We start from the raw sequence: 42,562 nt of genomic DNA, 5'->3' as shown, positions 1-42,562 counted from the left end.
GACCGAGCCTTCCTCGATCAGCCAGAAGCCATCCGCCTTGTCGCCGCGCTGCTGGATCAGCTGCCCGTCGTCGAACTGGCGCAGCGCTGCGCTGCGGATCAGGTGCACCTGCAGGGCAGGGTCAAGCGCCTCGAACAGCATCGGGGTAGCCAGCGAACGCCGAGTCGTGACAGAATGTAAAGAATTGGACATTCTTTCTCCCTCGTAAACGTTACATCGCGAATCGACAATATTTCACGGGAGGGAAAAATGTCCGGCTCGACCATTGCCATCGTCGCCGTCTACCTCGGCTTCGCGCTGCTGGAGCTGCGGCATTCCAACCTGTTCCGCAAGGAAGAGCAGACCCGCGATGACGGTATCGTCGAGGCGGTGAGCATGACCCTGCTGCTGGCGGTGACCCAGCCCACCGTGCTGCTCGCCGCGGGCGCGCTCGCCAACTGGATCGCGCCGCAATATGCCGGTGCGCTGGCGGGCCTCAATATCTTCGCCGCGATCGGCCTGTTCCTGATCCTCGACGACATGATGCAATATTGGTGGCACCGTGCGAGCCATTCGACCCATTGGCTCTACAACCTCCACCGGGCGCATCACAATGCGAAGTACATGAGCGTCCGCCTCGTTTACCGGAACAACATCATCTATTACGCGCTGATGCCCAGCCTGTGGTTCGCCGGCGTGCTGATTTGGCTGGGTCTTGGCTGGGTCTATGCCGGCTACATCGTGGTCAAGCTGCTGGTCATCACCGGCGCCCATTCGGACGTTGCCTGGGACAAGCCGCTCTATGCCATCAAGTGGCTTTCGCCGGTGATGTGGGTGGTGGAACGGACCATCTCGACCCCGGCGACGCACCATGCCCACCACGGCCGCCATGCCGACGACCCGGCGGTTCACTACAAGGGCAATTACGGAAACCTGCTGTTCTTCTGGGACGTGCTGTTCGGAACGGCCAAGATCACGCGCACCTTCCCCAAGAGCTATGGCGTGGAAAACCTCGCCCCGGCGACGCTCGGCCAGCAGCTGCTGTGGCCGATCTTCCCGGAGAACAAGGTGATTGCGGAACCAGTTGGAGAGGGGACGGCGCCAAGCGCCGCCTAAGGGGTGCCCGGCCGGGGTCTGGGGAGAACCCGGCCGGCGCATTCCCTAACGGTCGCGGTAGTCGGGGCGGCGCTTGTCGAGGAAGGCGCGCTGCGCCTCCAGTGCGTCGGCGGTCTGGCTCAGCATCACCTGCTGCCGATCCTCGATCGCCAACGCGGCCTCGAAGCCCGGCGCATCGATATTGCGGTTGAGCGCATCCTTGCTCAGCCGCAGCCCCATCGGGGCGGTCTGCAGCATATCATCGACGATTTCCGACGCAGCCGCATCGAGCTCCTCCGGCTCGACCACCGCGCTGACGAAGCCTGAGGTGAGCGCGCGGTCGGCATGGATGAACCGCCCGGTGAGGATCATCTCGCTCGCGAGCGACGACCCGACTAGCCGCGGCAGGAAATAGCTCGAGCCCATGTCGCAGCCGCCCAGCCCGATCTTGATATAAGCGGCGTTCATACGGAAATCGGGAGTGCAGAAGCGGATGTCGCTCGACAGCAGCAACGACAGCCCGCCACCGCAGGCCGCGCCCTGCGCCAGCGCGATGATCGGTTGCGGGCAGCTGCGCATCAGCTGCATCACCGTGGCGATGGCGCGCTGTGTCCGCCAGGTATGGTGGACCGCGCCTTCATTGCCGGTGTTCTTCCAGCTTCCGAGGTCGAGTCCTGCGCAGAACGCCCGACCTGCGGCCTTGAGGATCACGATGCGCACGTCGGTCCGCTCGTGCAGCCCGCGGAAATAATCCTGCAGGGCATAGATCAACGCCTCGTCCATGGCGTTGAGCCGTTCGGGCCGGTTCAGCGTGACCGTCTCGACCGCACCCTCGCAATGGATCAGGATCGGTTCGGTCACGCTAGGTCTCCGGTCAGATGATGCCGACTGCCTTGCCGGCCTCTTCGAAGATTCGCAGGATCTCGCCTACTTCCCCTTCGGTGTGCTCGGCACAGAGCGAGCAGCGCAGCAGCGTCATGTTGGCGGGTGTCGCCGGTGGGCGAGCGAGGTTGACGTAGAGGCCGCCCTTGATCAGCGCCTCCCACATGGCCGCGCCGCGTTCGAGATCGGGCATGATCACCGCGATGATCGCGCTCTGCGGTTCATCGGTGCCGAGCTGGAAGCCGAGATCGCGCAGGCCCTTGTGCAGCGTCTTCGAGTTCTCCCACAAATGCGCGCGCTTGTTCGAACCGTGCATCAGCTTGCGGATGCTGGTTTCCGCAGTCGCGACCACGCTGGGCGGGAGCGAGGCGGTGAAGACATAGGGGCGACAGACGAGGCGCATGATCTCGAACTTGGGATGGTTCGAGACGCAGAAGCCGCCGACCGTGCCGACGCTCTTGGAGAAGGTGCCGATGATGAAATCGACGTCGTCGATGCAGCCGGCCTGTTCGCACACGCCGCGGCCGTTGTCACCGATGAAGCCCATCGAATGCGCTTCGTCGACCAGCACCATCGCGCCGTATTTCTTCGCCACCGCGACCATTTCGGCCAGCGGGGCGATGTCGCCGAGCATCGAATAGACGCCTTCGAGCACGACCAGCTTGCCCGCGCCCTCGGGGATACGCCGCAGGCGCTTTTCCATCGCCTCGATGTCATTGTGCTTGAACGGCACCACTTCGGCATCGCCCATCTTGCAGCCGTCCCAGATGCTGGCGTGGCTGTCGATGTCGAGCACGATGTAATCGCCCTTGCCGGCGATGGTGCTGATGATCCCGAGATTTGCCTGGTAGCCGGTCGAGAAGACCATGGCATGGTCCATGGCGTAGAAGTCCTTGAGCGCCTGCTCGACTTCCTTGTGACCCTGGTAGGTGCCATTGAGCACGCGGCTGCCAGTGGTGCCCGAACCGAAATCGGCCAGCGCCTGCTTGCCTGCCTCGACCACGTCGGGGTCGAAGGTCATGCCCATGTAGTTGTACGTGCCGAGCAGGATCGTCTCGCGCCCGTTGCAGATCGCACGGGTCGGCGAGAGGACCTTTTCCATCACCAGGTTGAACGGGTCTTCCTGGCCCGATGCGAGCAGGCCTTCGCGCAGGGCGATGATACCGTCGAACTTGCTGAACAGGTCCGGCGGGCTGGTCATGTCGTGCATCACTCGGCCTGCAACTTGGTGACGGCGTCGACGAGTTGGCCGTAATTCTCGATCTCGGCCTGCTGGTTCATGCTGATGATGATGTCGAATTCGTCTTCGATGGCGGCGACGAAGTCCATCACCGTCAGGCTGTCGAACTCGAGATCGTTGGCGAAGGTGGTGGCATCGGTCACCTCGGCGCCCTTCTTGTTGAAGGGCTCGATCAGCGAACGGATGGTTGTATCGACTTCGGCGCGGTCCATGGCGGTGCGTTCCAATCCTTGTGTGGCGCGGCAGGGGTACTGCGCCGCGCATGCATGCCGTCGCAAAGCGGCGAATAGGCATGCTTGTCAAGCGCGGGCCGTAATGGCAAGTTTCGGCAAAGGTCGCAAACGTCTGTTCCAGCGGGGAAAAGCCGATGAGCGATTCAGCACGTGCAGAGCCGGTTGCGGCCGATGAATCGGATGCTGATCCAGCTCCGGTGAAGAAGACCTATTCGAGCAATGCCATCCACCTGATGCGCACCGCGCAGATGAGCACGCTCAAACTATCTCAGATGGCCGATCAAAAGGCTTCGATCCTGCTTGGTGCAACCTTCCTGGTCTTCTCGCTGTCGGTCAGCCGCGCGTTGAGCGGGGAGATGCCGATTTCGCTGATGATCCTCGCCGGCTTCTCCTTCGCCAGTTCGCTGTGTGCGGTGATGGCGGTCCTGCCCAAGGTCGGTCGGCCGACGGGCAAGATCAAGAATGCCAATCTGCTGTTCTTCGGTCACTTCACCTGGATGGACGAGGAGGAATGGCAGGATCAGCTGCTCGAAACGCTTGAAACGGACGAGACCGTGTTCCGCACCATGGCGCATGACATGTACCAGAACGGCCAGGTGCTGGCGGGCAAGAAATACCGCTTCCTTGCGCTCGCCTACAAGATGTTCATGACCGGCCTGTTCCTGACGCTGACCGTCTTCGCGATCGAGACGCTGGTGAGCTAGGCTTCGGCCGGCAGAAGCGCGCGCACCGCCGCCATGAAGGGGCCGATCGAGACCGGCTTGGCGAGATAGTCCGCCGCGCCCGCATCGCGAATCCGTTCTTCATCGCCCTTGCCGGCATAGGCAGTCACCGCCAGCACCGGGATGGCTTCAAGCGCGGGTTCGGCCTTGAGCTGGGCGATCAGGTCGATCCCGCTGACATTGGGCAGCTGGATGTCCATAATCACCAGATGTGGTACGAATCGCTTGGCTGTAGCCAGCACGTTCTGACCGTCGGCCACGGGCACGACTTCATAGCCGTTTGCCTTCAGCACGTCGCAGAACAGTTTCCGGTTGAGATCGTTGTCCTCGACAACGAGGATTCTCTTTGCCACGTGCTGGCCTCCCTGGCTTGAGATCGGCCCATATGGAAAACGAGGGGAACTGACAATTATTCGCGAAGCATCGCCATCAGGAACCGAAACCCGCGCGCCAGAGGTGCTGGCGCTCGAAGCGCTCGGCTGGGCGCTGGCCGACCCAGCGCGGGCGGAACGCCTGCTCTCGCTCACGGGGCTGACGCCTGACCGGTTGCGCCACGGGATCGAGGATCGCGCAGTGCAGGCGGCGGTGCTCGAATTCCTCGCGAATCACGAGCCCGACCTGGTGCTTGCGGCCGATGCGCTCGATACGACGCCCACCGCCCTGATCGCCGCCAGCAGGGAGCTTGCCCGATGAGCCGCCCCCTGATCATCTCTGACTGTGACGAAGTGCTGCTCTACATGGTGGCGCCGTTCCGCGACTGGCTGGCTGAAACGCAGGGCGTCGATTTCCACATGGTCGGCAATGATTTCGCCCATGCGCTGCGCTGGCAGGAAAGCGGTGAGGTGCTGGCGCCCGAGGATATCTGGAAGAAGCTGCGCGGTTTCTTCGATACCGAAATGCATCGCCAGACGCCGATCGCGGGCGCGGTCGACGCCATGGCCAAGCTGGCCGAGCACGCCGATGTGGTGGTGCTGACCAATCTTGCTGACCACCATCGCGAGATGCGCTTCGAACAGCTGGCCGGCCACGGGATCGACACACGCGTTTTCACCAACCAGGGTCCCAAGGGCCCGGCGCTGCAGAACATCGTCGCCGAATATGCGCCAAGCCGCACCTTCTTCATCGACGATCTTGCCCAGCATCACCGCTCGGCCCGCGAGGTTGTCGGCACCATCACAACGCTTCACCTCTGCGGCGAACCCCTGCTGGCCCCGGTGATCGACTGCGCGCACAAATCCGGCCATGCCGACGCGCGGATCGATAGCTGGGACGAGGCGCTGCCCTGGCTGATGCGCCAACTCGAAAAGGAAACGACATGAGCATTCACGACCGCCTGCGGGCGCACGGCATAACCCTTCCCAAGGCGGCGGCGCCCGTCGCCAGCTACGTGCCGGTCGTGGTCGACGGCCACACCGCCTATGTTTCGGGTCAGTTGCCTTTCGTCGACGGCCAGCTGGTAACCGGCAAGCTGGGGGATTCGGTTACGCTCGAACAAGGTCAGCAGGCCGCGCGCGCATGCGGGCTGATGATCCTTGCCCAGCTTGAGGCGGCCGGCTTGCTCGAGCGCGTTTCGCATATGGTGAAGCTGGGCGGATTCGTTGCCTCGACACCCGATTTCACCGACCAGCCGAAGGTCGCCAACGGCGCCTCCGACCTGATGGTCGAAGTGTTCGGTGATGCGGGCAAGCATGCGCGCAGTGCGGTGGGCGTGCCTGTCCTGCCGCTCGACGCCGCGGTCGAGGTCGATGCGATCGGTGCTCTCAAGGCTTGACCGGGTCTTCGCGCCGTCGCCCGATCCCGCGCGGGTCGGCTGGCTGCGCGAGTGGACTTATGCCCATCGCGGCTTGCATGACGGGGTGCGTGTCGAAAACTCGCCCGCGGCCTTCCGCGCCGCCGTGGAGGCGAGGTTAGGGATCGAATGCGACATCCAGCGTAGCAGCGACGATGTCCCGATGGTCTTCCACGACTGGGACTTTGCACGCCTGCTCGGCAGGCCGGATCGGGGCAACGAGGTTCCGGCGCAGGATTGGCGGCAATTGCGCTATGCCAGCGGAGATGCCCCCATCGATCTTGGCGAGCTGCTGGGGATCATCGACGGGCGCGTCCCGCTGCTGATCGAGGTCAAATCGAAGCAGCACTATGACGTCGCGCTGACCTGCCGCCGTGTGGTCGACGCGCTGGATGGCTATGCCGGCCTGCATGCCGTGATGAGCTTCGACCCGCGTGTCTCGCGTTGGCTGCGGCGCCACTCGCCCGCGACGGTCCGCGGCCTTGTCATGCGCGACGACGATAAGGGCCACACTCAAAGCAACCTCGCCCGCCATCTCGCGCTATGGGCGGCGCGGCCCGATTTCCTTGCCTATCATGTCCAGGCATTGCCTAGCCCGATGGTCGCAGCGGCCCGGGCGAATGGCATGCCGATCCTGACCTGGACCGTGAACTCTCCCGAAACGCGCGAGCGGGCCATGCAATACGCCGATGCGCCGATCGCCGAGGGAGCGGGCCTACCATGAGCGACGGGGGCCTTGCTGCGCGTGTCGGCGGGTCGGTCGGTGCCTTTGATCGCGAGGAATGGAATGCGCTGGCGGGCGCGGACAATCCCTTCGACAGCCACGAATTCCTCACCGCGCTCGAAGATTCGGGCAGCGTCGGGCCGGGCACCGGCTGGCAGCCGACCCCGCTGGTGATCAGCGAGGAGGGCGGTCCGCTGCTTGCCGCCATGCCCGCCTATCTCAAGGGGCACAGCCAGGGCGAATATGTCTTCGATCACAGCTGGGCCGATGCCTTCGAACGGGCAGGCGGGCGGTATTATCCCAAGCTCCAGATCGCCGCGCCGTTCACCCCCGCCACGGGCCCGCGGCTGCTCCTGTCCGACCAGAACTACGCCAGGCCCCTCTTGGCAGCAGCCGAGCAGCTATGCCTGCAGAATGGCTTCTCCTCGGCCCACGCGACCTTCATCGAGCCTACACAGGTCCCGCTGTTCGAGGCGGCGGGCTGGCTGCTGCGCTCGGATATCCAGTTCCATTGGCTCAACCGCGGCTACGCCACCTTCGACGATTTCCTCGCCACGCTGTCTTCTCGAAAGCGCAAGGACCTGCGCAAGGAGCGCGCCGCCGCGCAGGACCAGGTAGAGATCGTCAGGCTGTCGGGAAGCGCGATCCAGCCTGAACATTGGGACGCCTTCTGGCACTTCTACCAGGATACCGGCGCACGCAAATGGGGGCACCCCTACCTGACGCGCGAGGCCTTCGACCTGTTCGGCGAGCGGATGGGAGAACGGATCCTGCTGGTACTGGCGTTGCAGGATGATGAGCCGATTGCCGGCGCGCTCAACTTCATTGGCAGCGATGCGCTCTACGGCCGCTATTGGGGCTGTACCCGCGACATCCGCTTCCTGCATTTCGAGCTGTGTTACTACCAGGCGATCGATGCGGCGATCGAGCTGGGCCTCTCGAGAGTAGAGGCTGGAGCACAGGGCGGGCACAAGCTCGCCCGCGGTTATGAACCGGTGGAGACGGTATCGGCACACTGGATCGCCGATCCCGGATTTCGCGAGGCAGTTGCCGATTTCCTCGAGCGCGAACGCGCAGGCGTGGCCATGGACCGCAACTACCTCGAACGGCGCACCCCTTTCAGGAAGGGGTGAGCCGGGATCAGGCGGCCTTGCGCTGTCCCTCGGCGAGCCATTCGCGTGCCCGGCGCTGCGCTTCGGCAATCTCGCGGGCAGTCATTTCGTCCGAAACGTCGGACCGGCACCATGCGGCCTCTTCATGGCCCTTGGACGCGGCGATGTTGAACCACTTGTGCGCTTCGATGAAATCGGCGGTGACACCATGGCTGCCTGTCGAGAAGGCAACCCCGAGATCGTAGAGCGCATCAACGCTGCCCTGCACATAGGCTGCGAGACATTCGGAGACGAGCATGGCGGCTGCTTCGCCCTGGATGATGACACCTGCGCCGCCCTGGATAGAACTGAATGACATTTCAAACCCCCCATTGGATCCGGCCATTCCCCTGCCGGACAACCAAGAGGTCGCTTTTTATGGTCAACAAATAGTTAACGATGGAGAGAAATATGCCGAAGCCCTCGGAATCGGGTGCGCTCGCGCAACGCATTGGGGATCAACCAGCGATTCAAGGGGATTGCCGCTTGTGCCGCTCGTAGGGCTTGCTTATAGGCCGCGCGCAGCGGGAAGCTTGAGTGCCGGAAATATCCGGGCTTGCGGGCGAAGCAACCTGTCGACGCGACTTATTTTGTGAGAGGGTCGAATGGCCGCAACGGCTACGAGCGACATGGAAAAACTGGCCAAGGCCCGCGCGGCGGTTGGCGACAACTATACTCCCGGCGAAGACGAAGAGTATATGAACGAGCGTCAGCTCAACTACTTCCGCATGCTGCTGCTTGATTGGAAGAAGTCGATCCATGACGCTGCGGGACAAACGCTCCAATCGCTGCAGGATGGCCCGATCCGCGAGCCGGATCTTAACGATCGCGCATCGTCGGAAACCGACTGGGGGATCGAGCTGCGCACCCGCGATCGCCAACGCAAGTTGATCGCCAAGATCGATTCCGCACTGCGCCGGATCGACGCCGGAGAGTACGGATTCTGCGAGGTTACGGGCGATCCGATCGGTCTCAAGCGCCTGATCGCGCGGCCCGTAGCAACCATGACCGTGGAAGCGCAGGAAGCGCATGAAAGGCGCGAAAAGATCTCTCGCGACGATTAACGCGTTTACCCTTTTCTTAAGGAATGATCCCCTAATCTGGTGCGAACCTCGTCCATGAGATTGCATGGTCAGGTCGGTCTGAAACGTCAGGGGAGACAAGTGCCACAATGTCTGCGGTAGACACACGCAATGTCAGCCGTGACAGCCTGTTCCTGTTTGCGGAACTGGCTTTCGATGGGCGGGTGGGCCTTGTCCGCGCCAAGGTGCGCAATCTTTCGGCCGGGGGCATGATGGCCGAAAGCGGTGTGGCTGCGGGCCGCGGTGAACGAATCACCGTCAGGTTGCGCAATATCGGTGAAGTGAGAGGTACCGTGGCCTGGGTGCACGGTAACCGCTTCGGAATTGCCTTCGATTGCGAAATCGACCCGCAACTGGCGCGCGCACCGGTAAGTGCGGGCGACAATGCAGCCTCACGTTACCCCAGACCAGGTACGGGCATTTATCCTGCCGCCAGCGGACACGGATTGCGCCCGCTCTGAAAACTGGAGGCTGACGCCTCCGCCAAGCCCTGCTAGTCGGGCCGCATGCGTTTCGCCGCTGCCCTCCTGCTTGCACTTGCAACTGCCGCTTGTGGCGGCAGCGTTGACGATGGCGTGGTCGACGTGGCTTTCATCGCCACGCCTGACGAGCTCAAGACCGACAGCCTGAGGCTGGATTTCGCTGGTCAGCACTTGCGCGGCGCAACAGCCCAGGGTCTCGTCGCTCTCGACGCGTCGGGCGCTGTCGTCCCGGCGGTCGCCGAGCGTTGGATCGTCACCGATGACGGTTCGAGCTATATCTTCCGCATTCACGAATATGATTTGCAGAATGGTGGCCGACTGACTGCACAGGCCGTTCGCGACAGTCTCAGGCGCACCTTGCTGCGGCTCAAGGGTACCTCGCTCGGCCTCGATCTCGCCAAGGTGCGCGAAGTGCGCGCAATGACCGGCCGCGTGATCGAGATTCGCCTGACCAGCCCGATGCCAGACCTGCTCCAACTGCTGGCCCAACCCGAACTGGGGCTGGTCATAGACAAGCGGCAGCTTGGGCCCATGCGGCTGTCGACCGAGGATGCGGTGATGGTGCTCGATGCCCAACCCCCCGAAGCGCGCGGCCTGCCGAGCCAGCCCGGGTGGGAAGATGCGGTTACCCGGGTGCGCGTCTATGCCGAAAGCGCGCAGGATGCGACCGAAGGCTTTGGCGAGGGGCAGTTCGACCTGGTCCTGGGGGGCACAATCTCGACCTTGCCGCTCGCCGACACCGGGCCATTGACGCGCGGAACCATCCGGCTCGATGCGGCGCTCGGCCTGTTCGGCCTCGATGTGCAGAAGCCGACCGGCTTCCTCGGCACTTCGGAGAACCGCGAAGCGCTGGCCATGGCGATCGACCGGGCGAATCTTCTGAAGACCTTCAATATCGGCGGCTGGATCCCAACCACGCGGGTGGTTGCGCCCGGCCTGCCAGGTGACAGCGGTACGGTTTCCGAACGCTGGACCGATCTCGATCTTGGCGAGCGGCAGGCCCGCGCCCAATCGCGGGTTGCGCAATGGCGCGCCGGTCGCGGACCGCCGCGGGTCTCGATCGGCTTGCCGGATGGCCCAGGCTCGGACCGCCTCTTTGCCGCCCTGGCGCGTGATTTCGCCGTCATCGGCGTATCGGCATCTCGTGCGCCTGATCCTGCGAAGGCCGACCTGGTGCTGCGCGACAGGGTAGCCCGCTTCGGCGCGGCGACCTGGTTCCTCAACCAGTTCAATTGTCGCGTGTCGAAAGTGGTCTGTGCGGAAGGGACCGACTACCTCGTCGGCCTGGCGAACGAGGCCAAGGATCCGGCAGAAGAGGCGTCCTACCTGGCAGAGGCCGAACAGGCCTTCACCGCGACAAATCTCTATATTCCGCTCGGCGCACCGATCCGCTGGTCGCTGGTACGCGGCGATATCGGCGAGTTCCTGGAGAACCGCTGGAACATCCATCCCTTGTTCCCGCTGTCGCGCGCCCCCATTTAGAGGGCATGGTCGAACAGACTTCCCGAGCCCGCCCCATGGGCATCGAACTGCCAATCGGGACCGACGCGGTTTCGGTTCGCAAGCGTATCGAAGCGATGGAGCAATTGCTCGAACGCAGCTTCGTCCTGCCTGGAACCCGCTATCCGATAGGGCTCGACTCGGTGGTCGGCCTGGTCCCGGTGGTGGGCGATTTCATCGCCGCGGCAATGGGCGCCTATATCGTGTGGGAGGCCCGCAATCTGGGTCTGCCGAAATGGAAGTTGTGGCGCATGGCGGGCAATGTCGCCTTCGACACCGCGCTCGGCGCGGTGCCGTTGGTGGGCGATGCCTTTGACCTTGTCTTCCGTTCGAACAGCCGCAACCTCAAGATCGTCAAGAAGCATCTCGACAAGCATCATCCGCACACCCGCGTGATCGAGGGGTAGTTTCATCAGTGACGATTGCGCGCTAGTGCATGCACATGGCGCAAGACGTTACCTATGGTTCCTATCTCGACCTCGATCGCATCCTCGCGGCGCAGCACCCCGCATCCGATGCGCATGACGAGATGCTGTTCATCATCGTCCACCAGGCCAGCGAGCTCTGGCTCAAGCTGTGCATCCACGAATTGCTGGCGGCGCGCGAATGCATCGTGGCGGATCGCTTGCGCCCGGCCTTCAAGATGCTCGCCCGCGTGGCGCGCGCGCAGGGGCAACTGATCCAGAGTTGGGACGTGCTCAGCACGATGACCCCGCACGACTATTCGACCATCCGCCCGCATTTGGGCAAGTCGAGCGGCTTCCAGAGCGCGCAATACCGGATGATGGAATTCCTCCTCGGCGGGCGGAAGCCGAAGATGGTGGAGATGCACGAGGCAACTCCCGCCGTGGCAGCGGAGCTACGCGCCGAACTGACCCGCAAGAGCATCTATGCGGAAACCGTGGCGTTGCTCGCCCGGCGCGGCTTCGCGATCCCGCAGGAAGTGCTCGACCGCCCGGTGGGCGAACCCTGGGCGCATTCGCCCGAGGTCGAAGTGGCCTGGGCCGAGATCTATCGCGACCCCCAGGAACACTGGGATCTCTATGAATTGGCGGAAAAGCTGGTCGATCTCGAGTACCATTTCCAGCGCTGGCGCTTCGGTCACCTCAAGACCGTCGAGCGGATCATCGGCTTCAAGACCGGGACCGGCGGGACCCCCGGCGTGCCCTACCTCGAAGGCGTGCTGAAGGCGGCCTTCTTCCCCGAACTGCTCAGCGTCAGGACCGCGATATGAGCCGTATCTGGGACATCTCCCAGACACTTGGCCCGGGCCTGCCGGTATGGCCGGGCGACACCGAATTCGCCTTCGACCGTAGCTGGCGGATGGAGGATGGCTCGCCGGTCAATGTCGGGCGGATGACCATGTCGACCCACTCGGGCACCCATGGCGATGCGCCGCTGCACTATGCCGCCGACGCAGCGGATATCGCGAGCGTTTCACTCGATCCCTATCTCGGCGAGTGCCTGGTTGTCGACGCGCGGCATGCCACTGGCGTGGTGCGGGTGGACGACCTGCCCGACCTTGGCGGGGCGACACGCGTGTTGCTGCGTACATTCGATATCTTCCCGCATGAACATTGGGTCAGCGGTTTCACTGCGATCGACGCGCAAGCGATCGAATGGCTGGCTGCGCAGGGCGTGGCGCTGATCGGCACTGATGCGCCTTCGGTCGACCCGCAGGACTCGAAGACCATGGACGCGCACAAGGCGGTGCTTCGCAACGGCATGCGTATCCTCGAAGGACTGGTGCTCGATGGCGTGCCAGCGGGTCGATACGAACTGATCGCGCTGCCGCTCAAGATCGCGGGTGGCGATGCCGGGCTGTGCCGGGCGATCCTGCGCGAGCTGCCCGATGCTTGAGCGTGCCCGCACGCTCGACGCGGGCGATCCGCTGGCGGGCTATCGCGAGCGGTTCGATCTGCCTGAAGGGGTGATTTACCTCGACGGGAATTCGCTTGGCGCGCTTCCGAAGGCGACGCCGAAGAGGCTGGCTGAGGTCGCGCGTGACGAATGGGGCGAAGGGCTGATCCGCAGCTGGAATTCGGCCGACTGGATCGACCTTCCGCATCGCGTCGGCGCGAAGATCGCACCGCTGATCGGGGCTGCTGCGCATGAGGTGATTGCCAGCGATTCGACCAGCGTGAACCTGTTCAAACTGATCGCGGCGGCGCTTGCCCTGCGCCCCGGGCGCAAGACCATCCTCAGCGAACCGGGCAATTTCCCGACCGATCTCTACATGATCGAAGGTCTCGAAAGGCAAGGCCTGGCCCAGCGCCGGCTGGCTACACGCGATGCGATGGCAGACGCGATCGACGAAGACGTCGCGCTGCTCATGCTGACGCATGTGCACTACAAGACCGGCGCAATCTTCGACATGGCTGCACTGACCACCGCGGCCCATGCCAAGGGTGCGCTGGTACTTTGGGACCTGTCCCATTCAGGCGGGGCGCTGCCGGTCGACCTCAATAGCTGCAACGCCGATTTCGCGGTTGGCTGCGGCTACAAATACCTCAACGGCGGACCGGGCGCCCCGGCCTATCTGTTCGTCGCGGAGCACCTGCAACAGGCGGTAGAACAGCCGCTCACCGGCTGGATGGGCCATGCGGCGCCCTTTGCCTTCAGCGACGATTACACGGCAGCTCCCGGGATAGGGCGGATGCTCTGCGGCACCCCGCCGATCCTCGGCCTGTCCGCGCTCGAAGTGGGTGTCGACCTTATCGCCGAGATCGGGATCGAGCGGCTCTACGCGAAATCGCAGCGGCTTTCGGAATTCTTCCGCCAATGCCTGTCCGAACTGGGGATCGAGCTCGAACTCGTAAGCCCGACCGACCCGACGCGGCGCGGTAGCCAACTCTCCTTCCGTCATCCGGAAGCCTATGCGATCTGCCAGGCGCTGATCGCTCGCGGCGTGATCGGCGACTTCCGCGATCCCGACATCCTGCGCTTCGGCTTTGCCCCTGCTTACCTGCGCTTCGAGGATATGGCGGAGGCCGCACGGCATCTGTCGGAGGTCCTGGTCAGCGGCGAATGGCAGCGTGCAAAGTTCCGCGAACGCGCGGCGGTAACGTAGTGTAAACTCTGCAAGAGTCGCGAGATATGGCTATTCGGCACAACGGTTATGCCAGAACTCCGATCAAACCCTGAACGGCGGCTCCGCCATTCTTCGCTCACATGATATTCGCGTGGAGGGCCATGGCGCCGTAAAGGACGTCTCCCCCGGACGAGGTGAGTTCGAATACGAACACCGCGCCCGCTCCCCCCTTCCCGAGTACATTCTTTTCGTTGCTGACGAGTCGCCCAACGATCTGCCCGCTAAGGCCTGTGCCGGAGAACGTCACGGAAGAGAAATTCGCGCTGCCGCCGACGAGCTCGACGTTGGCCGTTACCGTGCCGACGTCAGTCGAGGTGCCATCGGCGTAGTCGCCAAATGGGTTGGCGCGCGCTTCGATATCGGCCGTCAGGACCCCTTTCCCCGAGGCGAAATCCATCTTGAGCCCTACCCGACTTTCATACAGCCGCTTCTGCTGGCCGCCAATTACGCCGAAGCCATCGATGATTCCAAAGTAGTCGATGACCTGCCCTGATGGGAGCGATGGCGGTGCCAGTCCCACTGCGAAGAAGCAAAGTGCCGAGGTGTTGTAGAGCCCCTGCGTCGCGAAGGTCTGGTTTTGCTGGGATAGCAATAGCTCGCCCTGCTGTGCATTGGAGTAGCGGACGTAAACCGAATTGGGGGGAGTGCGCTTGTCGACGGCGGCCCAGGCCGAGCCGCCAAACCCATTCACATCGGTCGAGAACGAGTCCTGAGCCAGAAAAGAAATCTCGATCTGGTTGTCGATCTTGGTCTTCGTAATCGTCCCCAAGCCGGTCACGAAACCTTCTGCCGATTGAGTGACCGCTCCGTCCGAGCAAGCCAGCGGGCCGACAAGCTTGTCTCCAATCTGTGCGCCGCCCAGTGAAGGCTCGTTACTTGGAGAGGGGGTAGGCGACGGAGTCGGCGAGGGCGAGGGACTTGGGCTCGATGAAGGCGTTGGGGTGGATCCGGTAGGTGGCGGGCTTTGCCCGTCTCCCCCTCCGCAGCCAGTGAGGCCGAGCGATGCGAAAGCTACAACATAGACGGCAGTAGACTGCACAAGGCGGGTCATGCGCATTTTGCTGTCCTCCCCCCAATACAAGGGCTCCTGACATATTTTGCGCGGTTTGCATTGTACCATGCCGCCAATGGGAAGGGGCGCCCGAAATGTAATCCTGGAACGAATGGAAACCCTCGTCGCTGCTGCCTGTCTGCAACAGCTTCCCGACAGGCTGACTAGCCTTCAGATTGCGTGAGATGACCAATGCATTCCATGGTGTGTTGATTCTGGAATGAGACAGATTGACCTTCAGGGATCACATCAAGCCTATAGTATTTAGAAGAAAGCTGCGGAATCGGCACTTTCCCAACACCGCGGCCGGTGCTCCATCCCGGTGCGCTATTCTTCCAGCTCGATGTCCCAGTAGAGCCAGTCGCGCCAGGTTTCGTGGAGGTAGTTGGGCGGGAATTGCTTGCCGTGCTGCTGCAGCTGCCAATGCGTCGGGCGGATCGGCTGGGTGTAGAGGTGCATGCCGGCCTGCTTGGGCGTGCGGCCGCCCTTCTTCATGTTGCAGGGTGCGCAGGCGGTGGCGATGTTCTCCCAGGTGGTCTTGCCGCCCAGGCGGCGGGGGAGGACGTGGTCGAAAGTGAGGTTGTGCATGTCGCCGCAGAACTGGCAGCTGAAGCGATCGCGCAGGAACACGTTGAAGCGGGTGAAGGCCGGGAATTCGCTGGGCTTCACATATTGCTTCAGCGCGATCACGCTGGGGATCTTCATGTCGAGCGAGGGCGAATGGACTTCCCGATCATAGGTTGCGATCACGTCGACCCGGTCGAGGAAGATAGCCTTGATCGCGGTTTGCCACGGCCACAGGCTCAGGGGGTAATAGGACAGTGGAGTGTAGTCAGCATTCAGAACGAGCGACGGACACGACTGCAGCTTGCGCGTCGGGTCCTCCTCGGTACTTCGAAACCGGGCAGCTCTTTCAATCAGTTCGGCCTTGAACACCTTGTGCGTTCCTCCCTGATGTCAGTGAAAATGCACTTGCACGGGGAAGCGTCAAGACTGTTACAGACAGGCTATCCACAAGGTTATCCGCCAGATCACGCACAGGACCGCCCGATTTGACTGTTACCCGCTTTGCCCCCAGCCCCAACGGACCGCTGCATCTAGGGCATGCCTATTCGGCGGTCATCGCGCATGATCGGGCGAAGGAATGGGGTGGCCGCTTCCTGCTGCGGATCGAGGATATCGACGGTGCCCGCTCGCGGCCCGAATTGGCCGAGGCCTTTCGCGAAGACCTCGCCTGGCTCGGCCTGACTTGGGAAGACGTACCTGCGCAATCCACCCGGCTGGCCAGCTATGACGCGGCGGCACGCAACCTGCTCGAACGCGGCCTGCTCTATCCCTGCACCTGTACCCGTGCGGAGATCGAAGCGCTCGAGCCGCATCTCGGACCCGAGGGGCTGGTCTATCCCGGGACCTGCCGCGATCGGCCAATTGACCCCACGCGCCCGGCTGCGCTGCGGCTCGATATCGAGCGTGCGCTGGCGCAAGTTGGCGAGGTCTGGTGGGATGACGAGATCGCCGGCCGCGTCCTGGCTGACCCGCGCGAAGCTGGTGACGTGGTGATCGTGCGCAAGGATGCACCGGCAAGCTATCACCTCGCGGTGACGCTGGACGATGCAGCGGATGGGGTGACTGTGGTGACGCGCGGGCAGGACCTGTTTCCTGCGACCGGCGTGCACCGCTTGCTCCAGGCCCTGCTCGGCCTGCCCGTCCCCCGCTGGTACCACCATGGCTTGCTGATGGGTGAAGACGGCAAGAAGCTCGCCAAGAGCCGCCGCTCGGGCGAGCGTGGCTACGGGCTGGCGGAGCTGCGCAGTTCAGGGGTGGATGGGCGCGCACTCGCCGACCGGCTGAGGTGCGGTGATTTCCCTGCTGGCATTACGCTGGCGAGCGCCTAGATTGGGGCCATGACAACTTTCCTCATCATCGTCCTCGTCGTGCTGATGGCGCTTGTCGTCTATTCGCTGGTACGCGGCATCGTCGCTTTCCTGCAAAGCACCAAGGTGGACCTCGAAAGCGGCGAACAGGTCGACGCGACCGAGATGCAGCTCCTCCAGACCCGCATGCTGGTCAACCGCATCAAGTTCCAGGCGCTGGCGATCGTGGTGGTCGCGGTGATCCTCGCGATCGCAAACTGACCGCGCGCGGCCGCAGATGGTCAAGCTCAACAAGATCTACACCCGTACCGGTGACGACGGGACCACCGGCCTTGTCGACGGTTCGCGGCTGGCCAAGCACGCGCCGCGCATGGAAGCGATCGGGGCGGTGGACGAGGCAAATAGCGCGCTGGGCCTCGCCGTGGTTGCCCTGGCCGGGACAGAGCATGTGGCTCCGCTGGTGCGGATCCAGAACGACCTGTTCGACCTTGGTGCGGACCTGGCCACCCCGGCGGGCGAGAGTGAGGACTTCGCGCCCTCCGAAATGGTCCTGCGGGTCGTTGCGGCGCAGGTCGAATGGCTGGAACGGGCGATCGACGCAGCGAATGAGCGGCTCCAGCCGCTGACCAGCTTCGTCCTGCCTGGCGGGAGCGAGGTTGCGGCGCGATTGCATGTCGCACGTGCGGCGGCGCGCCGGGCAGAACGGGCGATGACCGCGATGGCTGCGGACGTGCCGACCAATCCGCAAGCGCTGGCCTATATCAACCGCCTGTCGGACTATCTCTTCGTGCTGGCACGGGTGGCGAACAGCGATGGGGCCGATGACGTGAAGTGGATTCCCGGCGCTAATCGCTAGCCACGCCGCCTCTCGCTCGCTAAGCCGCGCGCTTTGCTGCATGTGCGAAGGAATTTCTCGATGACCAAGACGATCGCCATCATCGGCGCAGGGCAGATGGGATCGGGCATCGCCCAGACCGTCGCCGGGCACGGCATGGATGTGCTCTTGGCGGACGTCAGCCTCGAAGTGGCGCAGAAGGCGCATGCCGGTATCGACAAGGCGCTGGGCAAGCTCGTCGGTCGCGGCAAGATGGAGATCGCCGAGGCCGAGGCGACGCTCAAGCGCATCACTCCGGTTGCCGACTACGCGCCGATGAAGGACGCCGACCTCATCATCGAGGCCGCGACTGAGAAGGAAGAGATCAAGAAGGCGATCTTCCACAAGGCGGGCGAGTTCCTGTCGCAAGGCGCGATCATGGCTTCGAACACCAGTTCGATCCCGATCACCCGCATGGCCAATTACTCACCCGATCCGGCGCGCTTTATCGGGCTGCACTTCTTCAATCCGGTGCCCGTGATGGGCCTGATCGAGGTTATTCCCGGGCTCGCCACTGCGAAGGAAACTACCGACCGGACGGTCGCCTTTGCCGAAGGCCTGGGCAAGGAAGTGGTGTTGAGCCAGGACGAACCCGGCTTCGTCGTGAATCGCATCCTGCTGCCGATGATCAACGAAGCGATCTTCGTGCTTGGCCAGTCGACCGCGGGGATCGAGGATATCGACAAAGGCTGCCGGCTTGGTCTCAACCACCCGATGGGCCCGCTGCAGCTGGCCGACTTCGTTGGGCTCGATACCTGCCTCGACATCATCATGGTGCTCTACAAGACGACCCGTGACGCCAAATATCGCCCGGCGCCGCTCTTGGTGAAATATGTCGAGGCCGGTTGGCTCGGGCGCAAGTCCGGCCGCGGGTTCTATGATTACTCGGGTGAGGTGCCGGTCCCGACCCGTTGACCGGCGTAGCGGCTACTGGACCAGCGGTTCGGTGCTGACTGCGGGCACGGTGTCGTTGATCAGGTGGCTTTCGTCGACCGGTTCCGGCTCGACCGGCTCGACGGGGCCGGCTTCCGCATACCAGTCGGCCAGTGCCGGGTCCTGCTGCGGCCGCGACTGAACTCGCGCCGCTTGCGGGAGTGGTGCGGACGCCTGCTGATTGTGTCCGGAATCCTGGGCGACGAGTCCGTTGGCTCCATCTTCGCCCACCTGGGCGATGACTCCAGGATCGTCCTCGCCGCCAATCAACATGGCGACCCCCCACAGGAAAATCCCGACCAGCATGAGCTTCTTGCCCTGGTTGGTAAACAGACCGTCTTCCATGATTGGCGACCATAGGACGTTGGCAGTTAATGCTTCGTTGAGCTCGCCTCGGCCTTGAGTTCGTAAAGCCTTTCGAGCGCTTCGCGCGGCGTCAAGGAGTCGATGTCGATCGCTTCGAGCGTCTCGCGCAAGCCGTCGCGCCGCGGTTCCTCCGCTTGCACGCTCGCCGCGAATAGCGGGAGGTCACCCAGTCCCGCCGCGATCCCGCCGGTTTCGGCGCGGGCCTTCTCGAGCTTGTCGAGTACCGCCCTGGCGCGCTTTAATACGGGCTGGGGGACCCCTGCCAATCGCGCGACATCGAGGCCATAGCTCCGGTCTGCGGCACCCACAGCCAACTCGTGCAGCAAGACCAGATCGCCCTTCCACTCGCGCGCGCGGACGTGGTGCAGGCTCAGCGCCTCGCAACTGTCGGCGAGGCGGCTGAGTTCGTGATAGTGCGTGGCGAAGAGGCAGCGGCAGCGCAGCTGCTCGTGCACTGCCTCAACCACCGCCCAGGCGAGCGCCATTCCGTCGAAGGTCGAAGTGCCGCGCCCGACTTCGTCGAGGATCACGAAGCTACGCTCGGTTGCCTGGCTGAGGATCGCGGCGGTTTCGACCATCTCGACCATGAAGGTCGACCGACCCCGAGCGAGATTGTCCGATGCGCCGACGCGGCTGAACAGGCGATCGGCTATACCCACCCGTGCACTTGCCGCAGGGACATAGCTTCCCGCCTGCGCCAGCAAGAGGATCAGCGCGTTCTGGCGCAGGAAGGTCGATTTGCCGCCCATGTTCGGCCCGCCGATCAGCCACAGCCTGTCGTCGAAGCGCAGCGAACAATCGTTCGCAACGAAGCGCTCACCCCCTCGAGCCAGCGCCTGTTCGACCACCGGGTGGCGCCCTCCGGTCACCTCAAGACGAGGCTCGTCGAGAACTTCGGGGCGGCACCAGTCACCTTCGGCGGCACGTTCCGCCAGTGCCGCGGAAACGTCGATCCGCGCCAAAGCGGCTGCAGTCGCGGCAATCGCCTCGCGCGCGGCAACGACTTCGCCGACCAGTTCTTCGAAATGCGCCTCTTCCGCAGCAAGCGCGTGGCCGCCCGCTTCGGCGATGCGGCTCGCTTCTTCATGCAGGCCGAGCGAGTTGAAGCGCACGGCACCAGCCATGGTCTGGCGATGGGTAAAGCCGCTGTCCGCCGCCATAAGCTTGTCGCCGTGCTTGGCGGGCACTTCGATGAAATAGCCCAGCACCTTGTTATGCTTGATTTTCAGCGACGGAGTGCCGGTTTCCTCGCGGTACTTGGCCTCCAATGCGGCAATCGCGCGGCGGGCGTTGCCGCTGGTTTCGCGCAAGGCATCGAGCGCGTGGTCGTAGCCAGCTGCGATAAACCCGCCCTGTTGGCGCTCGGTCGGCGGTGAGGGGACCAGCGCACGCGCCAGGTGGTCGACGAGCGCCGCATGGCCGCCGAGTGCGCCGATCATGGATTGGAACAGGCCGGGAAGGTCGGGGCTGGCGGACAGCATGTCCCTCACGCGCCGTGCTTCGCTCAGGCCGTCGCGAATCTGCCCAAGATCGCGGGGGGAACCGCGTCCCGCGACCAACCGGCCCAGCGCACGCCCGATGTCGGGCGCCTGGCGCAGTACCGCGCGCAGGTCAGCGCGCAGCAGCGGATCGGCATGGAAATGATGCACCGCTGCCAAACGCGCCTCGATGGCGTCGCGATCCGCCAGCGGGGCCGATAGATCGTCGGCCAATTGCCGCGCACCGGCACCGGTAACGCAGCGATCGACGCAGGCGATGAGGCTTCCCGCGCGGCCGCCGCCTTGCGCTTCGAGGATCTCCAGGCTTGCGCGGGTGGCGGCGTCCATCGCCAGATGTGCGCCCGAACCGCGCGCTACCGGGGGCAGCAGGAATGGCAGATTTCCGCGTCCGGCGTGTTCGAGATAGGCGACAAGGCCAGCCGCGGCCGCCAGCATGGGGCGGGTGAAAGTGCCCAGCCCGTCCAGCGTGGCCAGGCCGTGGATCGCCTTGAGGCGTGCCTCGCCGTCATCGCTGCGGAAATCGCTGCGCGGCCGCGCGATCGTGCCTGACGGCGCGTTGTCCCAATCATCGGGGCCAACCACCTCGCTTGCACCCAGCCGCGCAAGAGCTGCATCGAGCGCCGGGGGTGCGCATTCCTCCAGCTCCATTCGCCCGGTCGAGATATCGCAGGCGGCCAGCCCGATGCCGTCGCGTACCGGGGCAACCGTGACCAGCAGGTTTGCCCGACGGGGTTCGAGCAAGGCCTCTTCAGTCAGCGTGCCCGCGGTAACGAAACGCACGATGTCGCGTGCCACCAGGGCCTTGGATGATGGCAGGCCTTCGCGCTTGGCCCTTGCCTTGGCTTCCTCGGGCGTCTCGACCTGTTCGGCAATGGCGACGCGGCATCCCGCCTTGATCAGCCGCGCGAGATAGCCTTCGGCGGCATGCACGGGCACGCCGCACATCGGCACCTTGTCCCCGCCGTGTTCGCCGCGGCTGGTCAGCGCGATATCGAGCACGCCCGAAGCCACCTTCGCGTCATCGAAGAACAGTTCGAAGAAATCGCCCATGCGATAGAACAGCAACGCGTCGCCTGCCTCGCGTTTGAGCGCGAGATACTGCTGCATCATCGGTGTGGGCTGATTGGCCATGCTACCAGCCGTAGCGGTGGGCTTTCCGATTCGGGAAGCGCCGGGCGACAGGTTTCCCCTACCGCTCGGCGTCTGACCACGGTAGGGCAACGGGCAAGCGAGAAGAGGCGGATATGTCAGAAGACGATACCAACGCATTCAAGGCCCGTGAGGCACTGTTTTACCATGAGACGATCCGCCCGGGTAAGATCGAGATCATCGCCTCCAAGCCGATGGCGACCCAGCGCGATCTCAGCCTCGCCTATTCGCCCGGGGTTGCTGCGCCTGTCGAGGCGATCGCCGCCAATCCGGCCGATGCCGCACGCTATACCGCGCGCTCAAACCTCGTCGCGGTGATTTCGAATGGCACGGCCATCCTCGGCCTTGGCAACCTCGGCGCGCTCGCCTCCAAGCCGGTGATGGAAGGCAAGGCAGTGCTGTTCAAGCGCTTTGCCGACGTCGATGCGATCGACATCGAACTCAATACCGAGGACCCGGACAAGTTCATCGAAGCGGTTGCGCTGATGGAGCCGACCTTCGGCGGCATCAACCTCGAGGATATCGCCGCCCCCGAATGCTTCATCATCGAGCAGGCGCTGCGCGAACGGATGAATATTCCGATCATGCATGACGACCAGCATGGCACCGCGATCATCTCCGCAGCCGGGCTGATCAACGCTTGCTACATCACCGGGCGCGAGCTCAAGGATGTTCGCATCGTGGTCAATGGAGCGGGCGCGGCTGCGCTTGCCTGTACTGCGCTGATCAAGTCGGTTGGCGTCCCGCACGAGAACGTCATCGTGTGCGATCGTCAGGGGCCGATCTATCCGGGCCGCGACAATGTCGACCAGTGGAAGAGTGCCCATGCCGTGAACACGGATGCACGCAGCCTGGAGGAAGCGCTGGTCGGCGCCGACATCTTCCTGGGTCTCAGTGCCGCCGGCGCGCTCAAGCCCGAATGGGTCGCGAAGATGGCCGACCAGCCGATCATCTTCGCCATGGCCAATCCGGTGCCCGAGATCATGCCCGACGAGGCGAAGGCGGTCCGCCCCGACGCGATTATCGCTACGGGCCGTTCGGACTTCCCCAACCAGGTCAACAACGTGCTCGGCTTCCCCTTCATTTTCCGCGGTGCGCTCGACGTCCAGGCGACCACCATCAATGAGGAAATGAAGGTCGCCGCGGCACGCGCGATTGCGGAACTCGCCCGCGAGCGCGTGCCGGAGGAAGTGGCCGCAGCTTACGGCGTCACCCACCAGTTCGGCGAGGAATACATCATCCCCGCACCCTTCGACCCGCGCCTGATGGAGGTCGTTTCCAGCGCGGTCGCCAAGGCGGCGATGGAATCGGGGGTGGCCAAGGCGCCGATCGCCGATTTCGACGGTTATCGCACCTCGCTCAAGGCGCGCCTCAATCCGACGACCTCGGTACTCACCGGTGTCTATGACCTGGCCAAGGCCAACCCGAAGCGGATGGTCTTTGCCGAGGCGGAGGAAGAAGTCGTGCTGCGTGCTGCGATCCAGTATCGCGACTTCGGCTATGGCCAGCCGATCCTCGTCGGTCGAACCAAGGCGATAGCCGACAAGATGCACATCCTGGGTGTGAGCGATCCGGGCAGCTTCGAAATCCAGAACTCTGCGGATTCGAAACTGGTCCCGCAGATGGTCGATTATCTCTACAAGCGGCTGCAACGCAAAGGCTATACGCAGCGCGACGTCGCCCGCATGGTCAACCAGGAGCGCAACGTGTTCGCCGCGCTGCTGGTCGCGCTTGGACATGGCGATGCGATGATCACCGGCCTGACCCGGACCTTTGCCCAGACCGCGCGCGAGGTGAACCGGGTACTGGATCCCAAGCCCGGCGCGGTGCCTTTCGGCATCCACATGATGATCGGCAAGAACCACACCACCTTCCTTGCCGACACCACCATCAACGAGCGCCCGACAGCCGAACAACTGGCACATATCGCCAAGGAAACTGCCGCGGTGGCGCGGCGCATGGGGCATGAGCCACGCGTTGCCTTCCTGTCCTATTCGACCTTCGGCAATCCTTCGGGCCAATGGCTCGCCAATATTCGCGATGCGGTGGCGATCCTCGATGCCGAAGAAACGGGCTTCGAATATGAAGGCGAAATGGCGCCCGACGCGGCGCTCAATCCGGCAGTTATGAAGCTCTACCCCTTCAGCCGCCTGTCGGGCCCGGCCAATGTGCTGATCATGCCCGGGCTCCAGTCGGCCAGCCTTTCGGCCAAGCTGCTGCGCGAATTGGCTGGCAATGCCACGATCGGGCCGATGCTGATCGGGATGGAGAAGCCGGTGCAGATCGCGCCGATGACTGCCATTGCCCCCGATGTGCTGACCCTCGCCGTGCTCGCCAGCGCAGGGGTCGTCGGTTAGCCCGGGTCAGGCGAAGTCCTCACTCTCGTCGACATAGGTCGACAGGTCGATCCAGTGCTTCGCCGGGTCGCCGGGATCGACCATGACCGGCAAGGACTTGTCCTTGAGCGCTTCGGAAAGATCGACCCATATCGGGTCGCTGGTAAAGGCATCGATCTTGCCGCTGACCGGGTTGATGCCTTGTGCGGCGACCTTCCATGGGTTGCGCCCGTTTACCGTGGTTGCCGTGTCGCGATAGCATTCGACGAACTTGGCCGCTGTCGGAATACCGCGCGTACGCAGCTTCGCCACGGTCCAACGACGGCGAAAATAGGCATAGAACAGTCCCCAACCGACGATTGCGAAGATCCCACCGAAGCAGAGCAGGAAGACAGGCAGGAACCAGCGATCGAAGAAGCCGTCGATGATCGCCCGGGTCGGGTTGTCGCGCTGGTAGATGATCGTGACCCGCTCGCCGACATCGTAGCTCGGTGGATTGCTGCCGGTTGAAGAATGATAGGTGCGCGTGCGCCCCTCGCTGTCGCGAAACTCGACGACGGGGCGATAGCTGCCGTCGCCATCACTGTCCCGGCTATAGTCCAGGTCAACGACTATTCCCGGTGTTTGAACGCCGTCCTTGCTGAAGGACCGGCTGTAATCGAGCGCGAAACCGCCGCCGATCATGATGGCCAGCCCGACGAGGCCGAAGATCAGCCCGATCCAGAACACCATTCTCGGCATGGCATCTCCCCCTTGGCGCCTACCGTGTAGCGGAGGGCGGGGCGGCTAAAAAGGCAGGGCCCGGCCAGTGTAGTCGAGATAGCGAAAGCCGCCGCCGCCACAGTCATCGATCACATTCGCCAGGCCCGATACGCTTTGCGAAACGGTCAGCGGAGCTTGCTGGCCACCCATGTCGGTCTGGACCCAGCCTGGGTGGAGGGCCACGACCTCGATATCGCGCGATTTGGCTTCCTGTTCGGACAGTCCCTTGGCGAGCATGTTGAGCGCGGCCTTGCTCGCACGGTAGAGTTCGTAGCCACCCGAACTATCGGCGATCGAACCCATGATCGAAGACATGAAGCCCAGCGTTCCGCCGGCCCTGATCTTGGGCAGCAGGGCGCGCCCGGCCTTTACCGGGCCGAAGGCGTTGGTCATCATGACATGCGCCACGTCCTCGCCGGTGGCCTTGTCGCTCGATTGATGCGCCGCGCCGGAGATTCCGGCGTTGATCACCACGGCATCGAGACTGCCGTCGGCCAGGCCCAGATCGGCATAGCTGGCCGGGTCGGTCACGTCGGCGGTGACGATCGATAGGTGATCGCAGGCCAGCGCATGAAGCCCGTCGCTATGCGTCCGCTCGCTGGCGATGACGTGCCATCCGCGTGACAGGAATTCTTCCACCAGCCCCAGGCCGATGCCGCGCGATGCGCCGAAGATGAAGATTGTACCGTCCGCCATGTGCCTCTCCCGCAATCACCTTGTTTCCAGGCCACGCCGGTTGGGCAGCTTGGTCATTTCCGTCGGAACCTGAAGTACCACACTTCGTGACTAGGTTCAAGTATCATATTGATTCAGTTCCTTTTTATGGGGATTTTCAGGCTTGAAAATTGCCCCAGCAATCACCCAGCAATCACCGTTTTCGACCATAGTTCTCCCGGGGCCAACGGTATGAGCCCGCATCACTTGGCCTTGACCTCCGCCAGGACTGTCTCAAAGCCCAACGGCAAGAGAAGGGTCGAAATCAGCCTGGCCTGTTTCGCGTGCATGGAGTCCCCGGGCGCTTTGATCTCGACAAACTTTACGCTGCCATTCTTCCAGAGCGTCAGGTCCGGCCATCCTGCCCGTAGGTCGTAGGGTGCTGTTGCAAAGACTCGCGCAATCTCGACAAGCCGCTCGGGGCGAAGGTTCTCGTAAAGGCCCAGCACATGCTCCCGGCGAACGGACGGATAAAATGCCGGACTGTTACTCGCCGTCACTGCGATGATCTTCCAGTTGGCTTCGATCTGGCCGCGCGTCGAACGCGCAATGGTCTCAATCATCTTCCTGGGTTCGAAGCGGTCCTCATCGAATGCGACGTTCTGCGCGTAGAGTGCTTCCACGAACGTGTCAGCATTGCGCTGTGGAACAGCGTTGAAAGATGCGGCCTTTATCAGGGTGAGGATTAGACCGCCTTCGGCGGCGGCACCCTCCCAGCCATCGGCACGATAATGATCCAGCGCCGCCTCTTCGACGCTGGACACAGCTGACGAACCATCAAAGCGCCATTGTTTGGCCCCGTCCTGCACCAGTTCGACGACTTCGTGGCGGATTCCCAAGCGTTCCGCCTGTTTCTGGTAGCGACTTGCTTTTGCCGGCTTGGCCCCTTTGCCGGCGGGTTGCTGGGATCGCCGCAACTTGCCGAGGCGCCTCGCAACGCCAACCTGTGGATCGATCGCCAGCGCTTGCTCATAGGCTTCAATCGCGAGAACCACCTCACCCGCCTGCTCTTGCATCTCTCCACGTAGCCGCAGGGCCTTTGCTTGGGTCCATATATCGTCACCCTTGGCGGCAACATCGAGCCCAGCGAAAAGGGCGTCGCGCAATTCTATGGACGGACTTTGACCTGCATCCTCAAGTGCCGTGCGGATGACCGACAAGTCCCCAGCCGCGATACGCCTCGCCTGCCAACCTTCGCGATCGACCATCTTGCCTGCGAAGTCATATGCGGCCTGGTCTCCCTCCTTTGCCCCAATGATGACGCGGCGGTTCGCGGTGTCGAACTCATAGCCGTCTGCCCAACCAGTTTGCTGTTCCCAACTGGCGATTTCTTCGCCCTTTTCGAGGTCGAACAGGAAATAGCGACAGCTGTCGGAGCTGCCAGGAGCGTTGTATGTGTGACAGATCGCGAAGCAGCCATCCTCTGAAACAGCCGATTTCCCTAGATTGGCAGCGAATTTACGTTCGCAGATCTCGGTTCCGTCAGCTCGAAAGCCTACGAAGCGCCCATTGAGTTCGCTTCCAAACATCCAGTCGCTGAGAACGAAGTTGCCATTGTCGGCGACATGACCGTCCTGTGGCCGCTCAAGTCGACCCTCGAGAATGATCCGGTCGTTTTCAAGCAATGCCCAGGTGCCGTGACCTTCTTCGCGGTATCCTCCCCGCGTTCCGTCCGGATGGCGATCAGCCCAGATCAAACGATATCGACCATTGGGAGAAACGGAGGAATGACCGATGAAGTCGACTGAATCGATGGACACAAGGCCATGCCCGAACTCGTGGATGTCCAGTTTCGCCCTAGACGAAGCTACTGGCTGAGGGGCAGGCTGCGTCCCGCCGGAGAAAACGCGTCGCAGAAAGTCCTTCATGCCTCACCCCTCCAACATCATAGCGTCAGCGCTGCTTCTGACTGTTCATGAACAAAGGCAGGTTCATATTCCTTGGCCTGATTGCCTGAAACGCCCACCGCGCGCAGCACTTCGCGCCAGTTGTCCGAAACCTTCTGCGCCATCTCCAGGATTATCCGGCGTGCCTCATCTTCGGGGATCTCGAAAAACTGCGAAGCTTCGATGGCGAGCATGATCGACCTGTCGTGCGAACCGCCTTCCATGATGGCGGTTTCCAGATGCGGATTGCGGTCGGGGGCCGGGTTGACGTCGAAGACCGGCGACAAGCGCCATTGTCTGTTTCCGACATAGAGGAAGCCGTGGTTCTTGAGATGATCGTCCTTGTTCGAGACCAGGATCGTGAAGATGAGCCGCCGGAACAGTTCCTCGAAATCGGCCTGCGGGTCGGCAGAATGCCCGCGCATGAAATCGACGATCTCGGTGTAGGATCCGTATTCTGTCCCGGTCTTGGCCAGCGCAGTCCGAGCCGAGATATACGGAATGCGCGCACTTCCGCGCCGGTCGAAGCGTTCGATCAGCGCGACCGGAAAGGGGGAATCGGGCAGTTCCAGCCGGACCTCCGGCGTGCGAATACCGCACGCGCGCGCAAGGCGCAGTGTGGCGACTTCGACGCGTTCGATCGGTCGCTGATCGTGGACCGAAGTGAACTTGGCGAGCCAGAGCGCATCACCGTCGCGGACATTGGCCTTGGGGCGGGCACCTCCCGAGCCGCCCGCCCCGGCAAGCGCCTGCATTTCTTCTGCGGAGATCTCCTTGCCCTGTTCGTAGGCGCGAGCGATGGCCGTGATGTTCTCCAGTTCGACTAGGCGCGGGACGGCATCGGCGGCATTGCCCCTGATGATCGCTCCGTCAGCATCGAGAAATCGCAAAGCGCCCTGGCGGCACATGTCGTCGGACAGCGTGAGATACTCGAATTCGGAAAGGCCGTTGCCATAGGCTCGTTCGAGCAGGCGGCGACCCCAGTCATCTGGCGCAGCATCGGAGAATGCGCCCGGCAAGGAATCGCGCATATGACCCGGTCTGCCTGATGTGTGAAACGGCCCCCCTTCGAGGGACAGCGCCGGATCAATTGCGAAGGCTTGCGGATTTTCGCTCCATTCCTGGTCATAGGTAAAGGTCGAGAACTGGCGCGGCCCGGTTTGCGTGAATCGCAATTGTCCGACCGATGTCAGACTTTCGCCAAGTGCGACCTGTGCGGAAAAATCGGCCATCAGAATGCCACGCCGTCCTGATCGGTGTCATCACCCTCATTGCCAAGCGACTGGCTTTGCCGCGAGCCGGCGCGACGGGTGCCGGCGGACGATCTACCCCTGCGGGGCAGCCGCTCGGCATCGAGAGCCATTCCCAGCTCGTCCTTGCGGGCGTCGATGAGGTCGGTCAGCCGGTCAATGAGCCCAAACACCACGAGGACATCGCTCAGTGTTCCAATTCCGACGCCGGAATCGCCTTTTTCAAGTCGTGTTATGGTGCTCGCCGACGTTCCTGCGCGCACTGCCAGATCGGCAACAGAAATGCCTCTGCGCAGGCGGGCGCTGCGCAGGTCATTGCCTAGCTGTTTCAGGGCGCTTCTGGACTTGGGCGAACTCATCAACAATCATCCATATATGACGCGAATTAGCATTCAATCGTTCATATATGACTAATTGCGTGACAGGGCAAGCTTGAGTGGACTCAGCCTGCCCGAACCTCGATCTGGCTGCCGTTAACACCCTTGTGCACGGTGAAACCATTGGGGACTGCCTGCTGGACCAACGGCACATGGGAAATCAGCCCTACGGCGCGTCGCTCACCTACGATGTTCTGGAGGACCTGCAGGACCTGATCCAGTGTGCCAGCGTCGTTTTCAGTGTCGAGGCTGCCAAAGCCCTCGTCGATGAAAATCGTATCAAGCCTTATGGCTCCATTGGTCATTTCCACGATGTCAGAAAGTCCCAAAGCCAGCGACAGGGCTGCAATGAAGGTTTCGCCGCCCGACAGGGTAATGATCTCGCGGGCCCGGCCAGTCTCGATGTCGTGAACCCGCACATCGAGACCCCGCTTCGACCGCCCGCCGACACTGACGGTGTCGCGTTCGAAGCGATATCGACCACCAGTCATGGGATCGAGCCTCAGATTTGCGGCTTCAAGGACCTGATCAAACATCGCGCCAATGGCAAAGGTCTCAAGGGTAGTGCGTAGCTCGTTCTGCCCGTCAAAGGCTTCGGCCAGACCGCGCAGCGAGCCAGAACTTTGCTCGAGATTCTGCAAATTCTTCAATTCATCAGCCAGACTCGTTTGCAGATCGACAAGCGATTGATGCTTCTGCCGTGCTCCGGCACTGTTCCTTGCAGCCTCATCGGCTGCTGCCTGCGCTTGAGAACAGTTGAGACGAAATGGCTCCATGCTGGGCCGCTGGACGCTACCAACGGCATTCCTTGCTGCTGACAGTCGCCCCCGCGCTCCCGCCAGTTCCTTGTCGAATTTCGCAATCGCCTCCTCCAGCTCTCCAATCAATTCGATGTCGGGAATGGCAGAGCGATAAACCGCCTCGGAGATGTCGAGTTCGACGAGGCGACTCTCAAATCCGGCCTGCTTTCTCGCGACGTCGTCCGCGCAATCCTTGAGCGAGACCTGCGCGCTCTGCTTGGCCGCTTCGGCTTTAATCTGCGCGGCTTGGTCACTCTGTTGTTGCGCGATCGCGTCGGTGATCGCCTTCTTGCGCAGATCAAGTTCACCGGTCGTGGCTTCAATCGCGGCCTGCAGCGCAGCAGGGGCCCGCAACTCCTCCGGGACCGACGCGATGTGGTCCGCATAAGCCTGGCGGGCAACGGCTTCGGCAGTCGCTGCTTCGCTCAGAGCGGAATTGGCCTGCTGGAGCTTGGTGGTTGTCGTAAGCTTTCGCTCACGCAGTTCCTCAACTTCCTTCGCGAGAAGCGTGACATCGGCAATTTCACCGAGTTCCTCGATTGCCTTGACAGCTAGCCGATAGTCAGTGTCGATCTCGTCCATGCCGCGCCGGGGCACCGGAAGATCGGAAATTGTTGCCCGGCGCGCCTCCAGGGTTGCTGTTGCCGAACTGACGCGTGATTGCGCCTCGCGATCAAGCTTTGCCGCGGCGATGGAAGCGGACTGGGCGCCTCGCCACGCCTTCTCAAGCAGCGCTGCATCGCCTGCCCCTTGAGCTGGCTGGGGATGATCGGCGGCACCGCAAACAGGGCAGGGCATACCATCTTCCAGCCGCTCAGCGAGGATGCTGGCTTGCGCAGAAATGAATTCATGTTCGCGTGCGGTTTCATCTTCCTCCGCACTACGATGGCGGGCTTGCGCATCCAAAGCGGCTGTCGAGGCTGCTTCGAAATCGGCCTGTGCCTGTTCCGCGGCCTCGCTTGCACGAAGATGGGCACCTGCACTGTCCAGTTCACGCTTCAGCTTGTCTCGCTCACCGTTCAATCGCTGCCGCTCGACGGTGTTCCTCTGTGCAACCGCGTGTGAGTCAGACTTCTCATCGAAGCTCTGCTCGGCCTTCTGATGGTCGGAAGCTGCTTGCTCATGCGCCTGCTTGGCTCCGTTCAGCGCACTGAGGGCATTCTCATGCTGCCTGTGCCGCGCTGAAGAATCGACCAGAACCTGCTTGTGCCGATCCAGTTCATCGATCTTCCGGGCCAGGCCATCGAGTTCGTGCTCGCGGGACCGGAGATCATCCAGCTTCACAGTAGCCGCCAATGCAGTGTCGCGTGCCCGCGTTGCCTCTCCCGCGGCTTTAGCCAGTGCAGTTTCGGCCGCGGCATGGCGCGAGCGAGCGTCAGCAAGGCTGTTATCGAGATCTGCCATCCGGCGCGCCAGCTCGGCCTTGGATTTGCGGCCACGCATGGTCTCGAATTCAGTGATTTCGCCTTCGAGCACCTTCAAGGCTGCATCTGCTGCGTCCACCTCGCCAAACAATCTCTCCTGGGCCTGGGCTGCAGCAAATGCGCTGTTCGCAGCGTTGAGTGCCGCAGTTGTTTCAGCCACAGTCAGTCGGCTCAATTCATATCGATCGAGTGCTGACGCGATGCCGGCGCCGAGTTCATCTGAGCTGGCAAAGCCTTCGGCCTGGAGCCGTTGCCCGTTCAATCGATAGCCATCCTCGATCTCGCGCCGGATGTCCGCAGCATCAGCCTTGAGCTTCTCCGTGAGCCTCCGGTAGAGCGATACGTCAAACAGTTCGCGCAGGATTTCGAGCCGGTCCTTGCTGTTCGAGACCAGGAATCGCTCGAACCGGCCCTGCGGTAGCAGCACAATCTGGCGAAACTGCTGCGCGCCATAGCCAAGTAGCTCTTCAATATGCCTCACAACATCGCTGACTTTGCGTTCGGCGATCGGGGTGCCGCAACAATCCGGACTGACATCGTCGACAGCGATTTCCGACACGTCGAACAGCCATGCCGCATGTGCCTGCATAGTCTGTCCCTCCCCTCGGCTCTTGGGGCGAGCCTGATCGGGGATGCGCCGGACGAAATATCGTTTGTCACCGAGTTCGAATTGCAGGCTGACCTCGGTCAGTAGTGCCTCCGGTGCGAAATCCGAGCGCATCGTGCCGATGCCCTGCTCTTCTTTCGCGCCTTCGCCAAACAGGGCAAAGGCGATCGCGCTGAAGATCGACGACTTACCCGATCCGGTTGGTCCATAGATTCCGAAGAGACCGGCGTCCGTGGCTTCGCGAAAATCGATGGTCTCGACCCCGCCGTAAGGGCCGAAAGCGCTGATGGTCAGTTTGATCGGCCTCACTGCCCTTCCTCCGTTGTCTCGAACTCATGAAGGGCGGAGGCGACAATCCCTGTCTCCGTCTCTGACAGCGCATCACCGCGGACGAACTCGAGGAAAGTCGAAGCCAGTGTTTGTGGATCGTTGATTGCCGCGCGCTGTTCTTCGAGGCGCTGTGCGACGGGCCGCTCATTGCGTTCATAAGCGAGCTGGACCGCATTCGGGTAGAACTCCCGGATCCTTTTCATCGGGTCGATCTGCGGTGTCTCATCGGTCAGAACGACACGCACGAGATCGTGGGAAACCCCGGTTGCTGCCAGCAGCTCCAGAAGCTTGCCGCGGATGGATCGCACTTGCCGCAGCGGTTTGATGGGCATCCGCGTCACCTCGACGCTGCCGTCAGGTGCAAGATCGATCAGACTGACGGACTTTTCCTGACCTTCTTCGTCAAAACCGAAGGCCAGTGGTGCGCCGGAATATCGGATATGATCGTATTCCACCGATTGCGGGCGGTGCAGGTGCCCGAGCGCAACATAATGCGCGCGGTCGAATGCGCTCGCCGATACCGTTTCGATCCCGCCAACCGTCCGCACTAGAGGACGTTCGCTTTCGCTCGTCGCTGCGCCATCGACGAATGCATGGGCAACGACGACCCAGCGCATATCGTCGCCGACGTGCTTGCGCGCACTCGCAATCTGAGCGCGAATGACATCGGCAGGACAGGCAATTCCGTCGTCTTCGAAGCACAGCCGCGCCGCATATTCGAATGCGAAAGGCAACGCTGAGATCGCCACCGGACCATGGGCGTCAGAGATGATTAACGGCCTTTCGTCCTCATCCAATGGTCCTCGCACGATTGCCTCACCATCGTTTGCGAGAACGCCCATTGCTCCGATCTGCGCAGCGGAATCATGGTTGCCTGCGATCAGGACGATGGCGGCGTCGGAGGTTGCTCGTACCGTCGTCAGGAATTCGGAAAGCCGTCTGATAGCGCCTTGGGGCGGGTTGGCCCGGTCGAAAATGTCACCCGCGACGATCACGACGTCCGGACGATGATCATCGATGATCGACAGGATTTGGACGAGGACGTGGTCGTGGTCCTCCTCCAGGCTCAGGCCATGGAACTGACGGCCCAAATGCCAATCACTCGTGTGCAAGATGCGCATTCGTCGGTCCTCGAATCTCAATATGTATAAAATTTATATAGACAGAGATGGGTGAGTCAAGTAGCGTCCGACCGGATGAATGGTTCTGCACTCAAACCAGCGATGCTCGCCCGACTGGTCTATCTTGACCAATGCCTGACGTGGCGCGGGCAAGTGAACCGTAAGGACCTGATAGAGCGTTTCGGCATTTCCTCGCCCCAGGCCGCGATCGATTTCAGGGAATATCTGGAGCGGGTCGCCGAGCCAAAGCCGGGCTATGACACTGTCCGCAAATGCTATGTGGCTGATCCCGAACACGTTGGATTGCCGTTCCCGCACGACACCGGCTCGCCCGATGAGCTAGTTGCTGGCGCTGCCGAGGACGACTTTTTCCGCTTGCCGTCACCCGTGCGGCAGTGCCCGCCTCTCATCATGCGTCAGCTTTATCAGGCAATCGAGCAGCGGTTGAAGATCGAACTCGACTATGTTTCGATGTCGAGCGGGCTGCGCGTGAACCAATGGATAGCCCCCGCTCATTTTGCATCGGACGGTGAGCGATTGCACGTCCGGGCATGGAGTTTCCACCATCAGGAATGGCGTGACTACCTTCCCATCCGCGTGCTCCCTGAAAGCAGCTTCAAGACCGAACCGATAGACGAGGCGCTTCCGCGAGATGCTGATTGGGAAGATCTGATTGAGATACGTCTAAGGCCGCTGGGCGGCCTGTCGGACGCGCAAAAGACTGCCGTCCGCTTGGAATATGGATTCACAGAGGACGTCCTGAGGTTTCAGGTTCGAAAGTCGCTGGAGTTTTACATTGAACGTCGTTGGGGCCTCAACCGACCGGGGGCGAGATTGGAACGGTGTTAGCTTCTGGCGGGCACGCGCATGGCCGCCGTCTGTTTGGAGGTGATCATGGTAGGAAATACAACCATTGCCCCACGTGCATGGGCCGAAGCTGTTACGAAGCCCGAAATCCACGAAGTTCGAAGCCTGAGATCGGGGTTTGTGCTCAGCATCCGGCGTCTGATCCGCGCATTCCGATACGAAAGGGCAATCTTGCTGCGTCAGGAGCTCAAATCGCTCGTGAAGAGAGGCGAGGCACGCCTGGTTTGCGCGACTTGCGGTGTTCCTGTCTATCTTGCGTGCAGTACCAGTAAGCGCTTTTTCTTTCGGCATCGGCATGAAGACGGCTCCTGCCCCGCAGTCACCCGCACCAGCCTAACCGAAGCGGAAATCAGGGCGATGAAATACCGTGGCACGCAGGAAAGCGAGGCGCATAGGCGGATCAAAGCGCTGGTTCTGCGAAGCCTTGCAGCTGATCCCCGGTTTGCAGATGTTCTCTGCGAACAAACATGGCGATCAAGCGAAGGCTTGTCGGGCTTGCGTCGCCCTGACGTATCTGCCCGGCTTAAGGACTTGCGCCTCGCGTTTGAAGTACAGCTTAGCACCACCTTTCTGGATGTCGTGCTGAGCCGCAGAGAGTTTTATCGCACGGAACGTGCGGCACTTGTTTGGGTCCTGCCGAATTTCCATCCCAACTACCGCCGCATGACCGATGACGACATCCTGTTCAGCAACAACTCCAACATCTTCGTGGTCGACGAAAGCACTGCGGCAGCATCAGAGGCAGCCGGATCATTCATGATGAAGTGCTGGCACCGCAAGCCGGTCATAGAAGGCGACAACATTGTCGACCAGTGGGTAGAGCGCTTGGTCAGCTGGGACGAGATCGAAGTCGATGTCGATCAGCAGATTGTCCAGGCATTCGATTATTCGCTAGAGGCGGCCAATCTAGCCGAGGAGATTAAGGCGGCAACGCTTGCCCGAATTGCCGCCGAACAAGCCGCTCTCGAACAGGCAAAAATCGCGTTTGAAAATGATCTGCGGCAGCAGGTGTTGAGCTTGGTTTTCGATGACCAAGTCGATGACGACCTCATGAATCGCCACGACCGATGGCTTGCCCTGAATGCTCGCCTTCTCGAGATCAACAGCGGCCTTGAAGGCAAATATCCGGACTTCATGAAGGTTTGCCGGATCGTCCATTTGATTGAAACTGCACGGACGGGAAGACCGGTAGGTTTCAACTACAAGAATCTTGCCGAGATCGGGCATCACATCTTCCATCAGCACCCCGATCTGTTCCTGGCCTACGGCTACTTGTTGCGCGCATTTGGAACGAAGCAAATTCTTGATCGCGACGATCGGACAGGGAAGCTTGCAGCGAAAATTCGCGACGAACGTTCCAATTTCCGAACCAACCAAAAATACACGATGGCCGAGGACGAGGAGCGCCTTTGTGCATTCCTGTCGCAGGGGGCATCACGGTCGCCCCGCATGGCCAACGATAATTCTGATCATAGTGGTCAGGAGGTTGCCTAGGAAAGCGTCCGGCTCCGCCCCAAACCTAGTGGTCAGCCTCTTTGATCGTGACGCCCGATTGTTCCAGCCAGAAGAGGTTTTCTGCCCGACGCGTTATTGCAGCGAGCGCGTGCTGGTCGCAGTCTTGAAAGAGAGTTTCGGCGAGGGTCATACGCTTGTCGAACGATACGCGGCCATGGTTAAAGGATGTGTGCCGTAGCAGGATCAACGCCTTGCGCTCGATTGCCCTGGCTTCTTCCGACTGCTTCGAGAACTGTCCAGCTCTGGCTCTCTCGCGCCCATCTTCTACAATCGCCTTGACGAGATCGCTGAATTCATCCTGCCAGGAAGCGCTAGCGAAAACGGTGTGAAGCATTCCATCGACCATGAAGCTCGCAACTGTAGCGCCGATTTGCCCGTCATATTTGGAGAACCGGCCCCGGAGCGCCTTCAGATCACCTGGTAAGAGCTCGATGTCGTACTCGGCGAGAGCTGCTTCTAGCTCGTCTCCAAGATTGAAGACCTGCTCCAAGAGATAAATGATACGCGGTGAATGAGCCGCAAGGATTCTGACAGCATTGTCTGCCTCGAGGAATGCTACCGGTGCAGTTGCATTGTCACCAGAGTAGATCGACGTTGCGACAAGAATGGATCCCGATGCCTCTGCGGCAGACCGGATTGCGTTTGATAGGGCGGAGGCGTCATTCATCGTCAAAACTGCCCTTGGAAAATGTTGCTGGCTATTGGCTAGCCGCACCGATGTCGTCTCGTGCTTAGGCTGACATATCCTACGCCTTGGAGAAAGGGAGGAAGTTTCCTCCCTGCATGCAGCCCACTGAGGGTCTGCATGTTACCCACCTCTGCGGGGACACCCCGCAACGCCCCGGGAAGCGGAGCGGGGCTGATGACGCGCTCGGTCCCGCGCGCCGTTCCGGCCCGCTCCTGCGGGCGCGGCGTTTGGCGTAGGGGCCCCGCACGCACTCTGCCTGCGGCGGTCATGGTGGCATGTGCAGGCCTGGAAAGCCGACAGACCCCGCCTTTCCGCCCGCACGGGCAACTTGGAAAATTCCCCGCCTCCATCAGGGTGCGGTTTCCTGTTCGGGCAATCTCGCTGGCCGCTCGTGCGACTGTGAGCATGAGCGGGTGAGAGTGAGAGGGTGGCGGGCTTCGCCGTGACGGGATGAGGGTCTGGAGAGAGGCTCCCGGCCGCCCGTCATGGAGGTTTTCCCATGAACATGCAGGTTCTCGATGCGCGCCGCGACACCAGCGGCGGTTACAAGGTCGATGTCTCGCGCGGCTCGCACAATGGCCGTGTCTCCTCGGAATGGTTCTCGCGTCCTGACGATCAGCGTTATCTCTCGCTTGACGATCTCGCCCGCTCGGTCCGGAGCCGGTCTGAGCGCAGCCGGACCCGCGTCATCGAAAGCGCGCTGATCCATGTCGAGGCGAACCGGAGCGATCCGGAACGTCTGGCGCTGATGCTGCCCGGCGCCGACGAGCCTGTCGCGCCGACACACTGGAGCTTCGGCCAGCTCGCCAGCCAGGTCGGTGCCCCGGCTGCCTATCTGCGCCAGCTCCCGGCCCCGCTGGCGGCAATCAACCTGCAATACGGACTGACCTCGAACAGGATCGAGCAGATCAAGACCCTCGAGACCGACGATCCGGTTGCTGGGCGGCGCGTCGAACTGCGTGCGGTCACTGGTCCCGACTATGGCCGAATCTACGACCATGAACTGGTCGAAGCGGTGCAAAAGATCGCAGGCAATGGCACGGGTGACACTCGCTGGAAGGTGCCGGGCGTGCTCGACTGGTCGACCGGGATCTACAACCCCAATGTCGACATCTCGAAAGATACGACGACCCTCTATGCATCTGATCGGGATGTGTTCCTGTTCCTGGTCGACGATCTCAACCCGATCGAAGCAGGACGGCTGCCCGATGGATCGCCTGATCTCTACTTTCGCGGCTTCTACTGCTGGAACTCCGAGGTCGGGGCGAAGACGCTGGGCATGGCAAGCTTTTACCTTCGGGCGGTTTGCCAGAACCGGAACCTGTGGGGCGTAGAAGACTTCGAAGAAATCTCCATCCGCCACAGCAAATATGCCGCCAACCGCTTCGCCCATGAAGCCGCACCGGCGCTGGAAGGCTTCGCCAACTCCTCGCCCCAGCCCTTCATCAATGGGATCAAGGCGGCGCGCGAGCGCATCGTCGCCCGCAATGACGAAGATCGCAGTGATTTCCTGCGCGGACGGGGCTTCTCGAAGGCCGAGACCGGCAGGATCATCGAGCGGGTGCTCGCCGAGGAAGGCCGTCCGCCTGAATCGATTTTCGATTTCGTGCAGGGGATCACCGCTCTTGCCCGTGACAAGGCCCACCAGGATGCCCGGCTCGACATGGAGGGCAGGGCGAAGAAGCTGCTCGACCGGGTTCACTGACCCTGAACTGTTCCGGCGCTTCTCCGGCGTGGCGCTGCTCTCTCCAGAGTGAGAGGGCGGCGCTTCGCTTCGTGACGGGTCGAGGCCGAGAGAGAGGCTCCCGGCGGCCCGTCATGGAGAATTGCCATGACCAAGTCCAAATCAGTCCCCAAGCTCGTGCTCAGTTCCTCGCGCGACATCCCGTTCTCACAGCTGGTGCTGAGCCAGAAGAATGTGCGGCGCCTCAAGGCCGGTCTCTCGATCGAGGACCTCGCCGAAGACATCTACCGCCGCACCCTGCTCCAGAGCCTCAACGTCCGCGCCATGCTCGACGAGGATGGCAAGGAGACCGGCTTCTTCGAAGTCCCTGCGGGCGGGCGCCGCTTCCGCGCGCTCGAACTGCTGGTCAAGACCAGGCGGATGGCGCAGGACCAGCCTGTCCCCTGCGTGGTGCGCGAGGCGGGCATCGCCGAAGAAGACTCGCTTGCCGAAAATGTCATGCGCGAGGGACTCCATCCGCTCGACCAGTTCCGCGCCTTCTGCGCGCTGATCGAGGCGGGCCTTTCTGAAGACGACATCGCCGCACGCTTTTTCGTCTCGGTCTCGACCGTGCGGCAGCGCCTGCGGCTTGCGTCGGTCGCGCCCAGCCTGCTCGAGATCTATGGCGAGGACGAAATGACGCTCGAACAGCTTATGGCCTTCACCGTCAACAACGACCATGCCCGCCAGGAGCAGGTTTGGGAGCAGGTCAAGGACACGCCCTACATCTCTGCGCATCAGATCCGGCGGATGCTGACCGAGGATGCCATCCCGGCCGGCGACCGCCGCGTGCGCTTCATCGGCATCGATGCCTATATCGAGGCTGGCGGCTACGTCATGCGCGACCTGTTCTCCGAGCAAAACGAGGGCTGGCTGCAGGATCCGGTTCTGGTCGAACAACTGGTCAATGCCAAGCTGGCGACGGCGGCGGAGGAGATCGGCGCCGAAGGCTGGAAATGGGTCGAGGCGGCAATCGACCTGCCCTATGGCTGCGAGAGCGGGAAGCGCCGGATCACCGGCACGACCGTTCCATTGACCGAGGAGGAACAGGCCCGTCTGGATGCCCTGGTCGAGGAATACGACGGGATCGGCGAAGAATATCAGGACGGCTCCGACCTGCCCGACGAAGTCGATGCCCGCCTGACCGAGATCGACGAAGAACTCACCGCGCTCAACATCCGTCCGGTCACCTATAATCCTGACGAACAGGCACGCGCAGGGGTGTTCATCTCGCTCACCCATGACGGGCGGCTGCGGATCGATCGCGGCTATGTCCGGCCCGAGGATGAACCTGCGGTCGAAGGGGGCGGCACTCCGGTCGACCGTGAGAGTGCTGAACAGCCTTCCGGCCCGGCGTTCAGCGTTGGTGGCCATATGCCCGATGAAGCCGCCACGGACGAGGAGGACGACGCCATCCGCCCGCTTCCCGACCGGCTCGTGTCCGAACTGACCGCCGTCCGCACCGTCGCCCTGCGCAATGCGCTCGCGGGCAACCCGCAGGTGGCCTTCATCGCCGTTCTCCATGCGCTGTACCTGTCGGTGTTCCGCTCGCACGGGACGCACGGCTGCGTGCAGATCGAAGTGACCCAGGCCTGGCTCGGCAATGTCGCCCCGAACCTGCGCGAGACCCCGTGGAGCGTGGCGATCCAGACACGGCACGAGCAGTGGGCCGAGCGACTGCCCGACGAGCCTGCTTTGCTGTGGGATGCTCTTGTCGAACTTCCGCAGGACGAGCAGATGGCACTGCTGGCCCATTGCGTGTCGCTGGGCGTCAACGCCCTGTTCGAACCGGTCAGGGGCTACGACGGCCGCACTTCTGCGCATGGCATTGAGCAGCGGATCGCTGCCGCCGATGCGCTGGCAACGGTGGTCGGGCTCGACATGGCCGAAGCGGGCTGGACGCCGACGGTCGACAATTACCTTGGCCGCGTCACCAAGCCCCGGATCATCGAGGCCGTGCGCGAAGCCAAGGGCGATGCCACCGCCGTGCTGATCGAGCACCTCAAGAAGGGCGACATGGCCCGCGAGGCCGAACGCCTGCTCGAAGGCACCTGCTGGCTGCCCGAACCGCTGCGGCTCCCTGTGACCGAACCGGACGGTGACGACATCGCCGAACTGCCCGACTTCCTCGCCGATGACGAAGCCGAACACGATCCGATGGCAATCGCTGCCGAGTGAACCTTTGAGCGGGGCGGCTCCGGTCGCCCCGCCAGCCTTCCTTCCCATTTTCATCAAGGAGCCCGACCATGGCCATCCCTGACTATGCCCGCACCAATTTCGAAACTTTGCTCAAGGCTGCTGAGGCCGGTGACCTCGCGCTGATGGAATGTACCGAGGTAGCGAGTGGCGAAACCCGCTATGTTCTCTGCGCCGTCGGCCACGACGACGATGCCTTTGTGATGACCCCGTTCGGCCATCTCGCACCGGGCAACCCTTACGAGGCCTATATTCCGCCCGCCTGAGCCGGTTACAGCGCAGCTGGCTTTCACTTCCTTGGCCAGCCTGACCCCGGCCATTTCGTCGCCAGACTATGATCGGCACTCGCAGAGCGGTGATTGCCGGCTGATCATGGTGCAAGCCCGATACTGCATTTCCTGAATGGATCGCCTGACATGAGAACCTTGTCTGCAAGGGCGGCGGAGCTGTCGGAACGACTGGCCCGGAATGCCCAAGCCGTGTGCCGCCACTACCTTCCCGCCGGAAGGCGTGAGGGACGCTACTGGATGGTGGGCGACGTCGCCGGGGCGCCCGGGCGCAGTCTCTATGTCCGTCTGTTCGAGACCGAGCGCGGCAGGGTCGGTAACTGGGTCGATGCCGCGACCGGAGAACATGGCGATCTCGTCGACCTCATCCGGCTCAACCAGAGGCACGGACGGCTTGCCGAGACCATCGAGGAGGCCGAACGCTTCCTGGCACTGCCACCACCGGCAGACGACCAGCGGGGCCGCTCGCCCGGTCCACCCGCACGTGCAGGGTCGCCCACTGCTGCGCGGCGGTTGTTCGCAGCTTCGAAGCCGATCATCGGCACTCACTCTGCGACCTACCTGCAATCGCGCGGTATCATGCACCTTGCCGACCTGCCCGCCCTGCGGTTCCACCCGCGCTGCTACTACCGACCCAATGATGACGATGTGCCCGGAACACCCGGAGCATTTCCGGCACTGATCGCAGCGGTGACCGATCACGACGGTAACCAGACCGGAACCCATCGCACATGGATCGATCCATCGGGCTGTATGAAGGCAGCCGTCGCATCGCCACGCAGGGCGATGGGCAATATCCTCGGGGCAGCGATCCGGTTCGGCAAGTGCGGGGACGTCATGGCCGCAGGCGAGGGCATAGAGACCATGCTGTCTGTGCGTGAAGCTTTGCCGACATTGCCTCTCGCCGCTGCCACCTCGTCATCGCACCTGGCTGCCATCCTGTTCCCGCCAGACCTGCGCCGCCTCTATGTCGCGCGTGACCGCGATGCTGCCGGGGATGCGGCCTTTGCAATCCTGAACGAGCGGGCACAGGCCGCAGGAATCGAACTGCTGCCGCTCATGCCGCTGCTCGGCGACTTCAACGACGATCTGCAACGCGCTGGCATTGATGGGCTGGGCCAATGCCTGATCGCCCAATTGCACGGCGCCGACCGGGGCAGGTTCCTTCCTCGCTGAGTTTCGCCGACACGGGATCGGGTCAGGATTGGCGGCGTGGGCCGGTCCATGCGTCACGCCGGGCACCCGGCCTTCTTTGGGGGCGATCTGAAGACCGGCGGCGGGGCGGCCGCAATGGCTGCGCCATGCTCCACTTCGTTGCGACCACAAGGGTGCAGCCACCCCGCCGCCGGTCAGGGGGATCGCCGGAAGGCCGGACGAGGTGCCCGGCTCAGACCTCCAAGGACCGCAATCATGGCGCAGCCATTCGAACCCGATCACGAAGTCTCCCCCACCGCCCATCTCCTCGATGAAATCGCCCTCTACGGCTATCGTCCCTTCTCGGACGAAGCCGACCCGAGGTCGCTTCCCGACGAGCGTATCGCCATCGGCGCCGTCGCCGACATGTTCGATGCGCTCATTGGTACCATGATCGACACAAGGCTCGAGTCCGATCTTGAAGGCCTGTGCTGGTCGCTCGCCAATCTCTTCTACCGCGCCGAAGGCCGGATCCAGCGCGAGCTCGACGACAACGAGCACGCCCAGAGGCGCGGGCAGCGCGAACAAGATGGCTCCGAGGTCAAGTCGGTCGAGTTGGAACGGCTGATCAATGAAGGCATCGGCCTGATCGAGCGGCGCAATGCGATGGAGTTCATGCGCGAGGCTGCCTCCGACCAGTTCGAAGCCCATTTCCGCAAGGCCTGGACCCCTCGCACCGGATCACTGGTCAATCATCGCACGCTGACCGCTGCCATGATCGACAGCCGCGAATTCCTTGATGCCAAGCGCCGTTCGGAAACCGAACCGC

General features: G+C 62.5%; 43 protein-coding genes and 1 pseudogene. 26 read left to right on the top strand and 18 right to left on the bottom strand.

Going from position 1 to position 42,562, the window contains the following annotated elements; genetic code table 11:
• Positions 1-192, bottom strand: a 192-nt coding sequence (locus AAFM29_RS04270; protein WP_341711575.1) for a hypothetical protein, incomplete at its 3' end; no start/stop codon positions are given.
• 57 nt (positions 193-249) lie between these two features.
• On the opposite strand from AAFM29_RS04270, the gene AAFM29_RS04265 reads away from it, so the two are divergent.
• A complete protein-coding gene (locus AAFM29_RS04265) occupies positions 250-1,095 on the top strand; it encodes a sterol desaturase family protein (protein ID WP_341711574.1) in 846 nt (281 codons plus the stop codon).
• A gap of 45 nt (positions 1,096-1,140) precedes the next feature.
• Here AAFM29_RS04265 and AAFM29_RS04260 read toward each other — a convergent pair whose 3' ends face one another.
• Genes AAFM29_RS04260 through AAFM29_RS04250 form a run of 3 tightly spaced genes read right to left on the bottom strand, consistent with a single transcriptional unit; the run spans position 1,141 to position 3,408 of the window.
• The gene (locus tag AAFM29_RS04260) at positions 1,141-1,935 is read right to left on the bottom strand and encodes an enoyl-CoA hydratase-related protein (protein WP_341711573.1); all 795 of its coding nucleotides are present in this window, start codon (positions 1,933-1,935) and stop codon (positions 1,141-1,143) included.
• Between the two features lie 13 nt (positions 1,936-1,948).
• Positions 1,949-3,157, bottom strand: coding sequence for an aminotransferase class I/II-fold pyridoxal phosphate-dependent enzyme (locus tag AAFM29_RS04255; protein WP_341711572.1), 1,209 nt, complete (start codon positions 3,155-3,157; stop codon positions 1,949-1,951).
• Between the two features lie 8 nt (positions 3,158-3,165).
• Positions 3,166-3,408 carry an acyl carrier protein gene (locus tag AAFM29_RS04250; protein WP_341711571.1) on the bottom strand — a complete coding sequence of 81 codons (243 nt, stop codon included), beginning with the start codon at positions 3,406-3,408 and terminating at the stop codon, positions 3,166-3,168.
• Positions 3,409-3,563: 155 nt separating this feature from the next.
• On the opposite strand from AAFM29_RS04250, the gene AAFM29_RS04245 reads away from it, so the two are divergent.
• On the top strand, positions 3,564-4,133 hold the full coding sequence (locus AAFM29_RS04245) for a Pycsar system effector family protein (RefSeq protein WP_341711570.1): 570 nt from the start codon (positions 3,564-3,566) through the stop codon (positions 4,131-4,133).
• On the opposite strand, the gene AAFM29_RS04240 is transcribed toward AAFM29_RS04245, so the two are convergent.
• Positions 4,130-4,504 carry a response regulator gene (locus AAFM29_RS04240; RefSeq protein WP_341711569.1) on the bottom strand — a complete coding sequence of 125 codons (375 nt, stop codon included), beginning with the start codon at positions 4,502-4,504 and terminating at the stop codon, positions 4,130-4,132. The two genes, AAFM29_RS04245 and AAFM29_RS04240, sit on opposite strands and share 4 nt — an antisense overlap.
• A gap of 103 nt (positions 4,505-4,607) precedes the next feature.
• Between AAFM29_RS04240 and AAFM29_RS04235 the strand changes: the two genes are divergently transcribed.
• The 5 genes from AAFM29_RS04235 to AAFM29_RS04215 are packed head-to-tail and all read left to right on the top strand — an operon-like array spanning position 4,608 to position 7,797.
• Positions 4,608-4,844 (top strand): DUF3572 family protein, encoded by a 237-nt coding sequence (locus AAFM29_RS04235; protein WP_371830711.1) that lies wholly within the window; start codon positions 4,608-4,610, stop codon positions 4,842-4,844.
• Positions 4,841-5,470 (top strand): HAD family hydrolase, encoded by a 630-nt coding sequence (locus AAFM29_RS04230; RefSeq protein ID WP_341711568.1) that lies wholly within the window; start codon positions 4,841-4,843, stop codon positions 5,468-5,470. Before AAFM29_RS04235 ends, AAFM29_RS04230 begins: the two co-directional genes overlap by 4 nt.
• A complete protein-coding gene (locus tag AAFM29_RS04225; protein ID WP_341711567.1) occupies positions 5,467-5,922 on the top strand; it encodes a RidA family protein in 456 nt (151 codons plus the stop codon). Before AAFM29_RS04230 ends, AAFM29_RS04225 begins: the two co-directional genes overlap by 4 nt.
• Positions 5,897-6,664, top strand: a complete 768-nt coding sequence (locus AAFM29_RS04220; RefSeq protein WP_341711566.1) for a glycerophosphodiester phosphodiesterase family protein — start codon at positions 5,897-5,899, stop codon at positions 6,662-6,664. The genes AAFM29_RS04225 and AAFM29_RS04220 overlap by 26 nt, the downstream gene beginning before the upstream one ends.
• The gene (locus AAFM29_RS04215) at positions 6,661-7,797 is read left to right on the top strand and encodes a GNAT family N-acetyltransferase (RefSeq protein ID WP_341711565.1); all 1,137 of its coding nucleotides are present in this window, start codon (positions 6,661-6,663) and stop codon (positions 7,795-7,797) included. Before AAFM29_RS04220 ends, AAFM29_RS04215 begins: the two co-directional genes overlap by 4 nt.
• A gap of 7 nt (positions 7,798-7,804) precedes the next feature.
• On the opposite strand, the gene AAFM29_RS04210 is transcribed toward AAFM29_RS04215, so the two are convergent.
• Positions 7,805-8,134 carry a hypothetical protein gene (locus tag AAFM29_RS04210; protein ID WP_341711564.1) on the bottom strand — a complete coding sequence of 110 codons (330 nt, stop codon included), beginning with the start codon at positions 8,132-8,134 and terminating at the stop codon, positions 7,805-7,807.
• Positions 8,135-8,444: 310 nt separating this feature from the next.
• On the opposite strand from AAFM29_RS04210, the gene dksA reads away from it, so the two are divergent.
• The 7 genes from dksA (at position 8,445) to kynU (ending at position 13,949) form a co-directional block, all read left to right on the top strand.
• Complete coding sequence (gene dksA, locus AAFM29_RS04205; RefSeq protein ID WP_371830712.1) at positions 8,445-8,879, top strand: RNA polymerase-binding protein DksA; 435 nt, start codon at positions 8,445-8,447, stop codon at positions 8,877-8,879.
• Between the two features lie 107 nt (positions 8,880-8,986).
• Positions 8,987-9,358 carry a PilZ domain-containing protein gene (locus AAFM29_RS04200; protein WP_341711562.1) on the top strand — a complete coding sequence of 124 codons (372 nt, stop codon included), beginning with the start codon at positions 8,987-8,989 and terminating at the stop codon, positions 9,356-9,358.
• A gap of 45 nt (positions 9,359-9,403) precedes the next feature.
• Positions 9,404-10,861: an ABC transporter substrate-binding protein gene (locus AAFM29_RS04195; protein ID WP_341711561.1), complete on the top strand. Its 1,458-nt coding sequence runs from the start codon at positions 9,404-9,406 to the stop codon at positions 10,859-10,861.
• 5 nt (positions 10,862-10,866) lie between these two features.
• A complete protein-coding gene (locus AAFM29_RS04190) occupies positions 10,867-11,286 on the top strand; it encodes a DUF4112 domain-containing protein (protein WP_341711560.1) in 420 nt (139 codons plus the stop codon).
• A gap of 35 nt (positions 11,287-11,321) precedes the next feature.
• Positions 11,322-12,113 (top strand): tryptophan 2,3-dioxygenase family protein, encoded by a 792-nt coding sequence (locus AAFM29_RS04185; RefSeq protein WP_341711559.1) that lies wholly within the window; start codon positions 11,322-11,324, stop codon positions 12,111-12,113.
• A complete protein-coding gene (kynB, locus tag AAFM29_RS04180) occupies positions 12,110-12,739 on the top strand; it encodes an arylformamidase (protein WP_341711558.1) in 630 nt (209 codons plus the stop codon). The genes AAFM29_RS04185 and kynB overlap by 4 nt, the downstream gene beginning before the upstream one ends.
• The gene (gene kynU / locus AAFM29_RS04175; RefSeq protein ID WP_341711557.1) at positions 12,732-13,949 is read left to right on the top strand and encodes a kynureninase; all 1,218 of its coding nucleotides are present in this window, start codon (positions 12,732-12,734) and stop codon (positions 13,947-13,949) included. Before kynB ends, kynU begins: the two co-directional genes overlap by 8 nt.
• 97 nt (positions 13,950-14,046) lie before the next feature.
• Here kynU and AAFM29_RS04170 read toward each other — a convergent pair whose 3' ends face one another.
• Positions 14,047-14,739, bottom strand: a complete 693-nt coding sequence (locus AAFM29_RS04170; protein ID WP_341711556.1) for a hypothetical protein — start codon at positions 14,737-14,739, stop codon at positions 14,047-14,049.
• Positions 14,740-15,348: 609 nt separating this feature from the next.
• Positions 15,349-15,957: an HNH endonuclease gene (locus AAFM29_RS04165; RefSeq protein WP_341711555.1), complete on the bottom strand. Its 609-nt coding sequence runs from the start codon at positions 15,955-15,957 to the stop codon at positions 15,349-15,351.
• 116 nt (positions 15,958-16,073) lie between these two features.
• Between AAFM29_RS04165 and gluQRS the strand changes: the two genes are divergently transcribed.
• From gluQRS to AAFM29_RS04145, 4 genes are read left to right on the top strand one after another with little or no spacing between them, the layout of a single operon-like run.
• Positions 16,074-16,916, top strand: coding sequence for a tRNA glutamyl-Q(34) synthetase GluQRS (gene gluQRS, locus AAFM29_RS04160; RefSeq protein WP_341711554.1), 843 nt, complete (start codon positions 16,074-16,076; stop codon positions 16,914-16,916).
• A gap of 9 nt (positions 16,917-16,925) precedes the next feature.
• Positions 16,926-17,156, top strand: coding sequence for a hypothetical protein (locus tag AAFM29_RS04155; protein WP_341711553.1), 231 nt, complete (start codon positions 16,926-16,928; stop codon positions 17,154-17,156).
• Positions 17,157-17,172: 16 nt separating this feature from the next.
• Entirely contained in the window at positions 17,173-17,751 is a 579-nt protein-coding gene (locus AAFM29_RS04150; RefSeq protein ID WP_341711552.1) for a cob(I)yrinic acid a,c-diamide adenosyltransferase, read from the top strand.
• A gap of 60 nt (positions 17,752-17,811) precedes the next feature.
• Positions 17,812-18,684: a 3-hydroxyacyl-CoA dehydrogenase NAD-binding domain-containing protein gene (locus tag AAFM29_RS04145; RefSeq protein ID WP_341711551.1), complete on the top strand. Its 873-nt coding sequence runs from the start codon at positions 17,812-17,814 to the stop codon at positions 18,682-18,684.
• A gap of 12 nt (positions 18,685-18,696) precedes the next feature.
• Here the strand turns inward: AAFM29_RS04145 and AAFM29_RS04140 are convergent, their stop codons facing one another.
• Complete coding sequence (locus AAFM29_RS04140) at positions 18,697-19,047, bottom strand: hypothetical protein (RefSeq protein WP_341711550.1); 351 nt, start codon at positions 19,045-19,047, stop codon at positions 18,697-18,699.
• 26 nt (positions 19,048-19,073) lie between these two features.
• Positions 19,074-21,698, bottom strand: coding sequence for a DNA mismatch repair protein MutS (gene mutS, locus AAFM29_RS04135; RefSeq protein ID WP_341711549.1), 2,625 nt, complete (start codon positions 21,696-21,698; stop codon positions 19,074-19,076).
• A gap of 113 nt (positions 21,699-21,811) precedes the next feature.
• Between mutS and AAFM29_RS04130 the strand changes: the two genes are divergently transcribed.
• Entirely contained in the window at positions 21,812-24,073 is a 2,262-nt protein-coding gene (locus AAFM29_RS04130) for an NADP-dependent malic enzyme (protein ID WP_341711548.1), read from the top strand.
• Positions 24,074-24,079: 6 nt separating this feature from the next.
• Here the strand turns inward: AAFM29_RS04130 and AAFM29_RS04125 are convergent, their stop codons facing one another.
• The 7 genes from AAFM29_RS04125 to AAFM29_RS04095 form a co-directional block, all read right to left on the bottom strand.
• Complete coding sequence (locus tag AAFM29_RS04125) at positions 24,080-24,793, bottom strand: DUF3592 domain-containing protein (RefSeq protein ID WP_341711547.1); 714 nt, start codon at positions 24,791-24,793, stop codon at positions 24,080-24,082.
• 45 nt (positions 24,794-24,838) lie between these two features.
• A complete protein-coding gene (locus AAFM29_RS04120) occupies positions 24,839-25,510 on the bottom strand; it encodes an SDR family NAD(P)-dependent oxidoreductase (RefSeq protein ID WP_341711546.1) in 672 nt (223 codons plus the stop codon).
• 221 nt (positions 25,511-25,731) lie between these two features.
• Complete coding sequence (locus AAFM29_RS04115; RefSeq protein WP_341711545.1) at positions 25,732-27,396, bottom strand: VRR-NUC domain-containing protein; 1,665 nt, start codon at positions 27,394-27,396, stop codon at positions 25,732-25,734.
• Between the two features lie 17 nt (positions 27,397-27,413).
• Positions 27,414-28,646 (bottom strand): type II toxin-antitoxin system HipA family toxin, encoded by a 1,233-nt coding sequence (locus AAFM29_RS04110; RefSeq protein ID WP_341711544.1) that lies wholly within the window; start codon positions 28,644-28,646, stop codon positions 27,414-27,416.
• The gene (locus tag AAFM29_RS04105) at positions 28,646-29,023 is read right to left on the bottom strand and encodes a helix-turn-helix domain-containing protein (RefSeq protein WP_341711543.1); all 378 of its coding nucleotides are present in this window, start codon (positions 29,021-29,023) and stop codon (positions 28,646-28,648) included. The genes AAFM29_RS04110 and AAFM29_RS04105 overlap by 1 nt, the downstream gene beginning before the upstream one ends.
• A gap of 83 nt (positions 29,024-29,106) precedes the next feature.
• The gene (locus tag AAFM29_RS04100) at positions 29,107-32,181 is read right to left on the bottom strand and encodes an SMC family ATPase (protein ID WP_341711542.1); all 3,075 of its coding nucleotides are present in this window, start codon (positions 32,179-32,181) and stop codon (positions 29,107-29,109) included.
• Positions 32,178-33,323, bottom strand: a complete 1,146-nt coding sequence (locus tag AAFM29_RS04095; RefSeq protein ID WP_341711541.1) for an exonuclease SbcCD subunit D — start codon at positions 33,321-33,323, stop codon at positions 32,178-32,180. Before AAFM29_RS04095 ends, AAFM29_RS04100 begins: the two co-directional genes overlap by 4 nt.
• A 102-nt stretch (positions 33,324-33,425) precedes the next feature.
• Between AAFM29_RS04095 and AAFM29_RS04090 the strand changes: the two genes are divergently transcribed.
• A complete protein-coding gene (locus tag AAFM29_RS04090; protein WP_341711540.1) occupies positions 33,426-34,172 on the top strand; it encodes a hypothetical protein in 747 nt (248 codons plus the stop codon).
• Between the two features lie 18 nt (positions 34,173-34,190).
• Positions 34,191-35,684 carry a DUF6035 family protein gene (locus tag AAFM29_RS04085; protein WP_341711539.1) on the top strand — a complete coding sequence of 498 codons (1,494 nt, stop codon included), beginning with the start codon at positions 34,191-34,193 and terminating at the stop codon, positions 35,682-35,684.
• A gap of 25 nt (positions 35,685-35,709) precedes the next feature.
• On the opposite strand, the gene AAFM29_RS04080 is transcribed toward AAFM29_RS04085, so the two are convergent.
• Positions 35,710-36,372 carry a hypothetical protein gene (locus tag AAFM29_RS04080; RefSeq protein WP_341711538.1) on the bottom strand — a complete coding sequence of 221 codons (663 nt, stop codon included), beginning with the start codon at positions 36,370-36,372 and terminating at the stop codon, positions 35,710-35,712.
• 520 nt (positions 36,373-36,892) lie between these two features.
• Between AAFM29_RS04080 and AAFM29_RS04075 the strand changes: the two genes are divergently transcribed.
• The 5 genes and pseudogenes from AAFM29_RS04075 to AAFM29_RS04055 all read left to right on the top strand — a co-directional run.
• Positions 36,893-38,098, top strand: coding sequence for a DUF932 domain-containing protein (locus AAFM29_RS04075; RefSeq protein ID WP_341711537.1), 1,206 nt, complete (start codon positions 36,893-36,895; stop codon positions 38,096-38,098).
• 126 nt (positions 38,099-38,224) lie between these two features.
• On the top strand, positions 38,225-40,294 hold the full coding sequence (locus AAFM29_RS04070; RefSeq protein ID WP_341711536.1) for a ParB/RepB/Spo0J family partition protein: 2,070 nt from the start codon (positions 38,225-38,227) through the stop codon (positions 40,292-40,294).
• A gap of 68 nt (positions 40,295-40,362) precedes the next feature.
• Positions 40,363-40,578 (top strand): DUF6117 family protein, encoded by a 216-nt coding sequence (locus tag AAFM29_RS04065; RefSeq protein WP_341711535.1) that lies wholly within the window; start codon positions 40,363-40,365, stop codon positions 40,576-40,578.
• A 150-nt stretch (positions 40,579-40,728) separates the two neighbouring features.
• A complete protein-coding gene (locus tag AAFM29_RS04060) occupies positions 40,729-41,775 on the top strand; it encodes a toprim domain-containing protein (protein WP_341711534.1) in 1,047 nt (348 codons plus the stop codon).
• A gap of 234 nt (positions 41,776-42,009) precedes the next feature.
• Positions 42,010-42,562: pseudogene (locus tag AAFM29_RS04055) on the top strand (hypothetical protein); the annotation flags it as partial.

This window comes from Erythrobacter sp. (assembly GCF_038133525.1).
Taxonomy (GTDB): Bacteria; Pseudomonadota; Alphaproteobacteria; order Sphingomonadales; family Sphingomonadaceae; genus Qipengyuania.
This window is presented reverse-complemented; position numbering and strand designations above follow the sequence as displayed.

Excerpts from the sequence above, each read along its gene's own strand:
- AAFM29_RS04265 (WP_341711574.1), top strand. The coding sequence starts at position 250 with ATGTCCGGCTCGACCATTGCCATCGTCGCCGTCTACCTCGGCTTCGCG.
- AAFM29_RS04255 (WP_341711572.1), bottom strand. The coding sequence starts at position 3,157 with ATGACCAGCCCGCCGGACCTGTTCAGCAAGTTCGACGGTATCATCGCC.
- AAFM29_RS04250 (WP_341711571.1), bottom strand. The coding sequence starts at position 3,408 with ATGGACCGCGCCGAAGTCGATACAACCATCCGTTCGCTGATCGAGCCC.
- AAFM29_RS04245 (WP_341711570.1), top strand. The coding sequence starts at position 3,564 with ATGAGCGATTCAGCACGTGCAGAGCCGGTTGCGGCCGATGAATCGGAT.
- AAFM29_RS04230 (WP_341711568.1), top strand. The coding sequence starts at position 4,841 with ATGAGCCGCCCCCTGATCATCTCTGACTGTGACGAAGTGCTGCTCTAC.
- AAFM29_RS04225 (WP_341711567.1), top strand. The coding sequence starts at position 5,467 with ATGAGCATTCACGACCGCCTGCGGGCGCACGGCATAACCCTTCCCAAG.
- AAFM29_RS04220 (WP_341711566.1), top strand. The coding sequence starts at position 5,897 with ATGCGATCGGTGCTCTCAAGGCTTGACCGGGTCTTCGCGCCGTCGCCC.
- AAFM29_RS04215 (WP_341711565.1), top strand. The coding sequence starts at position 6,661 with ATGAGCGACGGGGGCCTTGCTGCGCGTGTCGGCGGGTCGGTCGGTGCC.
- AAFM29_RS04210 (WP_341711564.1), bottom strand. The coding sequence starts at position 8,134 with ATGTCATTCAGTTCTATCCAGGGCGGCGCAGGTGTCATCATCCAGGGC.
- dksA (WP_371830712.1), top strand. The coding sequence starts at position 8,445 with ATGGAAAAACTGGCCAAGGCCCGCGCGGCGGTTGGCGACAACTATACT.
- AAFM29_RS04200 (WP_341711562.1), top strand. The coding sequence starts at position 8,987 with ATGTCTGCGGTAGACACACGCAATGTCAGCCGTGACAGCCTGTTCCTG.
- AAFM29_RS04195 (WP_341711561.1), top strand. The coding sequence starts at position 9,404 with ATGCGTTTCGCCGCTGCCCTCCTGCTTGCACTTGCAACTGCCGCTTGT.
- AAFM29_RS04190 (WP_341711560.1), top strand. The coding sequence starts at position 10,867 with ATGGTCGAACAGACTTCCCGAGCCCGCCCCATGGGCATCGAACTGCCA.
- AAFM29_RS04185 (WP_341711559.1), top strand. The coding sequence starts at position 11,322 with ATGGCGCAAGACGTTACCTATGGTTCCTATCTCGACCTCGATCGCATC.
- kynB (WP_341711558.1), top strand. The coding sequence starts at position 12,110 with ATGAGCCGTATCTGGGACATCTCCCAGACACTTGGCCCGGGCCTGCCG.
- kynU (WP_341711557.1), top strand. The coding sequence starts at position 12,732 with ATGCTTGAGCGTGCCCGCACGCTCGACGCGGGCGATCCGCTGGCGGGC.
- AAFM29_RS04155 (WP_341711553.1), top strand. The coding sequence starts at position 16,926 with ATGACAACTTTCCTCATCATCGTCCTCGTCGTGCTGATGGCGCTTGTC.
- AAFM29_RS04150 (WP_341711552.1), top strand. The coding sequence starts at position 17,173 with ATGGTCAAGCTCAACAAGATCTACACCCGTACCGGTGACGACGGGACC.
- AAFM29_RS04145 (WP_341711551.1), top strand. The coding sequence starts at position 17,812 with ATGACCAAGACGATCGCCATCATCGGCGCAGGGCAGATGGGATCGGGC.
- AAFM29_RS04140 (WP_341711550.1), bottom strand. The coding sequence starts at position 19,047 with ATGGAAGACGGTCTGTTTACCAACCAGGGCAAGAAGCTCATGCTGGTC.
- mutS (WP_341711549.1), bottom strand. The coding sequence starts at position 21,698 with ATGGCCAATCAGCCCACACCGATGATGCAGCAGTATCTCGCGCTCAAA.
- AAFM29_RS04130 (WP_341711548.1), top strand. The coding sequence starts at position 21,812 with ATGTCAGAAGACGATACCAACGCATTCAAGGCCCGTGAGGCACTGTTT.
- AAFM29_RS04125 (WP_341711547.1), bottom strand. The coding sequence starts at position 24,793 with ATGCCGAGAATGGTGTTCTGGATCGGGCTGATCTTCGGCCTCGTCGGG.
- AAFM29_RS04120 (WP_341711546.1), bottom strand. The coding sequence starts at position 25,510 with ATGGCGGACGGTACAATCTTCATCTTCGGCGCATCGCGCGGCATCGGC.
- AAFM29_RS04115 (WP_341711545.1), bottom strand. The coding sequence starts at position 27,396 with ATGAAGGACTTTCTGCGACGCGTTTTCTCCGGCGGGACGCAGCCTGCC.
- AAFM29_RS04110 (WP_341711544.1), bottom strand. The coding sequence starts at position 28,646 with ATGGCCGATTTTTCCGCACAGGTCGCACTTGGCGAAAGTCTGACATCG.
- AAFM29_RS04105 (WP_341711543.1), bottom strand. The coding sequence starts at position 29,023 with ATGAGTTCGCCCAAGTCCAGAAGCGCCCTGAAACAGCTAGGCAATGAC.
- AAFM29_RS04095 (WP_341711541.1), bottom strand. The coding sequence starts at position 33,323 with ATGCGCATCTTGCACACGAGTGATTGGCATTTGGGCCGTCAGTTCCAT.
- AAFM29_RS04090 (WP_341711540.1), top strand. The coding sequence starts at position 33,426 with ATGCTCGCCCGACTGGTCTATCTTGACCAATGCCTGACGTGGCGCGGG.
- AAFM29_RS04085 (WP_341711539.1), top strand. The coding sequence starts at position 34,191 with ATGGCCGCCGTCTGTTTGGAGGTGATCATGGTAGGAAATACAACCATT.
- AAFM29_RS04080 (WP_341711538.1), bottom strand. The coding sequence starts at position 36,372 with ATGAATGACGCCTCCGCCCTATCAAACGCAATCCGGTCTGCCGCAGAG.
- AAFM29_RS04075 (WP_341711537.1), top strand. The coding sequence starts at position 36,893 with ATGAACATGCAGGTTCTCGATGCGCGCCGCGACACCAGCGGCGGTTAC.
- AAFM29_RS04070 (WP_341711536.1), top strand. The coding sequence starts at position 38,225 with ATGACCAAGTCCAAATCAGTCCCCAAGCTCGTGCTCAGTTCCTCGCGC.
- AAFM29_RS04065 (WP_341711535.1), top strand. The coding sequence starts at position 40,363 with ATGGCCATCCCTGACTATGCCCGCACCAATTTCGAAACTTTGCTCAAG.
- AAFM29_RS04060 (WP_341711534.1), top strand. The coding sequence starts at position 40,729 with ATGAGAACCTTGTCTGCAAGGGCGGCGGAGCTGTCGGAACGACTGGCC.